Source organism: Pseudomonas sp. ChxA (assembly GCF_030263855.1).
Lineage (GTDB): Bacteria > Pseudomonadota > Gammaproteobacteria > Pseudomonadales > Pseudomonadaceae > Aquipseudomonas > Aquipseudomonas fluorescens_CB.
Genome location: NZ_JARPMK010000002.1, coordinates 1,656,288 through 1,712,842, shown reverse-complemented (window position 1 = coordinate 1,712,842; position 56,555 = coordinate 1,656,288). Strand labels below are relative to the sequence as shown.

53 protein-coding genes and 1 pseudogene (1 of these 54 only partly in view) are annotated in these 56,555 nt (G+C 56.8%); 37 read left to right on the top strand and 17 right to left on the bottom strand.

What is annotated here, in order from left to right; translation table 11 throughout:
* Nucleotides 1-36: 36 nt before the first annotated feature.
* The gene (locus P5706_RS33645; protein WP_017137925.1) at nt 37-480 is read left to right on the top strand and encodes an anti-virulence regulator CigR family protein; all 444 of its coding nucleotides are present in this window, start codon (nt 37-39) and stop codon (nt 478-480) included.
* Between the two features lie 265 nt (nt 481-745).
* On the opposite strand, the gene P5706_RS33640 is transcribed toward P5706_RS33645, so the two are convergent.
* From P5706_RS33640 to P5706_RS33615, 6 genes are all read right to left on the bottom strand, one after another.
* Nucleotides 746-2,050 (bottom strand): MFS transporter, encoded by a 1,305-nt coding sequence (locus P5706_RS33640; protein ID WP_285684851.1) that lies wholly within the window; start codon nt 2,048-2,050, stop codon nt 746-748.
* A 159-nt stretch (nt 2,051-2,209) separates the two neighbouring features.
* Nucleotides 2,210-3,358, bottom strand: a complete 1,149-nt coding sequence (dgoD, locus tag P5706_RS33635; RefSeq protein WP_017137927.1) for a galactonate dehydratase — start codon at nt 3,356-3,358, stop codon at nt 2,210-2,212.
* A gap of 48 nt (nt 3,359-3,406) precedes the next feature.
* Nucleotides 3,407-4,027 carry a 2-dehydro-3-deoxy-6-phosphogalactonate aldolase gene (locus P5706_RS33630; protein ID WP_285684849.1) on the bottom strand — a complete coding sequence of 207 codons (621 nt, stop codon included), beginning with the start codon at nt 4,025-4,027 and terminating at the stop codon, nt 3,407-3,409.
* Nucleotide 4,028: 1 nt separating this feature from the next.
* Complete coding sequence (locus P5706_RS33625) at nt 4,029-4,988, bottom strand: 2-dehydro-3-deoxygalactonokinase (RefSeq protein WP_285684847.1); 960 nt, start codon at nt 4,986-4,988, stop codon at nt 4,029-4,031.
* Between the two features lie 162 nt (nt 4,989-5,150).
* Nucleotides 5,151-5,477 (bottom strand): DOPA 4,5-dioxygenase family protein, encoded by a 327-nt coding sequence (locus P5706_RS33620; protein ID WP_200430990.1) that lies wholly within the window; start codon nt 5,475-5,477, stop codon nt 5,151-5,153.
* 30 nt (nt 5,478-5,507) lie between these two features.
* Entirely contained in the window at nt 5,508-6,458 is a 951-nt protein-coding gene (locus tag P5706_RS33615) for a choline sulfate utilization transcriptional regulator (protein WP_285684845.1), read from the bottom strand.
* A 103-nt stretch (nt 6,459-6,561) separates the two neighbouring features.
* Here P5706_RS33615 and betC point away from each other — a divergent pair, with 103 nt between their 5' ends.
* The 3 genes from betC (at nt 6,562) to P5706_RS33600 (ending at nt 10,750) form a co-directional block, all read left to right on the top strand.
* Nucleotides 6,562-8,076, top strand: a complete 1,515-nt coding sequence (gene betC / locus P5706_RS33610; protein WP_285684843.1) for a choline-sulfatase — start codon at nt 6,562-6,564, stop codon at nt 8,074-8,076.
* 18 nt (nt 8,077-8,094) lie between these two features.
* On the top strand, nt 8,095-9,009 hold the full coding sequence (gene choX / locus P5706_RS33605) for a choline ABC transporter substrate-binding protein (protein WP_285684841.1): 915 nt from the start codon (nt 8,095-8,097) through the stop codon (nt 9,007-9,009).
* 172 nt (nt 9,010-9,181) lie between these two features.
* Nucleotides 9,182-10,750, top strand: coding sequence for a SulP family inorganic anion transporter (locus P5706_RS33600; RefSeq protein WP_285684840.1), 1,569 nt, complete (start codon nt 9,182-9,184; stop codon nt 10,748-10,750).
* 366 nt (nt 10,751-11,116) lie between these two features.
* Here P5706_RS33600 and aroE read toward each other — a convergent pair whose 3' ends face one another.
* Nucleotides 11,117-11,941 carry a shikimate dehydrogenase gene (gene aroE / locus P5706_RS33595; RefSeq protein WP_285684839.1) on the bottom strand — a complete coding sequence of 275 codons (825 nt, stop codon included), beginning with the start codon at nt 11,939-11,941 and terminating at the stop codon, nt 11,117-11,119.
* A complete protein-coding gene (gene hemF, locus P5706_RS33590; protein ID WP_200430996.1) occupies nt 11,941-12,873 on the bottom strand; it encodes an oxygen-dependent coproporphyrinogen oxidase in 933 nt (310 codons plus the stop codon). The genes aroE and hemF overlap by 1 nt, the downstream gene beginning before the upstream one ends.
* A 159-nt stretch (nt 12,874-13,032) precedes the next feature.
* On the opposite strand from hemF, the gene P5706_RS33585 reads away from it, so the two are divergent.
* Nucleotides 13,033-14,010 carry an NADPH:quinone reductase gene (locus tag P5706_RS33585; protein WP_285684838.1) on the top strand — a complete coding sequence of 326 codons (978 nt, stop codon included), beginning with the start codon at nt 13,033-13,035 and terminating at the stop codon, nt 14,008-14,010.
* A 114-nt stretch (nt 14,011-14,124) separates the two neighbouring features.
* On the opposite strand, the gene tsaC is transcribed toward P5706_RS33585, so the two are convergent.
* The 3 genes from tsaC to P5706_RS33570 form a co-directional block, all read right to left on the bottom strand.
* Nucleotides 14,125-14,682 (bottom strand): L-threonylcarbamoyladenylate synthase type 1 TsaC, encoded by a 558-nt coding sequence (gene tsaC, locus P5706_RS33580; RefSeq protein ID WP_017135149.1) that lies wholly within the window; start codon nt 14,680-14,682, stop codon nt 14,125-14,127.
* Between the two features lie 58 nt (nt 14,683-14,740).
* Nucleotides 14,741-15,844 carry a DNA-processing protein DprA gene (dprA, locus tag P5706_RS33575; protein ID WP_285684837.1) on the bottom strand — a complete coding sequence of 368 codons (1,104 nt, stop codon included), beginning with the start codon at nt 15,842-15,844 and terminating at the stop codon, nt 14,741-14,743.
* A gap of 63 nt (nt 15,845-15,907) precedes the next feature.
* Entirely contained in the window at nt 15,908-16,675 is a 768-nt protein-coding gene (locus tag P5706_RS33570) for a peptidoglycan-binding protein (protein WP_285684835.1), read from the bottom strand.
* Nucleotides 16,676-16,810: 135 nt separating this feature from the next.
* On the opposite strand from P5706_RS33570, the gene def reads away from it, so the two are divergent.
* From def to P5706_RS33545, 5 genes are all read left to right on the top strand, one after another.
* Entirely contained in the window at nt 16,811-17,317 is a 507-nt protein-coding gene (gene def / locus P5706_RS33565; protein ID WP_017135146.1) for a peptide deformylase, read from the top strand.
* Between the two features lie 69 nt (nt 17,318-17,386).
* Complete coding sequence (fmt, locus tag P5706_RS33560) at nt 17,387-18,340, top strand: methionyl-tRNA formyltransferase (protein WP_285684833.1); 954 nt, start codon at nt 17,387-17,389, stop codon at nt 18,338-18,340.
* The gene (rsmB, locus tag P5706_RS33555) at nt 18,337-19,647 is read left to right on the top strand and encodes a 16S rRNA (cytosine(967)-C(5))-methyltransferase RsmB (protein ID WP_285684831.1); all 1,311 of its coding nucleotides are present in this window, start codon (nt 18,337-18,339) and stop codon (nt 19,645-19,647) included. The genes fmt and rsmB overlap by 4 nt, the downstream gene beginning before the upstream one ends.
* A gap of 21 nt (nt 19,648-19,668) precedes the next feature.
* A complete protein-coding gene (trkA, locus tag P5706_RS33550) occupies nt 19,669-21,042 on the top strand; it encodes a Trk system potassium transporter TrkA (protein ID WP_099550193.1) in 1,374 nt (457 codons plus the stop codon).
* A gap of 142 nt (nt 21,043-21,184) precedes the next feature.
* Nucleotides 21,185-21,496, top strand: a complete 312-nt coding sequence (locus P5706_RS33545) for a tetratricopeptide repeat protein (protein ID WP_200431003.1) — start codon at nt 21,185-21,187, stop codon at nt 21,494-21,496.
* A 130-nt stretch (nt 21,497-21,626) separates the two neighbouring features.
* Here the strand turns inward: P5706_RS33545 and P5706_RS33540 are convergent, their stop codons facing one another.
* On the bottom strand, nt 21,627-22,514 hold the full coding sequence (locus P5706_RS33540; protein WP_200431004.1) for a lysophospholipid acyltransferase: 888 nt from the start codon (nt 22,512-22,514) through the stop codon (nt 21,627-21,629).
* Nucleotides 22,515-22,554: 40 nt separating this feature from the next.
* Nucleotides 22,555-23,112, bottom strand: a complete 558-nt coding sequence (locus P5706_RS33535; protein ID WP_285684826.1) for a DNA-3-methyladenine glycosylase I — start codon at nt 23,110-23,112, stop codon at nt 22,555-22,557.
* Between the two features lie 81 nt (nt 23,113-23,193).
* On the opposite strand from P5706_RS33535, the gene glyQ reads away from it, so the two are divergent.
* The 4 genes from glyQ to P5706_RS33515 all read left to right on the top strand — a co-directional run bounded on the left by glyQ (nt 23,194) and on the right by P5706_RS33515 (nt 27,590).
* A complete protein-coding gene (gene glyQ, locus P5706_RS33530) occupies nt 23,194-24,147 on the top strand; it encodes a glycine--tRNA ligase subunit alpha (RefSeq protein WP_003187265.1) in 954 nt (317 codons plus the stop codon).
* Nucleotides 24,144-26,198, top strand: coding sequence for a glycine--tRNA ligase subunit beta (gene glyS / locus P5706_RS33525; RefSeq protein WP_200431006.1), 2,055 nt, complete (start codon nt 24,144-24,146; stop codon nt 26,196-26,198). The genes glyQ and glyS overlap by 4 nt, the downstream gene beginning before the upstream one ends.
* Entirely contained in the window at nt 26,198-26,737 is a 540-nt protein-coding gene (gene gmhB / locus P5706_RS33520; protein WP_174245652.1) for a D-glycero-beta-D-manno-heptose 1,7-bisphosphate 7-phosphatase, read from the top strand. The genes glyS and gmhB overlap by 1 nt, the downstream gene beginning before the upstream one ends.
* 82 nt (nt 26,738-26,819) lie before the next feature.
* A complete protein-coding gene (locus tag P5706_RS33515; protein WP_200431007.1) occupies nt 26,820-27,590 on the top strand; it encodes a lysophospholipid acyltransferase family protein in 771 nt (256 codons plus the stop codon).
* Between the two features lie 181 nt (nt 27,591-27,771).
* Here P5706_RS33515 and P5706_RS33510 read toward each other — a convergent pair.
* Nucleotides 27,772-28,659: pseudogene (locus tag P5706_RS33510) on the bottom strand (sensor histidine kinase); the annotation flags it as partial.
* Between the two features lie 112 nt (nt 28,660-28,771).
* On the opposite strand from P5706_RS33510, the gene P5706_RS33505 reads away from it, so the two are divergent.
* Genes P5706_RS33505 through P5706_RS33490 form a run of 4 tightly spaced genes read left to right on the top strand, consistent with a single transcriptional unit; the run spans nt 28,772 to nt 34,644 of the window.
* Entirely contained in the window at nt 28,772-30,247 is a 1,476-nt protein-coding gene (locus P5706_RS33505) for a site-specific integrase (RefSeq protein WP_285684822.1), read from the top strand.
* Complete coding sequence (locus tag P5706_RS33500) at nt 30,240-32,174, top strand: hypothetical protein (RefSeq protein WP_143519838.1); 1,935 nt, start codon at nt 30,240-30,242, stop codon at nt 32,172-32,174. Before P5706_RS33505 ends, P5706_RS33500 begins: the two co-directional genes overlap by 8 nt.
* Nucleotides 32,171-34,213, top strand: coding sequence for an integrase (locus tag P5706_RS33495; RefSeq protein ID WP_235378426.1), 2,043 nt, complete (start codon nt 32,171-32,173; stop codon nt 34,211-34,213). Before P5706_RS33500 ends, P5706_RS33495 begins: the two co-directional genes overlap by 4 nt.
* 2 nt (nt 34,214-34,215) lie before the next feature.
* On the top strand, nt 34,216-34,644 hold the full coding sequence (locus P5706_RS33490; protein WP_033896464.1) for a hypothetical protein: 429 nt from the start codon (nt 34,216-34,218) through the stop codon (nt 34,642-34,644).
* 55 nt (nt 34,645-34,699) lie between these two features.
* Here the strand turns inward: P5706_RS33490 and P5706_RS33485 are convergent, their stop codons facing one another.
* Nucleotides 34,700-34,927, bottom strand: coding sequence for a helix-turn-helix domain-containing protein (locus P5706_RS33485; RefSeq protein WP_033896465.1), 228 nt, complete (start codon nt 34,925-34,927; stop codon nt 34,700-34,702).
* A gap of 101 nt (nt 34,928-35,028) precedes the next feature.
* On the opposite strand from P5706_RS33485, the gene P5706_RS33480 reads away from it, so the two are divergent.
* The 18 genes from P5706_RS33480 to P5706_RS33395 all read left to right on the top strand — a co-directional run bounded on the left by P5706_RS33480 (nt 35,029) and on the right by P5706_RS33395 (nt 52,738).
* Nucleotides 35,029-35,622, top strand: a complete 594-nt coding sequence (locus P5706_RS33480) for a VspR family transcription factor (RefSeq protein ID WP_033896466.1) — start codon at nt 35,029-35,031, stop codon at nt 35,620-35,622.
* Complete coding sequence (locus P5706_RS33475; RefSeq protein ID WP_149415257.1) at nt 35,619-37,013, top strand: DEAD/DEAH box helicase; 1,395 nt, start codon at nt 35,619-35,621, stop codon at nt 37,011-37,013. Before P5706_RS33480 ends, P5706_RS33475 begins: the two co-directional genes overlap by 4 nt.
* Before the next feature lie 626 nt (nt 37,014-37,639).
* On the top strand, nt 37,640-38,638 hold the full coding sequence (locus P5706_RS33470; protein WP_033896469.1) for an ATP-grasp domain-containing protein: 999 nt from the start codon (nt 37,640-37,642) through the stop codon (nt 38,636-38,638).
* Between the two features lie 78 nt (nt 38,639-38,716).
* Nucleotides 38,717-39,856, top strand: a complete 1,140-nt coding sequence (locus tag P5706_RS33465) for a trypsin-like peptidase domain-containing protein (protein WP_042561217.1) — start codon at nt 38,717-38,719, stop codon at nt 39,854-39,856.
* Nucleotides 39,857-39,929: 73 nt separating this feature from the next.
* Nucleotides 39,930-41,057: a phosphoribosyltransferase domain-containing protein gene (locus P5706_RS33460; RefSeq protein ID WP_042561216.1), complete on the top strand. Its 1,128-nt coding sequence runs from the start codon at nt 39,930-39,932 to the stop codon at nt 41,055-41,057.
* On the top strand, nt 41,047-41,805 hold the full coding sequence (locus P5706_RS33455; RefSeq protein WP_033896472.1) for an HAD family hydrolase: 759 nt from the start codon (nt 41,047-41,049) through the stop codon (nt 41,803-41,805). Before P5706_RS33460 ends, P5706_RS33455 begins: the two co-directional genes overlap by 11 nt.
* A complete protein-coding gene (locus tag P5706_RS33450; protein WP_042561215.1) occupies nt 41,798-42,892 on the top strand; it encodes a cysteine protease StiP family protein in 1,095 nt (364 codons plus the stop codon). The genes P5706_RS33455 and P5706_RS33450 overlap by 8 nt, the downstream gene beginning before the upstream one ends.
* Nucleotides 42,892-43,842 carry an HpcH/HpaI aldolase/citrate lyase family protein gene (locus tag P5706_RS33445; RefSeq protein ID WP_042561214.1) on the top strand — a complete coding sequence of 317 codons (951 nt, stop codon included), beginning with the start codon at nt 42,892-42,894 and terminating at the stop codon, nt 43,840-43,842. The genes P5706_RS33450 and P5706_RS33445 overlap by 1 nt, the downstream gene beginning before the upstream one ends.
* Nucleotides 43,839-44,597 (top strand): HAD family hydrolase, encoded by a 759-nt coding sequence (locus P5706_RS33440; protein ID WP_042561213.1) that lies wholly within the window; start codon nt 43,839-43,841, stop codon nt 44,595-44,597. The genes P5706_RS33445 and P5706_RS33440 overlap by 4 nt, the downstream gene beginning before the upstream one ends.
* Nucleotides 44,598-44,599: 2 nt before the next feature.
* Nucleotides 44,600-45,187: a TerD family protein gene (locus P5706_RS33435; protein WP_033896476.1), complete on the top strand. Its 588-nt coding sequence runs from the start codon at nt 44,600-44,602 to the stop codon at nt 45,185-45,187.
* Nucleotides 45,187-46,368: a TerD family protein gene (locus P5706_RS33430; protein ID WP_033896477.1), complete on the top strand. Its 1,182-nt coding sequence runs from the start codon at nt 45,187-45,189 to the stop codon at nt 46,366-46,368. Before P5706_RS33435 ends, P5706_RS33430 begins: the two co-directional genes overlap by 1 nt.
* Nucleotides 46,369-46,413: 45 nt before the next feature.
* Complete coding sequence (locus P5706_RS33425) at nt 46,414-46,863, top strand: tellurite resistance TerB family protein (RefSeq protein ID WP_033896478.1); 450 nt, start codon at nt 46,414-46,416, stop codon at nt 46,861-46,863.
* 44 nt (nt 46,864-46,907) lie between these two features.
* Nucleotides 46,908-47,909 (top strand): TerC/Alx family metal homeostasis membrane protein, encoded by a 1,002-nt coding sequence (locus tag P5706_RS33420; RefSeq protein ID WP_042562209.1) that lies wholly within the window; start codon nt 46,908-46,910, stop codon nt 47,907-47,909.
* 27 nt (nt 47,910-47,936) lie between these two features.
* Nucleotides 47,937-48,512: a TerD family protein gene (locus tag P5706_RS33415; RefSeq protein WP_042561212.1), complete on the top strand. Its 576-nt coding sequence runs from the start codon at nt 47,937-47,939 to the stop codon at nt 48,510-48,512.
* Between the two features lie 84 nt (nt 48,513-48,596).
* On the top strand, nt 48,597-49,175 hold the full coding sequence (locus P5706_RS33410; protein WP_033896483.1) for a TerD family protein: 579 nt from the start codon (nt 48,597-48,599) through the stop codon (nt 49,173-49,175).
* A gap of 166 nt (nt 49,176-49,341) precedes the next feature.
* Nucleotides 49,342-50,349, top strand: a complete 1,008-nt coding sequence (locus P5706_RS33405; protein ID WP_095668235.1) for a hypothetical protein — start codon at nt 49,342-49,344, stop codon at nt 50,347-50,349.
* Nucleotides 50,350-50,450: 101 nt separating this feature from the next.
* On the top strand, nt 50,451-51,407 hold the full coding sequence (locus tag P5706_RS33400) for a lysozyme inhibitor LprI family protein (protein ID WP_162184592.1): 957 nt from the start codon (nt 50,451-50,453) through the stop codon (nt 51,405-51,407).
* Between the two features lie 137 nt (nt 51,408-51,544).
* Nucleotides 51,545-52,738 carry a DUF4236 domain-containing protein gene (locus P5706_RS33395; protein ID WP_080896062.1) on the top strand — a complete coding sequence of 398 codons (1,194 nt, stop codon included), beginning with the start codon at nt 51,545-51,547 and terminating at the stop codon, nt 52,736-52,738.
* Nucleotides 52,739-52,795: 57 nt separating this feature from the next.
* Here the strand turns inward: P5706_RS33395 and P5706_RS33390 are convergent, their stop codons facing one another.
* Both P5706_RS33390 and P5706_RS33385 read right to left on the bottom strand, forming a co-directional pair.
* Entirely contained in the window at nt 52,796-54,052 is a 1,257-nt protein-coding gene (locus P5706_RS33390) for a VWA domain-containing protein (RefSeq protein WP_042561210.1), read from the bottom strand.
* A 327-nt stretch (nt 54,053-54,379) separates the two neighbouring features.
* A complete protein-coding gene (locus tag P5706_RS33385) occupies nt 54,380-55,633 on the bottom strand; it encodes a TerD family protein (protein ID WP_042561209.1) in 1,254 nt (417 codons plus the stop codon).
* Nucleotides 55,634-56,051: 418 nt separating this feature from the next.
* Here P5706_RS33385 and P5706_RS33380 point away from each other — a divergent pair, with 418 nt between their 5' ends.
* Nucleotides 56,052-56,555, top strand: the beginning of a protein-coding gene (locus P5706_RS33380) for a hypothetical protein (protein ID WP_042561208.1). It continues 756 nt past the right edge of the window; 504 of the gene's 1,260 nt are visible here — the first part of the coding sequence; the start codon lies at nt 56,052-56,054; its stop codon lies beyond the right edge, outside the window.

The window sequence follows — 56,555 nt, the reverse complement described above, 5'->3', positions numbered from 1 at the left end:
CCCTTTTTTGTTCGTGCAGTACTGAGGAAAGCCCCCATGAAAATGCCTAAACGCTTGATCGCAGGTCTTGGCGTGTTGATGCTCGGCGCAAGTGCCCTGGCGCAGGCCGCGCCGCCCGACCAACGCGGCGATGGCCCAGGCCGTGGCGGCCCGCAAGGTCAGTACGAGCAACGCGGCGACGACCATCGCGGCCCACAGGATAACCGTCGTGGACCGCCGCAAGACTTCGGCCCGGTGCGGCAGGTGATCCGTGACAACCACAACGACTTCCGCCGTGGTGCACCACCACCACCTGGCGTACGCCTGGTGCGGGGCCAACCGCTGCCGCGCAACTACTACGGCGAACGCCTCGACAACCGCGCCTTGGCCCATCTGCCGCAATACCCAGGGTATGAATGGCGCCGGTCCGGCGGCGATATCGTATTGATCGCCATCGGCACCAGCATCGTCTACCAGATCCTGGATGGCGCCCTTTACTAGGCCTGGAATACCTTTGAGCAAGGCCCGCTTGTTGTGGCGAGCGGGCTTGTTGAGATGAGCGAGCTGTTGTGGCGAGCGGGCTTGCCCCGCGTTGGGGTGCGAAGCGCCCTCAAAACCCGACAACACGGTTCCTTCTGGAAAAAACGCAGTGGCCTTATTGGGGCTGCTGCGCAGCCCAACGCGGGGCAAGCCCGCTCGCCACAACAAGCCGCTCGCCACAACAGCCCGCTTGCCGCAGGGTTTTCGGTCCACTCAAACAATGGATCTACAGCTCGATGCGCTCGACCTTGCCCACCAGCAACACGTAGGAAAGCGCCCCCAGCAACGCCAGCACCGCGATATAGGTAATCGCCGGCGCAAACGAATCCCCACTGGCCAGAAAGCCAATCACTATCGGCGTGGTAATCGCCGACAAGTTGCCGATGAAGTTAAACACTCCACCCGTCAGACCCAGCAACCGCGCAGGCGCCAGGGTCGACACCAATGACCAGGTGATCGACGCCAGGCCATTGCCAAAGAACGCCACCGCCAGAAACGCAATCACCCAGGCCGTCGAATCCACATAGTTGGCGCCGATGATCGCCGTGGAAATCAGCAGCCCACCAATGATCGGCAGCTTGCGCGCAAACCCTACCGACGTACCCCGGCGAATCAGCCAATCAGAAAAAATACCGGAACACAGCACGCCGATAAACGCAGCGAGGAAGGGCAGCGACGCCAACAAGCCGGACTTGATGAAGTCCATGCCGCGGTATTTCACCAGGTAGGTCGGGAACCACGTCAGAAAAAACCACAGCGTCGAGTTCAGGCAAAACTGCCCCAGGTAGATGCCCCACAACTTGCGCTTGCTCAGCACTATCCCGAGGTCGACCCAACTGAACGGCGCTTTGACCGCTTTCGCCTGCATATCCACCAGGCCGCCGCCCTCGCGGATCAGCTCGATTTCTGCCGCGTTAGCGCCTTTGAAATCCTTCGGCTCACGGTACACCGCGTACCAGATCAGCGCCCACAGAATGCCGACGCCACCGGTAGCGACAAACACCATGTGCCAGCCAAACACGTGTTGCAGCCAGGCCAACACCGGCGTGAGGAACGCCAGCCCGACAAACTGCCCGGAGGTGTAAACGCCAATCGCGGTGGCACGCTCGCGCTCGGGAAACCAGGTGGTGACCACGCGGCTATTGATCGGGTAGGCCGGTGCTTCCAGGGCACCAACGGCCATGCGCAGCACGAACAGCGCAATAAAGCTGGCGGCGAACCCCAGCATTACCGTGGCGATGGACCACAACAGCAGCGCCACGGTGTAGAGAATGCGCGGCGGCACGCGGTCCACCAGCCAGCCGCCGGGGATTTGCATGGCGGCGTAGGTCCAGCCGAACGCGGAGAAGATCAGCCCGACATGCACCGGGTCAATCCCCAGTTCGCTGGTCAGCGCCGGGGCGGCAATCGACAGGTTGCTGCGGTCGAGGTAGTTGATCACCACGGTGATAAACAGCAACACCATGATGAAGAAACGCTTTCTGCTGGGCGTGACGAGAGAAGCCTGCCCGGTGAAGGATTCAGGGTGCATGGGGGAGCCTCTTATTATGTTTATTGAGGACGGGGCGCGGTCATTGTGGGAGCTGGCTTGCCTGCGATGGCGGTGCATCAGCTAACTGATCTGGCACAGGCGGACCGCTATCGCAGGCAAGCCAGCTCCCACACTTGACCGCATTCCTTCAGTGAGCAATCACCACTCAGCGAAGCTGCCGTCGGCATGCCGCCAGATCGGGTTGCGCCAGCGGTGGCCAATAGCGGCGCGTTCGATCACGTATTCCTCGTTGATCTCAATGCCCAGGCCCGGTCCGTTGGGGATCTTCACGAAGCCTTTGTCATAGTCGAACACGCCTGGGTCGCGTACGTAGTCGAGCAGATCGTTGCTCTCGTTGTAGTGGATGCCCAGGCTTTGCTCCTGGATAAACGCGTTGTAGCAAACCGCGTCCAGTTGCAGGCACGCCGCCAAGGCAATCGGACCCAACGGGCAGTGCAGGGCCAGGGCCACGTCGTAGGCTTCGGCCATGTTGGCGATCTTGCGGGTTTCGGTGATGCCGCCGGCGTGGGAGGCGTCCGGCTGGATGATGTCGACGTAACCTTCGCTGAGCACACGCTTGAAGTCCCAACGCGAAAACAGCCGCTCGCCCAAGGCAATCGGCGTGCTGGTCAGCGGCGCCAGTTCCTTGAGCGCTTCGTAGTTTTCGCTGAGCACCGGCTCTTCGATAAACATCAGTTTGTACGGGTCCAGCTCTTTCATCAGCACCTTGGCCATGGGCTTGTGCACGCGGCCATGGAAGTCGACGCCGATGCCGACATTAGGCCCGACCGCATCGCGCACGGCGGCCACGTTGGCCAATGCCAGGTCGACTTTTTCGAAGCTGTCGACGAACTGCAATTCTTCGGTGCCATTCATTTTCACGGCGGTGAAGCCGCGGGCCACGGCCTCTTTGGCGGCGCGAGCGGTGTCGGCGGGGCGGTCGCCGCCGATCCAGGAATACACGCGGATCTTGTCACGCACCTGGCCACCCAACAGGTCGCTGACCGACACGCCGAGCGCCTTGCCCTTGATGTCCCACAGCGCCTGGTCGATACCGGCGAGGGCACTCATGTGCACCGCGCCGCCACGGTAAAAGCCGCCGCGATAGAGCACGGTCCAGATATCTTCGATATTGCGTGGGTCTTTGCCGATCAGGTAGTCGGAGAGTTCCTCGACGGCGGCGGCCACGGTGTGGGCGCGGCCCTCCACCACAGGCTCACCCCAGCCGGTTACACCCTGGTCGGTCTCGACCTTGAGGAAGCACCAGCGCGGCGGGACGATAAAGGTGGTCAGTTTGGTGATTTTCATCTTCTTATCTCTCTTATCGATGCAGCGCCAGGGGCGCAAACCTTGAGTTCAGTTAAGCGCGTTCCAGGCGGCGACATAGGCCTGGGCATTGCTCGCCACTTGGTCCACCGACATGCCCGGTTTGAACAACCCGGAACCCAGGCCAAAGCCCTTGGCGCCCGCGTCGAAATACACCTGCATGTTGCCTGGGGTCACGCCGCCCACCGGCAGCAGCAAGGTGCCGGTCGGCAGTACCGCCAGCCATGCCTTGATCACCGCCGGGCCCATTTGCTCGGCCGGGAACAGCTTCAATACATCCGCGCCTTCGGCCAGCGCGGCGAAGGCTTCGGTCGGCGTTGCCACACCCGGTGACAGGAACAAGCCCGCCGCTTTGGCGGCACGCAATACCTTGGCATCGCTGTGGGGCATGACGATGACTTGGCCGCCGGCGGCTTTGACCTGCTCGACCTGTTCCGGGGTCAACACGGTGCCCGCGCCGATCAGGCAATCGGCGGGCAAGGTGTCGCGCAGGGTGCGGATGCTGGTGTAAGGGTCCGGCGAATTCAGTGGCACTTCGATCACGCGAAAACCGGCCTCATAAAGCACCTGGCCAATCGACTGTGCTTCATCCGGGCGCACGCCGCGCAAAATTGCGATCAAACCGTTGTATGCGAGTGCTTGCTTGAGCATGTCAGGCCTCCAGTACAGGTTGAGTGAGCCCAGCGGCGACGGCCAATTGCCACAGGCCGCGCTCGGTGGCTTCCTGCGCGAGGCTGACGTGGGCAAAGCCGCAGAGGGCGAGGGCGCGTTGGTAGCGGGCGCAGAGGTTCGCGGCGCCGACCAAGACGATAGGCTTGTGTTTGGCCTGCTGCGGCAAACCGGCGAGTTCGTGGCCGATCAGCAGGCCGGACAGGTAATCGGGCTGTTCGTTGGGCGCCAGTTCGCCGGTCAAGCCCAGGGTACGGGCGCTGAACAAGGTCGACAGCACACCGCGCCGGCCATCCTCCGAGAGCGCCACGCGCACGCCACGATCAAAGGCCTCGCCCTGGAATTGTTCGGACGGTTGCTGGGTACGCCCGAGAATGCTGTGCTTGCTGAGTATCGCAAACAGCTCGCCGGTCATGAAGGTGTCGAAGTGGGTGATGCAGCCTTCAACCACCTCGACCCATTTGGAATGGCTGCCCGGTAGGCCGATCAACACGTCGGCGCCCAGGCCCTGCAGCACACCGAGCACTTGGGTTTCTTCGCCGCGCATCACATTGGGCAAGCCGACCCGCTCGATCACACCCGGCACAATGTGCACCTGCACCCCGCGCAGGCTTAGTACCGGGTGCAAAGCCTGGCCGAGGCTGGCGACGTCGACGGGCGTTTGGCGGTAAGCCGCTTCGCTCCAGCCTTGTGCGCTGCCGACCATCCCGCAGGCAATCACCGGCAGGCCGGGCTGCGCGTCGAGCCAGTCGCCACAGGCCGCATCGAACGCCAACTCAAAGCCATCGGCGCAACGCACGCCGGCAATCTCCCGGGGTTCGCTGGGCAGGTGCATGATGCCGAACGCCAGCGCGCGCTGTTCGAGCACGCAGCCCGCCGGGCCGAGTTTGTAAGCACGAAGGGAGCTGGTCCCCCAATCGAGCGCGATCAATTGCGCCTGCATCGCTTCACCTGAAATGAGTGGGTGCTGAAAAAAGCAGATGGGCGAATATAAACCTATGACTGGCGATATCTCAATATATAAATAACAGTCCCACATATTGGGTTTTTGTAATAAAAAATCCCATCGCCTTGCACAGGGTGATGGGATTAGGTGCAACAGTGGTTAAAAAATAGACAGGTTCAACTCGCGCATCGCGCCCATCCAGATCGCGTAATCGGTGTGGTCCTTCAAGTCATCGCCGGTATCCGGGTGCAGGAACACCACCAGCCCGTCGCGATGCAGCGCCAGCCACGGCAACACCACGCCGATGTATTCCGGCTCGAACGCCAGCTGGCAGCTCCAGTCCGGGTGCGGGCCAACCGGCCTTTCGTGTACACGGCCCATGCGCAGCGGGAACAGCTTGGCCGCGTCTTCGCAGAGCTTGCGCGCCTGGTCGATGGTGCTGGCGTCAAAGTAGATATGGGCGTGGTAGCCCTTGATACGTTGCATGGCGAAATCCGGATCCAATATGCGCCGATCCTAGACCGCAATCGACGGCAGGGCTAGCCCAGTCAACGACTGCGCGCTGCTGGCTTGCTCGGCCACCAGCCAATCGACAAAGCGCTCGACCAATTGCCCCCGGCGTTTGCGCTGGGGCTGCACCACGTAATACCCGAAACGCGAAATCACCGTGTCGCTGATCGGCCGGCACAGCCAGTTCTGCTCCAGCAGGTTATCCACCAAATGGCGCCAGCCGATGGCCACGCCCTGGCCGGCAATCGCGGCCTGGATCAGCAGGGTGTAATTGTCGAAGCGCAATTGCCCAGGCGTGGGCGCCGTGGTGATGCCCAACTCACGAAACACGCCACTCCAGTCGAACCATTGGCTGTTGTTTTCCTGGCGCAGGTGCAGCAGCGGGTAATCGTGCAGATTTTGCACCGTCAGTGGCGTGGACTGGGCCTTGAGCCATTGCGGGCTGCACACCGGAAACACTTCCTCGTTGAACAGCCACAAGCTCTCGCCCTGCTTGAAACGACCATCGCCAAACAACACCGCCACGTCGATATCGCTGCGCAACGTGGCGTGGTTGCGTTCGCTGGTCACCAGGCTGACGTCCACCTGCGGGTTGGCCTGGTGAAAGCGATGCAGGCGCGGCATCAGCCAGTAGGCGGCGAAGGCGAAGTCGGTGGCCACTTGCAGCACTTCGTGCTGGTCCTGCTGGGTGATCGCGCTGAGGCCTTGGTTGATGGCCTGCAAACCGCCTTGCACCTGTTCGAACAACAGCGCGCCTGCATCCGTCAGTTCGATGCCTCGGTAGATGCGATCAAACAGACGGATCGCCAGTTGCTCTTCAAGGCGCTTGATCTGCTGGCTGATGGCTGGCTGCGTAGTGCCCAGTTCCATCGCAGCGGCGGTAAAGCTGCGATGGCGCGCCGCTGCTTCAAAGGCACGCAGCAGGTCGAGGGACAGATCACCGAGGGCTTCATACATAAGCTGTGCTTATCCTAGACATTGCTTTTCATGGGCTTTACCCCATTTTCCATGGGCCGCATGCTCATTCGCATAAACACCGCCTATGGAATGCCGATAGATCATGAAGCGCAAGAACATTCTTTTCATCATGGCCGATCAAATGGCCGCGCCGATGCTGCCGTTCTACGGACCTTCCCCGATCAAGTTGCCGAACCTGAGCCGCCTGGCTGCACAGGGTGTGGTGTTCGACGCGGCCTATTGCAACAGCCCGCTGTGCGCACCCTCACGCTTCACCCTGGTCAGTGGCCAGTTGCCGAGCAAGATTGGCGCCTACGACAACGCCGCCGATTTCCCCGCCGATGTACCGACTTATGCCCACTACCTGCGCCGCCTCGGTTACCGCACGGCCCTGTCGGGCAAGATGCATTTCTGCGGGCCAGATCAATTGCACGGCTATGAAGAACGCCTGACCAGCGACATCTACCCGGCCGACTATGGCTGGGCGGTGAACTGGGATGAGCCGCACGTGCGCCCCACCTGGTACCACAACATGTCGTCGGTGCTGCAAGCCGGGCCGTGCGTGCGCACCAATCAGCTGGATTTCGACGAAGAGGTGGTGTTCAAGGCCCAGCAATATCTGTTCGACCATATCCGTGAAGACGGCAATCAGCCGTTCTGCCTCACCGTGTCGATGACGCACCCACACGACCCGTACACGATTCCCAAGCCATTCTGGGACCTGTACGACGACGGCGACATCCCAATGCCGGCAACCCCCGCGCAAGGCGATCTCGACCCGCATTCCCAACGCCTGCTAAAGGTTTACGACCTGTGGGACAAGCCGCTGCCTGTGGACAAGATCCGCGATGCGCGTCGCGCGTATTTCGGCGCGTGCAGCTATATCGACAGCAACGTCGGCAAACTCCTGCAAACCCTGGAAGACACCGGCCTGGCCGACGACACGATCATCATCTTCTCCGGCGACCACGGCGACATGCTCGGCGAGCGTGGCCTCTGGTACAAAATGCACTGGTTTGAAATGGCCGCCCGCGTGCCGCTGCTAGTGAGTGCGCCAGGCCAGTTTGCGGCGGGGCGCGTGAGCAAGGCTGTGTCCACCGCCGATCTGCTGCCCACCCTGGTGGAACTGGCCGGCGGCGAACTGGACCCGCGCCTGGCGCTGGACGGCCGCTCGCTGGTCCCGCACTTGCAAGGGCAGGGCGGGCACGACGAAGTGTTTGGCGAATACATGGCCGAAGGCACCATCAGCCCGCTGATGATGATTCGGCGCGGTGCCTACAAATTCATCTACAGCGAAGACGACCCCTGTCTACTGTTCGATGTACACAACGACCCGCACGAGTGGGAAGACCTCAGCCAGTCACCGGAACACCGGCCACTGTTCGAGGCGTTTTTGACTGAGGCGCGGGCCAAATGGGACATCCCGGCGATCCACCAACAGGTGCTCGCCAGCCAACGCCGTCGCCGCCTGGTGTTCGAGGCGCTGACCCAAGGCAAGCTGAAGAGCTGGGATCACCAGCCACTGGTGGACGCCAGTCAGCAATACATGCGCAACCATATCGACCTCGACGACCTGGAGCGCAAGGCACGTTATCCACAACCCTGCCAAAACCAATAAATAAACAGAGGGAAGGCCATGCAAAAGTTAACGGTGATACTCGGAGTCTTGGCGTTGAGCAGCGCCAATGTTTACGCAGACACCAGCTGTGACACGGTGAAGATGGCCGATCCAGGCTGGAGCGATATCGCCGCCACCAATGCCATCACCGGTTTCCTGTTGAACGGCATGGGCTACAAGGCCAAGGTCGACACCCTGGCGGTGCCGATCACGTTTGGCGGGCTCAAGGATGGCCAGGTGGATGTGTTCCTGGGCAACTGGATGCCGGCACAGCAGGGTTTCTACGACAAGTTCGTGGCCAATGGCGATGTGGTGCAACTGGCGAAAAACCTCGACGGCACCGAGTTCACCCTCGCCGTGCCGGACTACGTGTGGGACGCCGGTGTGCATGATTTTGCCGACTTGAACACATTTGCCGACAAGTTCGACAAGAAGATCTACGGCATTGGCTCCGGCGCGCCGGCGAATATTTCGCTGCAGGAGATCATCAAGAAGAACGACTTCGACCTGGGCCAGTGGAAGCTGATCGAGTCGAGCGAGCAGGCGATGCTGGCCGAAGTGTCGCGGGCGGTGAAAAAGCAGAAGTTCGTGACCTTCCTCGGCTGGACACCACACCCGATGAACGTGCAATTGAAGATGCACTACCTCAAAGGCGGCGAGAAATATTTTGGTGACACCGGCAGCGTGTATACCTTGACCCGCAAAGGTTATGCACAGGCCTGCCCGAACGTAGGAAAGTTACTGACCAACCTGAGTTTCACCCAGGAGATGGAGAACAGCATCATGGCGCAGGTGGTCAACAATAAAGTCAGCAATGCCGAGGCGGCGAAGGCCTGGATCAAGGCTAATCCTGCGGTGTTGGACAAGTGGTTGGACGGTGTGAAAACCGTGGACGGCCAGGATGCGTTGGCCGCAGTAAAAGCCAAACTCTAAAGGCTGCACACAATCCCGAATGGGAAAAGGCTTGCGTGGGAGCTGGCTTGCCTGCGATACAGACAACTCGGTCTGCCAGACCTACCGAGGTGATGCTATCGCAGGCAAGCCAGCTCCCACAGAGCCTTATGTGTACTGATACTCTGAGCTAAACCTTTCTACCGAGTCTGCGATGCCCCGGCCCAACCGCCACACTCTCTTGCCCTTCCTCGCCTGGCTGCCGCGCCAAACCCGCGCCAGCGTCGGCCGCGATGCGATTGTCGGGCTCAGTGGCGCCGTGCTCGCCTTGCCGCAGTCGATTGCCTACGCGCTGATCGCCGGGCTCCCACCCGAATACGGCCTCTATGCCGCCATCATCCCGGTGTTGATCGCGTGCTTGTGGGGTTCGTCGTGGCACTTGATCTGTGGGCCGACGGCGGCGATTTCCATCGTCCTGTATGCCAGCGTCAGTCCGCTGGCCGTGCCTGGCTCGCAGGACTACATCACGTTGATTCTGTTGCTCACATTCCTTGCCGGTGTATTCCAGTGGCTGCTGGGCATGCTGCGCTTCGGCGCGCTGGTGAATTTCGTCTCACACTCGGTGGTGCTGGGTTTCACTCTGGGCGCTGCCGTGGTGATTGCCTTGGGGCAATTGCCCAACTTGCTGGGGCTGGAGTTGCCCAGCCAGGCCACAGCGATCAATAGCTTGCTGGCACTGGTAGACCATGCCGGGGAATGGGACCACGCCTCACTGGCACTGGGCCTGGGCACCTTGCTGGTGGGCGCGCTGCTCAAATACCTGGTCCCGCGTTGGCCGACGCTGTTGATCGCCCTGGCGCTGGGCAGCCTGGTGGCGTGGCTGTGGCCGGCGATGTTCGGGCATGTGGCGTTGGTGAGTTCGTTTATCGGCAAACTGCCGCCGTTCAGCCCGCTGCCGATGGACCTGGACATGCTGCTGCGCCTGCTGCCGAGCGCTGTGGCGGTGGGCATGCTCGGGCTGGTCACCAGCTTGTCGATTGCGCGCTCGCTGTCGGCGCGTTCGCAGCAATTGCTCGACGCTAATCAGGAAGTCCGTGCGCAGGGCTTATCCAATATCGTCGGCGGCTTTTTCTCCGGGTACTTGTCGGCCGGCTCCTTCACCCGCTCCGGCCTCAGCTATGAAGCAGGCGCCTGCTCGCCGTTGGCGGGCGTGTTTTCCGCGCTCTGGGTGGCATTGTTTGCGTTGTTCGGCGCGGCCTTGATCGCGCACATCCCGATCCCGAGCATGGCCGCAAGCATCCTGCTGATTTGCTGGGGCCTGGTGGATCATCGTGGCATTCGCGCGCTGTTCCGCGTCAGCCGCGCCGAGTTTGTGGTGATGAGCCTGACCTGCGTCGCGACCTTGCTGCTGGAGCTGCAAACGGCGATTTATGCGGGCGTGCTGGCATCGTTGTTTTTCTACCTCAAACGCACCTCGCAGCCGCGGGTTCAGCAATGGCGCGACGGTGATGAGGATGTATTACGGGTGGGCGGTTCGATCTTCTTCGGCGCCAGCCATTACCTGCAAGTGCGACTGCAAAGCCTGCAGGGCGGGCGCGTGGTGATCGAAGCGCAGCAGATTAACTTTATCGACTATTCCGGGGTGGAGATGCTGCACCAGGAGGCGCGGCGGTTAGTGGGTGTGGGGCGCAGCCTGACGTTGCGCCGAGCCAGGCCGCAGGTAGTGGAAGAATTAAAGAAATTGGAAGGGGCAGACAAATGCCCCATCCACTTCGAAGACTGAATACGGTTAAACAAAGTGGGAGCTGGCTTGCCTGCGATGGCCATCGGTATCTACACAACTTCTGTTGAACACAACGTCTGTAGCAAGTGGGTTGTTGTGGCGAGCAGGCTTGTCCTGCGTTGGGCCGCGAAGCGGCCCCGGTAAAGGCACTGCAATTTTCCTTGAAAGAATTCAACGTCTGGGCCTGGGGCTGCTGCGCAGCCCAACGCAGGACAAGCCTGCTCGCCACAGGAGAAATTGGCAGCCATCAAAAGTTGTGTAGATACCTATGCTGCGATGGCGGTGGATCAGCCAGCACATCTGTATTTGATACACCGCTATCGCAGGCAAGCCAGCTCCCACATTAGACCGTGTTCACTTTTAGATTTATGCCGCAGCCAACTGCCTACGCAACTCAGCCAACACCGGCGCCGACTCCGGGCGTACGCCGCGCCACAAGTAGAACGCTTCTGCGGCCTGCTCGACCAACATGCCCAAGCCGTCCATCGCCACCGCTGCGCCTTGCTCGGTAGCCCAGCGACAGAACGCGGTCGGCTCCTTGGCGTACATCATGTCGTAGCAAAAGGTCTTGCCCGGCGCGATCAGACTGCCGGCAATCGGCGGTACATCGCCTGACAGGCTGGCGGACGTGGCATTGATGATCACGTCCACCGGCTCACGCAACCAATCGAAACCGCTGGCCGACACCGGCCCCAAATCGTCGAACAGCTCGGCAAGCAGTTCGGCCTTTTCCACGGTGCGGTTGGCGATGATCAAGGAGGCAGGCTGCTCGGCCAGCAACGGCTCGAGCGCCCCGCGTACCGCACCACCGGCGCCCAGCAGCAGAATGCGCTTGCCTTGCAGGCTCAACCCGGCGTTTACCGTCAGGTCGCGCACCAGGCCGGCACCGTCGGTGTTGTCGCCCAACAAGCTGCCGTCGGCGAGCTTGCTCAGGGTGTTCACGGCGCCTGCGCGCTGGGCGCGTTCGGTCAGGCTGTTGGCCAGGCGGAAGGCGTCTTCCTTGAACGGCACGGTGACGTTGGCGCCACGGCCTTGTGCAAAGAACTCACGGGCACAGCCGGTGAAATCCTCCAGCGGCGCGAGCAAGGTGCTGTAGTCCAGTTGCTCGCCAGTCTGCTCGGCAAACATGCGGTGAATCAAAGGGGATTTGCTGTGGCCGATGGGATTGCCGAACACCACATAACGGTCCATCAGACAGCCGCCTTGGGCGCAGCCATGCCCAGCCAGTCGCGGTCTTGCAGATAGTAATCGGTGAGGCGCGCTTCCTCGCTGTCGGCTTCGGCTTTCCAGTCGTAGCTCCAGCGCACTTGCGGCGGCAGCGACATCAGGATCGACTCGGTACGCCCGCCTGATTGCAGGCCGAACAAAGTGCCACGGTCATAGACCAGGTTGAACTCGACGTAGCGGCCACGACGGAATTCCTGGAATTGGCGCTGCTGCTCGGTGTAAGCCATGGCCTTGCGGCGCTGCACGATCGGCAGGTAGGCGTCGATGTAGGCATCGCCGATGGCACGGATGAAGGCGAAGCAGGTGTCGAAGCCCCACTCGTTCAAGTCATCGAAGAACAGGCCGCCGATGCCGCGCGGTTCATTGCGGTGCTTGATATGGAAGTAGGTGTCGCACCAGGCCTTGTAGCGCGAATACACATCCGCGCCAAACGGCGCACAGGCCTGCTCGGCCACGCGATGCCAGTGGATACAGTCTTCTTCATTGCCGTAGTAGGGCGTGAGGTCGAAGCCGCCACCGAACCACCACACCGGTTCTTCGCCGTCTTTTTCGGCGATGAAAAAACGCACGTTGGCGTGGGACGTCGGCACGTGCGGGTTGTGCGGGTGGATCACCAGCGACACGCCGAGGGCTTCAAAGCCACGACCGGCAAGCTCCGGACGATGCGCGCTGGCGGACGGCGGCAAGCCGCTGCCGAATACGTGGGAAAAGTTGACGCCGCCTTTTTCGATCACCGAACCGTTTTCGATCACACGGGTGCGACCGCCGCCGCCGGCAGGCCGGGTCCAGGCGTCTTCGATAAAGCGAGTGTCCGTCTCGAAGGTTTCCAGGGCGCTGCAAATGCGGTCTTGCAGGTCGAGCAGGTAGGCTTTAACAGCCTCGGTGCGGGTAGTCATGGCATCACCTTGAATCGGGCAAAGCTACGCGAGGCCATTGGGCGTCGGCGGCAAATGGGCGCACAGGATAGCACTGCATCCGACTGCGCCGCAGTTGACGAAGATCAAGGTTAGGAGTGGGATAGGGGGCTACGCGATTCGACCTCAGGAGAAGTGCAGATGGCCAAACGTATCCAGTTCAGCGCCCATGGCGGCCCCGAAGTGCTTGAGTATGTGGACTACACCCCGGCAGAACCTGGCCCACAGCAGGTTCGTGTGCGTAACGAGGCCATCGGTCTTAACTTCATCGACACTTATTTCCGCAGTGGCCTGTACGCGCCGCCAGCCTTGCCATCGGGCCTTGGCGCAGAAGGCGCTGGCGTGGTGGATGCCGTCGGCAGCGAGGTCTCGCAGTTCAAGGTCGGCGATCGCGTGGCCTACGGCAGCGGCCCGCTGGGTGCGTACAGCCAGCTGCATGTGTTGCCTACCGCCAACCTGGTGCACTTGCCGGACGATATCAGCTTTGAACAAGCCGCCGGCGCGATGCTCAAGGGCCTGACCGTGCAGTACCTGCTACGTCAGACCTACGAGTTGAAGGGCGGCGAAACCATTCTGTTCCACGCCGCTGCCGGTGGCGTGGGCTCCCTGGCCTGCCAATGGGCCAAGGCGCTGGGCGTGAAGCTGATCGGCACGGTGAGTTCGCCGGAAAAAGCCGCACTGGCCAAATCCCTCGGCGCCTGGGAAACCATCGACTACAGCAAGGAAAACGTCGCACAGCGCGTACTGGAATTGACCGACGGCAAAAAAGTCCCGGTGGTGTACGACGGCGTCGGCAAAGACACCTGGCTGACCTCACTGGACAGCGTGGCGCCACGGGGTTTGGTGGTGAGTTTCGGCAATGCATCCGGCGCGGTGGACGGCGTAAACCTGGGGATTCTGGCGGCGAAGGGCTCGCTGTATGTCACTCGGCCGACCTTGGCGACCTATGCCAGCAACCCGAAAGACTTGCAGGCGATGGCCGATGATCTGTTCTCGATGATCAAGAGCGGCAAGGTGCGTATTGATATCAACCAGCGGTTTGCGCTGGCGGATGCGGCGAAGGCGCAGACGGAGTTGTCGGGGCGCAGGACGACGGGGTCGACCATTCTGCTGCCGTAAGGCCCTAAGATCTTTAGAGTTTGTAAGGGCCCCATCGCGGGCAAGCCCGCTCCCACATTTGGAATGCATTCCCCTGTGGGAGCCGGGCTTGCCCGCGATGGCCGCGCCTCGGTCTCAAGACGGCCGCACCACCTCACCCGTCGCCAAATCGCGAATCAGGCTCGGGTTCTTGCGCCCACCCAGGGCGCCGCCCAGTACCAAGTCAACCTGGCCACGGAAATACTGCTCCACACGAATGCGCGTGCGCGCCGCCGGGCGACCTTGCGGGTTGGCTGAGGTGGAGATCAACGGCCCCACCTGTGCGCATAAATCCCTCACCAATGGATGATCGCTGACCCGCAGCGCCACGGTGTCATGCACACCGGTCACCCATTCCGGCAACATGCCCTGATGCGGCACCAGCCAGGTATTTGGCCCCGGCCAGGTGCTGGCCATGCGGTCGATCCAGGTGTCCGGGAAGTCTTCAAACAGAAAATCGAACTGGCGGATATTGTCCGCCACCAGGATCAGCCCCTTGTCCACCGAGCGATTCTTGATCGCCAGCAGCCGGTCCACCGCGTCTTCATTCCAAGGGTCGCAGCCCAGGCCCCAGACCGCTTCGGTCGGATAGGCAATCACCGCGCCTGCGCGAATTTCTCGTGCGGCTTCCAGCACACGCCACCTGTTGACCATTGCTCACTCTCCGGACTAAAGCTGTGGGCAGTTTACCGATGTTCTTTGCAAAAACTAATTACATAAGCGGGCCACGCGCAAGCCAGCGACCGCTTTCACAGATCACCTGCCCTTCAAGCTCAAGCTCAGTGAGCGCCGCCAGTATGTGGGACAAAGGCCGCCCGCTGGCAATCGCCAAGCCCTCGCTGGTATGGGGCGCCGCGTGCAGCAGCGCCACCAGCGGATGGGTGACCGGCATTGGTGCAGGGCGGGACAACGCCTGCCAGCCGCGCAAGCCGTCCAGGATGTGCTCGATGGACTCCACCAGCGTCGCGCCATCGCGAATCAACTGATGGCAGCCCTTGGCGCCCGGATGATGAATGGAACCCGGAATCGCATACACCTCGCGCCCTTGCTCGGCGGCTAGCTTGGCAGTGATCAGCGAACCGCTGGCGATGCTGGCTTCCACCACCAGCACCCCCAGCGACAAACCGCTGATGATCCGGTTGCGCCGTGGGAAGTTGGCGGCCTGGGGCGCGGCGTCCAGCGGGAACTCGGAAACCACCGCGCTGCCCTGGGCAATCATCGCCGCTGCGAGCTGGCGGTGGCGTTGTGGATAAAAATTTTCGAGGCCGGTGCCGAGCACGCCGATTGTCTGCCCCCCGACATCTAATGCCGCTTGGTGCGCAGCACCGTCGATGCCCAAGGCCAAGCCACTGGTGATGACAAAACCGGCGCTCGCCAGGCTGCGCGAAAAGGCGGCGGCAGTGTCCATCCCCGGGCGTGAAGCACGGCGACTGCCGACCATGGCCAACTGCGGCTTTTCGAGGATGTTCGGCTCGCCAGCGACGAATAATAACGGCGGTGCATCGTCAATCTGCGCCAGCAATGCAGGGTACTCAGGCTGGTCCCACATCAGCAAATGCTGGGCCGGGCGCTCCAACCATGCGAGCGCAGCACTGGCGCCATCGCGAATTTCAGGGCTGCGCCTGGCATCGGCGCTAATGGCTGGCAACCCGAGAGAACGCCAGGCACTCGCCGGTGCGCTGATGGCCTTGGAGGCAGAACCAAATGCCTCGATCAATACACGAAAAAGCTGGGGACCCAGTTCCGGCAGCCTGTGCAAGCGTAGTCGGGCTTCCAGTTCTGCAGGGGAAATTTCAGGGCTGTTTGTCGGATACATTTGATCGTCCTTGATCTGAACAAGCTGTGGATAACTCTGTTGGTAACTTATTTAGCAGGCTATTTATTGCGTTTGTCGGGCAGTCTCGAATCGATCCATCACCGCCAGCGAACGTGAGGCTCTGAGCACCAGGCCATAACTGAGTTTTTCGTAGGTGCGAAACACCAGCAGCGTGCCAGCATCTTCATCGGGGAGTTGGGTCGGGGCGCCAGTGAGGCTGTCGCGAACGCTTGCGCCGGCCTTGATCACCGTGAGCAGGTGGCCTTCGACCAGACCGTCACGGCGGCCCTTGTTCAAGGTCACGGCATCCATTACGCCGATCTGGGTGACGCCCTTGGGAATATCGATAATGTGCCCTTCGATGAAAGGCGTAGCCCCTAGGTTGGCCCATTCGACGGGCGGTTCGGCGCGCAGCAAGCGGTCGCCCGGGCGCACTTCCTGGGTGACCCGTTGCACGGCCAGGGTGCTGAGGTCGCCCGCCATCACAAAGCGTGCGCTGCCGATATCGTCGGCATTGACGCCCAGCAGTTCCTGGGTTTGCGGGTCGGTGTAGGTTTTGCCGCGACGAAAGATCCCATAGTCCGGTTGGGTCGGGTCCAGGTTACCGCGGGCATGCACGCGTTCACCGTTGGCACCCAAAACTCGCCCCGCGTCGGCGGCAACAATGTAAGGCGCGTTGTCCAGGTCCTGGGGTGTATCGAAAATGCGGTTGTGCAGCAAAAAGTGGCGGATGACCTGTTGCGTGGCCTGTTCCAGGCGCGGCGCGGGCTGGGGAACCAGGGCCATGGTGAGCGGCGCCCACAACAGCAAGACGAGTAGCGATTTCCTCATGGGGTCAATCTCCTTTATTATGTACGTTCGCGTGAAATGCCAGAGCCTTAGCGGCTTTCGAACCTTTCACACCGGCGGTCTGGGTCCATCCCAACGCCGATTTGCCTCTACCTCACATGTGCAGCAATTACGCTTATGGCTATTTTGAACATCCTCGAATTTCCCGACTCGCGCCTGCGCACGATCGCCAAACCGGTGGCCGTAGTGGACGACAAGGTTCGTCAGTTGGTCGATGACATGTTTGAAACAATGTATGAAGCCCCGGGCATCGGCCTCGCCGCCACCCAGGTCAACGTGCATCAGCGCGTCGTGGTCATGGACCTGTCGGAAGATCGCAGCGAGCCGCGGGTGTTTATCAACCCAGAGTTCGAACCGCTGACCGAAGAGATGGGCGAATACCAGGAAGGCTGCCTGTCGGTGCCGGAGTTCTACGAGAACGTCGAACGCCCGCTGCGCGTGAAGATCAAGGCCCTGGACCGTGACGGCAAGCCCTATGAATTGATCGCCGAAGGCTTGTTGGCGGTGTGCATCCAACATGAATGCGACCACCTCAACGGCAAGCTGTTTGTTGATTACCTGTCCACGCTTAAACGCGACCGGATCAAGAAGAAGCTGGAAAAAAAGCATCGCCAGCAAGCTTGATGCCCTTCTTCCAAAGGCTTGCTGCGGCAAGCCTTTTTCTTTTGTGACTGTTTTTAACCGAGACCTCCCATGACCGAGCCACTGCGCATTGTTTTTGCCGGCACTCCCGAATTCGCTGCCGAACACCTCAAGGCGCTGCTTGCCAGCCCTTATGACATCGTGGCGGTGTACACCCAGCCGGATCGCCCGGCCGGTCGCGGGCAAAAACTGATGCCGAGCCCGGTCAAGCAGCTGGCGCTTGAGCACAACATCCCTGTGCTGCAACCGCCAACGCTGCGCAACGCCGATGCGCAAGCGGAGCTGGCTGCGTTGAAGCCGGATTTGCTGGTGGTGGTGGCTTACGGTTTGATCCTGCCTCAAGCCGTGCTGGATATCCCGCGCCTGGGCTGCATCAACAGCCACGCTTCGTTGCTGCCGCGCTGGCGCGGTGCGGCGCCGATCCAGCGCGCCGTGGAAGCCGGTGACCTTGAAAGCGGCGTGACCGTGATGCGCATGGAGGCGGGTCTGGATACCGGCCCGATGCTGCTCAAGGTTGCCACCCCGATCACGGCTGAAGACACTGGCGGCAGCCTGCACGACCGCTTGGCCGAGCTTGGCCCACCCGCCGTGATCCAGGCCATTGCGGGCCTGGCGGCCGGTACGCTGGTAGGCGAAGTGCAGGACGACAGCCTCGCCACCTACGCGCACAAATTGAACAAAGACGAAGCCCGCATCGACTGGAACCGCCCGGCCGTAGAGTTGGAGCGCCTGGTGCGCGCCTTCAACCCGTGGCCGATCTGCCACAGCACCCTCAATGGCGAAGCCTTGAAAGTGCTGGCCGCCACCTTGGCGGATGGCAAAGGTGCTCCGGGTGAAATCATCGGTGCCAGCAAGGACGGCCTGTTGGTCGCCTGCGGTGAACAGGCGCTGTGCCTGACCCGCCTGCAATTGCCTGGCGGCAAAGCACTGAACTTCGGCGACCTGTTCAACAGCCGTCGTGAGAAATTTGCCTTGGGCACGGTTCTCGGGGCGGTCGCTCAATGAACCCGCGTCTGGCCGCCGCCAAGGCTCTCGCTGCCGTACTCAACGGCAAGGCTTCGCTGAACAGTTCGCTGCCTACGCAAATGGACAAGGTTGAAGACCGTGATCGCGGTTTCACCCAGGACCTGGCCTTTGGCACGGCCCGCTGGCAACCACGCTTGTCGGCACTGGCGGCCAAGCTGCTGCAAAAGCCGTTCAAGGCCGCCGGTGCCGATGTAGAGGCGCTGCTGTTGGTCGGCCTGTATCAACTGCTCTACACCCGTGTGCCCGCGCATGCCGCCATCGGTGAAACCGTTGGTTGCGCCGACAAGCTGAAGAAGCCGTGGGCCAAGGCCTTGCTCAACGCCGTACTGCGTCGCGCCCAACGTGAAAGCGAAGCGCTGCTGGCCGAGCTGGAACATGACCCCGTGGTGCGTACGGCGCACCCGCGCTGGCTGCAAAAGTCCCTGAAAGCCTTCTGGCCCGAGCAATGGGAAGCCATTTGCGCCGCCAACAATGCGCACCCGCCGATGATTTTGCGGGTCAACCGTCGCCATCACAGCCGTGATGCCTACCTGCAATTGCTGACCGACGCAGGCATCAGCGCCACGCCGTGCTTGTACAGCGTCGACGGTATCGTGCTGGAAGCAGCCACCGACGTACGCAGCTTGCCGGGCTTTGCCGAAGGCTGGATCAGCGTGCAGGACGAAGCCGCACAACTGGCCGCCGACCTGCTCGACCTGGCCCCAGGCCAACGCGTACTGGACGCCTGCTGCGCGCCGGGCGGTAAGACGTGTCACATTCTGGAAGTCGAAAAAGACCTGGCCGGTGTAGTCGCCGTCGACCTGGAAGCCAAGCGTCTGGTGCGGGTGCGTGAAAACCTTGCACGCCTGGGCCTGAGCGCCGAGCTGATCGCCGCTGACGGCCGCGACACCACCACGTGGTGGGATGGCAAACCGTTCCAGCGCATCTTGCTCGACGCGCCATGTTCCGCCACGGGCGTGATCCGCCGTCACCCGGATATCAAGCTCACCCGCCAACCCGACGACATCGCCGCCCTGGCCGTGCTGCAAGGCGAACTGCTCGATGCGTTGTGGCCAACCCTGGAGGTCGGCGGCATCCTGCTTTACGCCACCTGCTCGACCTTGCCCACCGAGAACACCGAGGTTATCCAAGCCTTCCTCGCCCGCACCAGTGGCGCGCGGGAACTGGACCTCGCCACGGCGGCCGGTATCAAGCAGCCCCATGGCCGCCAGTTGCTCGCGCAGGAAGGCGGACACGATGGCTTCTACTACGCCAAACTGATCAAGATTGCTGCCGCGCGCAGCTAATGGGTTTAAGGGAGTGACCGGATGAAGATCATCATCCTTGGTGCAGGGCAGGTCGGCGGCACGCTGGCCGAGCATTTGGCCAGCGAAGCCAACGACATTACCGTGGTCGACACCGACAGCGAGCGCCTGCGCAACCTGGGCGACCGTCTGGACATCCGCACCGTGCAAGGCCGTGCGTCATTCCCGACGGTGCTGCGCCAGGCCGGTGCCGACGATGCCGATATGCTGGTGGCGGTGACCAACAGTGACGAGACCAATATGGTCGCCTGCCAGGTCGCCCACACCCTGTTCCATACACCCACCAAGATCGCCCGCGTGCGCGAAGCCGCCTACCTGACCCGCGCCGGTCTGTTCGACAACGATGCGATTCCGGTGGACGTGCTGATCAGCCCCGAACAGGTGGTGACCCATTACATCAAGCGCCTGATCGAAATTCCCGGCGCGTTGCAGGTCATCGACTTTGCCGAAGGCAAGGCGCAACTGGTGGCGGTGAAGGCTTATTACGGCGGGCCGCTGGTGGGCCAGCAACTGCGCCAGCTGCGCGAACACATGCCGAATGTGGAGACCCGCGTGGCGGCGATTTTCCGTCGCGACCGGCCGATTCTGCCCCAGGGCGATACGGTGATCGAAGCGGATGACGAGGTATTTTTCATCGCTGCCAAAGCGAATATTCGTGCAGTGATGAGCGAAATGCGTCGACTCGATGAGAGCTACAAACGCATCGTCATCGCTGGCGGCGGGCAGATTGGAGAGCGCTTGGCCGAGGCCATCGAAAGCCGCTACCAGGTGAAGATCATCGAGATGAACCCGGCACGCTGCCGGCATTTGTCCGACACCCTCGACAGCACCGTGGTCTTGCAAGGCAGCGCCTCGGACCGCGACCTGCTGATGGAAGAAAACATCGCCGACGCCGATATTTTCCTGGCCCTGACCAACGACGACGAGGCCAACATTATGTCCTCGTTGCTGGCCAAACGGCTGGGGGCGAAAAAGGTGATGACCATCATTAACAACCCGGCCTATGTCGACCTGATCCAGGGCGGCGACATCGACATCGCCATCAGCCCGCAGTTGGCGACCATCGGCACCTTGCTGGCCCACGTGCGCCGTGGCGATATCGTCAGCGTGCACTCCCTGCGCCGGGGCGCGGCGGAAGCCATCGAGGCGATTGCCCACGGTGATTCGAAGTCGAGCAAGGTGATCGGCAAAGCCATCCGCGATATCGGCCTGCCGCCGGGCACCACCATCGGCGCGATCATTCGTGATGAAGAGGTGATCATTGCCCATGACGATACGATGATCGCCACGGGTGACCATGTGATTCTGTTCCTTGTGGATAAAAAGCATATTCGCGATGTGGAGAAGCTGTTTCACGTGGGGCTGAGTTTTTTCTAGGCCGGAATATCTCACTGTGGCGAGGGAGCTTGCTCCCGCTCGAGTGCGAAGCGCTCGCAAAATGTTGGGGGACTGCTGCGCAATCCAACGGGAGCAAGCTCCCTCGCCACAACAACCTTCTTTCGCTCAAGGTGACAACAAATTGCTCGAATCCCTGGAAAAAATGCTCGCCAAGGGTGTGGATAATTCATTGCTGCGCTTTGGTTTGGGCAAGGGTTATCTGGACTTGAAGGACAACGCCAAGGCGGCCGAGCATTTGCAGAAATGCGTCGAGTTCGATCCGAAGTATTCGGCGGCGTGGAAGCTGTTGGGCAAGGCTCAGCAAGGGCAGGGGGATAGTGGCGCAGCACGGCTGGCGTGGGAGAAGGGCATTGAAGCGGCCCAGGCCCATGGCGACAAACAGGCCGAAAAAGAGATGACCGTGTTCCTGAAGAAACTCGACCGCCAAGCCTGAGGCGATCCCTGTGGGAGCTGGCTTGCCTGCGATAGCATCACCTCGGTATGGCTGAAAAACCGAGTTGCCTGCATCGCAGGCAAGCCAGCTCCCACATCAGATCCTCAATGGTCTTGAGTTCAGCGGTAAATCAGTACCAACGCTCTTCACCGGGCGGGCGTTTCTTGAAGCGCTTCATGCTCCACATGTACTGGCTCGGGTAGGCGCCGACATAACGCTCCACCACCTTGCTCATCGCCGCGCAGGAGGTGGCGGTGTCGGTGCTGTACATATCTTCCGGCGCCGCTTCCAGAATCACTTTGTAACCCGAACCGTCCGGCAGCCGCAGGGCATGCAGGAACACGCCGACGGCTTTATGGCCTGCGAGCATGTTCGGCACAAACTTGCTGGTCAGCGCCTGGGTGGCGAAAAACGGCACGAAGATCCCGGCAGATTCTGCCGGCTCGGGGTCCGCGGGAATGCCCACTTGGCCACCTTTGCGCACTTCTTTGATCACGCTGAGGATGCCTTCCTTGGTGGAAGCCGCCACACGGTTACCCAGTTGTACGCGCTGCTTTTGCAGCAACTCATCCACCGCCTTGAGCTTGGGCGGGCGGTAGAAAATGATCGGTTTGCACTGGTTGCAATAGAAGTGGTTCAACACTTCCCAGTTGCCCAGGTGGCTGGTAATGCCGACCACGCCTTTGCCTGAGGCCAATGCCTCATGCAGCACTTCCAGGCCTTCGACTTCGCGCACCAGGTCGATGGAGCGCTGCGCCGGCCAGATCCAGGCGCAGGCGCTTTCGGTCAGCGACTTGCCAATGTCCATCAGGCTTTGGCCCACCAGACGCTCGCGGGCAGCCGGGTCCATGTCCGGGAAGCATTTGGAGAGGTTGATCCGCACCGTGTCGCGGGAGCGGTTGGGGGTTTTCCACATGAGCCAGCCAATCGCCGTGCCGACGGCCTGGACAGCGCGCCAGGGCAGCAGGGCAAACAACCGGAGAGCGCCTACCAGCAAGGCGCCTTTAAACTTTTCCACAGGTCACTCCTGATCGTGTGTGGTGCGCAAAGCGGGCATTCTAACCGGCGTTGGCCAAGTCCGCGTAACGGTCGCAGTCCTGAGTGTGGTCCATGACCATGCCCGAAGCCTGCATGAACGCGTAGCAGATGGTCGGGCCGACGAAGGTAAAACCGGCCTTTTTCAACGCTTTGCTCATGGCTTCGGCCTCAGGCGTAATCGCCGGGACTTGGCTGCGATCGGTAAAGTGATTGACCTTGGGCACGCCGCCGACAAACGACCAGAGCAGGCCCACCGGGTCCTCCAGCGCCAGCCAGGCGGCAGCATTGCGGCGAGTGGCGTTGAGCTTGAGGCGATTGCGCACGATGCCTGGGTCGAGCATCAGCGCTTCGATCTCTTCATCGGTCAACAGCGCCAAACGCTGCGCATCAAAGCCGAACAAGACCTTTCGATAATGCTCGCGTTTGCGTAAAACGGTGATCCAGGACAGGCCCGCCTGGAACCCTTCGAGCAAAAGCAACTCGAACAAGCCCTGCGCATCGCGCAGCGGCGTTCCCCACTCCTGATCGTGATAAGCCATGTACAGCGGATCTTCAGAACACCAAAAGCAGCGTGGCATAAGGCTCCAGGGAGTGGTGGCAGGGCCGAATCGGGTATACTCCCGCTCTTTAAATCGCAGCCCAAGTAACAGGTGAATTTCGTGAGCCAGCCTACGCCAGCCGTGCGTACCTTCCAAGACTTGATCCTCGCCCTCCAGCAATACTGGGCCGAGCAAGGTTGTGTGGTACTTCAGCCCTACGATATGGAAGTAGGCGCCGGCACTTTCCACACCGCAACATTCCTGCGGGCCATCGGCCCGGAAACCTGGAACGCCGCTTATGTGCAGCCCAGTCGTCGCCCGACTGACGGCCGCTACGGCGAAAACCCGAACCGTCTGCAGCACTACTACCAGTTCCAAGTGGTACTGAAGCCGAACCCGGACAACTTCCAGGAGCTGTACCTGGGCTCGCTGAAACATGTCGGCCTGGACCCACTGGTACACGACATCCGTTTCGTCGAAGACAACTGGGAATCGCCAACTTTGGGCGCCTGGGGCCTGGGCTGGGAAGTCTGGCTCAACGGCATGGAAGTGACGCAGTTCACTTACTTCCAGCAAGCCGGTGGCATCGAGTGCTACCCGGTGACCGGCGAGATCACCTACGGTCTTGAGCGCCTGGCCATGTACCTGCAAGGCGTGGATTCGGTCTACGACCTGGTGTGGGCTGACGGCCCGTTCGGCAAAGTCACCTACGGCGACGTGTTCCACCAGAACGAAGTGGAGCAGTCCACTTACAACTTCGAACACGCCAACGTCGACAAGCTGTTCGAACTGTTCGACTTCTATGAAAGCGAAGCCAAGCGCCTGATCGAACTCGACCAGCCGCTGCCGTTGCCGAGCTATGAAATGGTGTTGAAGGCGTCCCATACCTTCAACCTGCTGGACGCCCGCCGTGCCATCTCGGTGACCGCGCGCCAGCAATACATCCTGCGTGTACGCACCCTGGCGCGTTCCGTCGCCCAAGCCTACCTGTTGGCTCGCGCCAAGCTGGGCTTCCCGATGGCTACCCCGGACCTGCGTGATGAAGTGTTGGCTAAGCTGGAGGCTGCACAATGAGTGCTCAAGATTTCCTGGTTGAACTGGGCACCGAAGAGCTGCCACCCAAGGCACTCAATACCCTGGCCGATGCGTTCCTGGCCGGTATCGAAAAAGGCCTGCACAGCGCCGGTTTGAAGTTCGCCGCGAAAAAAGTCTACGCCGCGCCACGTCGCCTGGCGGTGCTGCTGACCGCGCTGGAAACCCAGCAGCCGGACCGCAGCATCAACCTCGACGGCCCGCCGCGTCAGGCAGCTTTCGACGCTGAAGGCAATCCGACTCAAGCCGCCCTTGGTTTTGCCAAGAAGTGTGGCGTTGAGCTGAGCGAGATCGACCAGAGCGGCCCGAAACTGCGCTTCAGCCAAGTCATCACCGGCAAGCCAACGGCGAGCCTGTTGCCGACCATCGTTGAAGACTCGCTGAACGACTTGCCTATTCCCAAGCGCATGCGCTGGGGTGCTCGCAAGGAAGAGTTCGTGCGCCCAACTCAGTGGCTGGTGATGTTGCTCGGTGACCAAGTCATCGACTGCACGATCCTCGCCCAGAAGTCTGGCCGTGATTCCCGTGGTCACCGCTTTCATCACCCAGAAGCCGTGCGTATCACCTCGCCCGCCAACTATGCCGCCGACCTGCGTGCCGCTTACGTACTGGCCGATGCCAACGAGCGCCGTGAGCTGATCAGCAAGCGCACCGAAGAGCTGGCTCGCCTGCAGGAAGGCACCGCCATCGTGCCGCCAAGTCTGCTCGACGAAGTGACCGCGCTGGTTGAATGGCCGGTGCCGCTGGTGTGCTCGTTCGAGGAGCGTTTCCTCGACGTGCCGCAAGAAGCGCTGATCACCACCATGCAGGACAACCAGAAGTATTTCTGCCTGCTGGATGTGGACGGTAAGTTGCTGCCGCGTTTTATCACCGTGGCCAACATCGAAAGCAAAGACCCGCAACAGATCATCGCCGGTAACGAGAAAGTCGTGCGCCCGCGTCTGACTGACGCCGAATTCTTCTTCAAGCAAGACAAGAAGCAGAAGCTCGAAGACTTCAACCTGCGCCTGCAAAACGTGGTGTTCCAGGAAAAACTCGGCAGCGTCTACGACAAGGCCGTGCGCGTTTCCAAGCTGGCCGCCTACATTGCCCCACGCATTGGCGGTGACGCTGCCTGGGCAGCCCGCGCAGGCTTGCTGTCCAAGTGCGACCTGGCCACCGAAATGGTCGGCGAGTTCCCGGAGATGCAAGGCGTCGCCGGTTACTACTACGCCCTCAACGACGGCGAGCCGGACGATGTGGCCCTGGCACTGAACGAGCAGTACATGCCGCGCGGCGCCGGTGCTGAGCTGCCAAGCACCTTGACCGGTGCGGCCGTGGCCATCGCTGACAAGCTGGACACCCTCGTCGGTATCTTTGGTATCGGCATGTTGCCTACCGGCAGCAAAGATCCGTATGCCCTGCGCCGTGCGGCCCTGGGCGTGCTGCGTATCCTGATCGACAAAAAGCTCGACCTCGACCTGACCCAGGCCGTGGTGTTTGCAGTCGGCCAGTTTGGCACCAAGGTCAAGCAAGCCGGCCTGGCCGAGCAAGTGCTGGAATTCGTGTTCGACCGCCTGCGTGCGCGTTATGAAGACGAAGGCGTGGACGTTTCCGTCTACCTGTCGGTACGTGCCCTGCAACCAGGTTCGGCACTGGACTTCGACCAGCGGGTACAGGCCGTACAAGCCTTCCGCAAGCTGCCGGAAGCCGATGCCCTGGCCGCCGTGAACAAGCGTGTGTCGAACCTGCTGAGCAAGGCCGACAACCTCGGCAATGCCGAAGTCGACCCAGGCCTGTTTGCCGATGCCAAGGAGTTCTCGTTGAACTCGGCCATCGCCAAAGCGGAAAACGCCGTGAAGCCGCTGCTTGCCGAACGCAACTACGCCGAAGCACTGGCGCGCCTGGCCACCTTGCGTGAGCCGGTGGATGCGTTCTTTGAAGCGGTGATGATCAATGCCGAAGATGCTGGCGTGCGGAAAAACCGCTACGCCATGCTGGCACGCTTGCGCGGTTTGTTCATCAACATCGCTGACATTTCCGTACTGGGCTGATCATGTTGAAACTGCTGATTCTTGATCGGGACGGGGTGATCAATTACGACTCCGACGCTTACATCAAGTCGGTGGCGGAATGGATTCCACTGCCCGGCTCGATCGAGGCCATCGCGCAGTTGAGCAAAGCCGGCTGGACGGTGGCCATCGCCACCAACCAGTCCGGCATCGCCCGCGGTTATTACGACATCGCCACCCTGGACGCCATGCACGCGCGTTTGCGCACGCTGGTGGCCGAGCAGGGCGGTGAGGTGGGGCTGGTGGTGTACTGCCCCCACGGGCCGGATGAGGGCTGCGATTGCCGCAAACCCAAGCCTGGCATGTTGAAAACCATTGCAGAACATTACAAGGTGCCGTTAGCTGGGCTATGGTTCGTCGGGGACAGCCTCGGTGACCTGGAGGCGGCCAAAGCCGTCGACTCTCAGCCAGTTTTGGTTAAGACCGGGAAAGGCGAAAAGACCCAGGCGAAAAACCTGCCGGTAGGCACTCTGATTTTTGACGATCTGGCGGCGGTTGCCGCAGAACTTATTAACAACTAGCCGCCCTCGACTTCCTGAACAAGGATTGCTCGGGAGTGTGCTTTTAGCAGGCGGGCCATGTCCCGCAACGGTAAATGCTGCCATGTCGATTTTGCAGGCCATCAGAACCTTCTTCTTTTACCTGCTGCTGGGCACCAGTTCGTTTCTGTGGTGCACCCTGAGCTTTTTTATCGCGCCGTTCCTGCCATTCAAGGCGCGCTATCGCTTTATCAACGTCTATTGGTGCCGCTGTGCGTTGTGGCTGACCAAGGTATTCCTGGGCATTCGTTTCGAGATCAAGGGCGCTGAAAACGTCCCGGACCAGCCCTGCGTGATTCTGTCGAATCACCAGAGCACGTGGGAAACGTTCTTTCTGTCGGCGTACTTCTCGCCTCTGAGCCAGGTGCTTAAGCGTGAGCTGCTGTACGTGCCGTTCTTCGGCTGGGCAATGGCCATGCTGCGACCGATCGCCATTGACCGTGACAACCCCAAGGCGGCGCTCAAGCACGTGGCCAAGAAGGGTGACGAGCTGCTTAAGGATGGCGTTTGGGTGCTTATCTTCCCGGAAGGTACGCGTGTGCCGTATGGCACCGTGGGCAAGTTCTCACGCGGCGGTACTGCATTGGCGGTCAACGCCCATCTGCCCGTGCTGCCGATTGCGCATAACGCCGGCAAGTTCTGGCCGAAGACCGGTTGGGCCAAGCGCGAAGGCACGATCACCGTGGTCATTGGCGAGCCCATGTACGCAGAAGGTGAAGGACCACGGGCCATTGCCGCACTCAATGACCGCGCACAGGCGTGGAATGAAGCGCAGCAACGCGCCATGGGTTCGCTGCCGCCTGAGCCCGTTGTAGTCGAGACACCGGCGATTTAGTGATCTGTGGATAACCTGTGTACGGTTTGTTGGCGAATTGACGTTTTTGCTTCATAACAAGCTGATTTACTTACATATTTCTCAAGCTCATAAAATCGCGAAAAACGTGCATAAGTTTTTTCCGCATAAAAAAACCGGTCCTTGTGACCGGTTTTTTATGCACAGTAAAAAAGTGCGTTTTTCAATCCTCGAGCAGCGGCAATTGCACGCTGAAGGTTGAGCCTTTACCCACTTGGCTTTCACACAGAATGCGACCGCCATGGCGCTCCACCACCGCTTTGACCATGGTCAATCCCAACCCAAGGCCCTCACTGCCTTGCGCCGAGTCAAAGCGTCGGTACTGGCTGAACAACTCCGGTAAATCCTCTGGCGCAATGCCAGGTCCTTGATCGCTGATACGGCATTCCAGCCACCCTTGCGCGCTGCCGTGGCTCAAGGTGACGGTGGTGCCGGAAGGGGAATACTTGATCGCATTCTCCAGCACGTTGAATAACGCGCGGGTCAGCAGCGACTGGTCGGCGCAGACCATGCCCTCATCGGCCTCGTCCAGGTCATGAACCAGTTGAATGCCTTTAAGTTGGGCAATGACCGCCACTTGATCGAAAGCATCCATAACCAGCATGGCAAACAGCGTGGGCTGAAACTGGTAGCCATCGGCCTCGGCTTTGGCCAGTTGCACGAAGGATTCCGTCAGGCTCAGCGCACGCCTGACCTGTTGCTCGATCTGAGCAAACACCGGCGACTCACCGTTATGCACATCCAGCAACGCCAGGATCGCCGAGTGCGGCGCACGCAGGTCATGGGACAGGAAGCGCAGCATGGTTTCGCGGTGCTGCTGCGCTTCGCGCTCTTTGCTCAAGTCTGTGAGGCTCATCAGCCAGCCGAGGGCGACGTCGCCTTCAGCTGGCAGTAAGGGGGCAAGCTCAATGCGCAGGCTGCGCTGATGGATGTCGCGAAACTCAACGAGTTCCAGCGCTGAGAGAGCAGGGCGCACGCCATTGTGCAGCGGCGGATAACCCAAGTCGGCGAGTTGTTCGAGCAGGTTTTGGTTGACCAACTCATTACTGTATTCCATAAGTTAGACCCTTGGGTCGAATCGCTTAACAAGAAAGACATTGACAAGAAGCCTTGATTTTTAGCGCTTAACATCTAGGGTTGACTCAGTCCTTTGAGGGTGAGTCATGTCCTACTCAAATCGGCGTTACGAAGGTCGCCTCGTTCTCATCCCTCACGCGCAGAGCGCCTTCGCGACCCTGCATGTCGGTATCCAGCCCGTTGACTCAATTAAATCGGTACTTGAAGGGGCTGAAACCAAACAGCTCTACCAGGTTGAGGAAATCGGCTCTTCGTTTACCTCGGGAGATATCTACAATCTCCCGTTTCTGTTTCATAAGGAAGGTGAGCCTTGGCATGAAGCCAATTCATACCTTTTATCCTTGATTGAAAATAAAACGTTAAGCAATAGGCCTACCGATGATCTGCGCCGTCGAGCCAGCAAATTATTAGACTACTTGATCTACTGTGAAAGCGAAGGACTTAACTGGCTCGACTTTTCGGGGCGTCGCCCTGTGTTGAGACCTACATATAAGTATTTTGCTAATTTGATAAATCATAGTGGGCGTAGTTCGGCAGTCGTAAATCAATACACAGGCGTGGTATTTGATTTCTATAGATTTGTTTGTGCCAATTGGCATGACATTGACTTGCAGCGAGTAGATACAGTCAAGGAGGTAAAATTTTTAATTAAAAATGCTTACGGGGCCGCTAGGGTGATTACGGCTGAAAAGCGTAGTCAAACTAAATCAACGGTTCCAGGAAGGCTGGTATCAATAGGGTATGTGCGAGAGGACAACGAAGATCTTCGTCCTTTGTCTAATGTTGAGCTGGCTGAGTTTTTGAAGGTTATTGAAGGTGAGGAGTGGTCAGCACTAGAACGTCTTATACTGTTGACGGCTTTGATGACTGGCGCCCGTAAGCAGACCGTGCTTACGATGCGGTTAAAGCATCTAAAAGGGTTCATTTCAGAAAGGCTGCAGTTAGATGGCACCTATCTGTTACATGCCGGTCCAGGCACAGGGATGGATACCAAGAAAGACCGTAGCCAACGTTTGCACGTGCCAAAGCAACTTGCTGAGGAGTTACGGGTGCTTGGAGATAGTCCGATGATGAGGCAACGGCGAGATAAGTTTAGAACCGCTCTGTCTTTATATTACCCAAATATACAGATAAAAGACGAGGATATGTACGTCTTTTTATCTGATCAGGGAGGGTGTTATTACATGGCAAAAGATGATCCGCGCTACCCTATTGTCAAATCTAGACCCATTGGCCAAGTCACAGACACAATAAAGCGAAAAATATTGCAAAAGACATCTGATAAGTACCCTCAGGACTTTTCGTATCACTGGTTGCGTGCGACTTTTGGGTTTCAGCTCTATCAAAGATTGCAGGCCCTTATTGTTGTGGGGCTTATGCGTCCAGGAGATGATATTGATTTTATAATGGAGCGAATGCACCACGCCACACGAGAGATGACAGAGCATTACCTTCAACTATTCAAGATGCTTCCTCAGAAAACTGTCGCGCAGGAAAAGTTTGAGGCTAGTCTATTTTTAGGTAGTTATTCAAGTTTTATACTGAGTGCTCAAGATGAATAGTCATGTTGATTGGTCATTTCGTGAAACAAAAGTCATCACGGTAGATGAAATCAGTCAGGAGCATGTGTTTCCGGAGCGCTTGCGTCTAAAGCTTGCCAATGCAAAGGGGTATAAGTCGCCTATCGATATTGGGAGTATCGCATATGCAACGCGAGGCGAAGCTAGATCGAGGGAGTTTGACAATGCCGGTACTATATCGGTTGTCGAGTCATCTCTTGTGGAAAGTAGGCGTGAGCTAGTGGTGAAGCTCCTCGATTCTCTAATAGGTTTGCGCGATAATTCGATAGTAACCCAGTTTAGAGTGTTGCACATTGTCGTGAATTGGTTAAATGCCAATGGTTATGTGGAGGTTTTTACTGATGTAAGTTGTGCATCTAGAGCATACGCTGACTACACATCTTATCTTAATGATTCAATCAGAAAAGGGGATTTTGCTCCTCAGCATGCCGCTAAATGTCAGAAGACCTTACAGTTCATAATTGGACTCCAGTTTTCATCAGTAGTGGATTATGTAGTTCGTAGTGCCGTGCCAATTGCTAGGCAAAGAAAAGCAATAAAGCCGCCTAGAGAATCCGATGTACACTTTTTTACGGACGTATGTATTGCCATTGCGCGTGATTACAGTAATTTTATTCTTGAGCAAGAGCCATTTCCATGCGTAGTCCGGATAAGAAATTATGAAGTTGTTAAGTTTCCTTCTAATGGTGGAATGAATAGTCCTTTTCGACAGGGGCATGATTGTTATAACGTGGCAGAAAGACGTGTTGCAACAGTCGAAGAATACATGTCCAAATATGCTGGAAGAGGTCAGACAATTAGGCTTTGTGAAGCAGAGCGTGCTATAGCAGATGCGCAGGCTAGCGTAGAATTTGCTAATTCTGAATCTCGTAATTATGTCCGGTTGCAAATGGCCGCCTTTGCTGTAAAAGCATATATTTCTCTTTTTATGTTGATGACAGGTGCATCACCTACTGAACTGGAACAGTTTAGTTATGAGGATGCTCTGGGGATTGATAAGTCAGTATTGAAGAAAGAATTAACGGCTGTAAAATTTCGTGCTAGAGGAAAGATGACCGGATATGTCTTAGGGCGAAAAAAAGGGTTAACACTGCTTCGAGAGTATTTTAAGTTGCGTGATTGGATTCTCAATGGAGAATATGTTGATAGATTGTTTTTCAAGATAAAGATTTCTAAAGGCGCTGTTTGTCTATCATTTTCTGATCTTGATGCCGGGGCTGCGGCAACTAGGTTTTACTCATCGATTTCGGGCGTTTTTGTAGATGGCAAATATCCAAAAATAACCTATAACAAGGCGCGTAAGCATAAAAGTTCCGCTCATCACGCGGCTAAGTACTCCCTGGAAACAGTTGCGCGGGCGTTAAATCATTCCAGTGGGGTGAATATTTCGTCGTACTCAGAAGCCACTGTTGAACAGCAGGAAAGTGAGTTTGGTACTTACTGGGATTCAGTGCGTAAAGCTGCTCAAATGGTACGTGAGCGAAGTGTTACAGCGTCAGATAAACTTGACTCAATTGCCGTTGGTCATTGTGACTCGTTCAGGTTTCCAGTTCCCGTCAGCGATACCGAAGCACCGGTGATTCAGCCGAATTGTCGTAATCAGTACGGCTGTTTGTATTGCACTCATTATTTCTGTCACGCCGATGAAGATGATATTCATAAGTTATTAAGTCTCCATTATGTGGTTAACGCTGTACGCAATACTGCTCAGGATAGTGGTCACGCAGAAGTACTCTATAAGGACTTATCCATTCGGGTCGAGTTTATCTTAGAGGCAATTGCAAATCGCTCGGAGTCTGTTTCGCAGTTAGTATCTGCCATGAGGAATAAAGTATTTAATCTTGGGGTGCTAACGCCATTTTGGGAGCGACGCCTGCAACGCTATGAAGCAATGGGGGTTGTATTTTGAGTGCCTCTGCGGTAAGTGGTTTATATGCCGCCATGGGTAATTTGGGTGCCGTTGCTCCTGATGCTGCAATGCTGGATATAAACTTTAAACCCTCATCTGAGTTTGTTCTGTGTCGAAATAAACATGGTACGCCAACGGCAATATATAAAGAGTGGATATGGGACTTTAATCCATATCGACTTGGAGCGACGAGGGTCACGAAGTTTAGATTTGATAAGATTTTAAAGTCGATTGGTCCCGAAAACAAAGCGTTGATCGATGAGGTGAAATACATTATCTATTGTCTTGCATATTTCGCAGGAGGTGGTCGTCTGGGGCGGTTGAGTGCAAAGACATTAGAGCAGCGCTGGGTGGTTTTGCGGAGCGCGGTGTTGTTTTGTTATGAGCAAATCCAAAAGCCTTTAGTTGGTGTGTTGTCCTTGCAACAACTTTTCAGTACCCCGGTCTATTTGGCAGCGTTTATTGCTGAGAGGGCGCAGCCACATTTTCCGCAAATGCTATCAGCTTTGCTTGCCAATTTAATTTCTGTTGGTGATGATCGATTGGGTTATCGCGTTATTAGTTCGCGTGATATTGAATTGCGTCGACATGAGCCTAATCAACATCCGGTTATTCCAACTAGGATCTATTTGGAGCTAATAAACGTTCTCCAAGATATGCTTGATCAGATTCACCGAGGCGTAGAAAGCCTGGAGTGCTTTGTATCTAAGTTTTGCGATGAATTCTATGGGCTCGCTCATGATGTTCAGAAAAGTCTGTTGCCTGGCGGAAAGGCTAATTACAGACCAATTATGACTGAGGTGCTTCAGGCTCATTGTCTGAATGAGGTTTTTTCTGGAGTTTTTTCTTGTTCTCATAAAAGAGGGTTGAGCCCTGCGCTATTGAAAATGCAATACATTGTAAAAAACGTAATTCACTTATACACAGGCATGAGAGAGCAAGAGGTGCTGCGCATGCAGTATGATTGTTTGTCTGATGAGATCTATTTAAAGGAGGTCGTTGATGATAATGGAGTGACTCGCGACTTGGCGAGATCAGTCTCAGTTCTGTCGACGACCACAAAATTTACAGGGTACAAAAAATCAGAATCGTGGTTCGCGCCGAGCGAAGTTGTCAAGGCTGTAAAAATTGCGCAGGCAATTTGTCGAGGACTAGCAAGTATCTATAAAATTGATGTGGATAATGACTGTCCATTATTTCTAAATCCCGCAGTCCTTCGAAAACGCAATACCGATGTTGGTGTGGGGAAGTTAGGGAATTTTTATAATAAAATTCCTCTAATAGAAGGTGTCAGGATTGAGCTTTCTGACATACAGGAGTTGGCGCAAACTGATACGAAGCGTGACTTTTACAGTGAGCCAGAGTTTGCGGTAGGTCGTTCTTGGCCGCTGACAGGTCACCAGTTTCGCCGTTCATTAGCTTTCTATGGTAGCAATAGTGGATTTATTTCGTTGCCCAGTTTGAAGTCGCAATACAAACAAGTGACTCTCGAAATGGCTCGCTATTACAGTAATGGGTTTCAAAATCTAAAGACTATTTTTGGATACTACGATCCGAAAAGTAATGGCTTTGTCTTGCCCAACTCGCATGTTGCGTTGGAGTTTCAGATGGGGATGCCGATGGCTGTTGCGAATCAACTGCTGTCCGATGTGCTGTTCAGGGAAGCACCATTGTTCGGAGGCACGGGGTCTTATATTGAGAAACAGAAAGCTCGTTTGAAGAATGGTGAAGTATGCATTGAGGATGTTAGGGCAGACACTTTGATTCGTGTGAAGAATTGCGAGATTAGCTATCGGCCAACTTTTTTAGGTGGTTGTTCTAAGGTTGGTCGATGTGATTATTTTTTGCTTGGTGATTTCACAGAATGTTTGATATGTGAAGGCGCAATAATACAGCCTGAAAAAGTTGGCCATGCCATTGAGGCTATGACTGAAGAGTTAACGCTATATTCTTATGGTTCGGGAGAATATCAAGTAGCCAATGGGGATCTTGAACGACTCCTGAGCTTTAAGGCGCGCTTTATTGATAAGGATGTGTAGCTATGCGTTCTAATAAAGTAGTTGGTCGTGGTTTGCTTGAGTGTGAAGAGGCGTTGCAGCGCCTTCTCGAAGGCAGGCCAGTTGTGGCGGAGCATGTAGGCTTATCTCGTTCGAAAATCACCGCGAGCATTGTAAGTTTCGAAGCCGGATTTGATCGTGGCTACCTCAAGAAATCTCGTAACGCACATTTGCCCATATTAGCCAGGATTGAGGCTTTTCGTGCAGAGGCAAATCGGGGGGGCAGTCATTCAAACACTAAAAAAATTGACAGTTTGGAAGATAAGCTTGATGCCTTGGCGACTGAATTAGCAACTGTTCGTGCGCAGCGCGACCGGGTCCTCACACAAAATCTACAGCTATGGGAACGCGTAAGGGAGTTAGAGTTGGCGGAGCGCCAAATCAAGCCTTTTCAGGTTAGGTTGCATCCTTAAAGTCAAGGTTTGTCTCTACCTCAATGAGGTTGCTAGGGGGCAATTCCTGACCTTATCAATCGCTAGCATCTTTGGCTGTCGGCAGAAGTGACCCTGGTTCACACCCTAGGCTCAAAGCAATCTGATAAAGCTTCTCGACCGTTATGTTTACCTCTCCACGTTCGATGCGCCCCATATAGCTACGATCAACCTTGCAGACGAGAGCTAGGACGTCTTGGGACAAGCCCTTAGCCTTCCTTGCTTCCCGTATCTTCGTTCCCAAGGCCTTCGCCAATTTCCCCATAGCTGCCTCAACCTGCTTGAGGCAGCACTATCGGGCGTTTGCGGACGAATCAGCCACGGACTATAATCCGTATTTTTGTTCGCGGAACTCTGGGTGCCTGCATGAAACATGATTCATTCGAATTCGACAGGCAGTTGTACGACTTGCTTTGCCAAGAAATACATCAGCGGTTCACGACTCGCCAGCTTCGAGATGCCTATGCAGCGACTCTAGACTTCCCTGGCTATGAGCTGGGCGCAGTTCGGATTTACGTTTATGAGCAAATCCGTCGACTGATTCGTGCCGGCTGGGTTGTGAAGTCGCCGAAACTCAGTAAGCGTGGACAGCTCTTCCATCTGTTGGAAATGCCGGCCCATATAAACCTTGTGCTGGTTGCTTCCCGATTTCAAAGACCTGACAACTCATCCCCTTTTCACTCTGAAAGCGTTGAAGGTCCGTTGGTCGAGCTGCCAACACGATCAGCACAAAATGAATCGGACGACCAAGGCCGTCTTCAAGAAATGCTAAAAGAGACTCGCCTAGACCTCCTGTCCTCAATGGGGGAAACGGAGCGTTACAAACAGCTCTTTGAGGAGATCCCTGTTTTAAGAGCCCGGCTTCAAGGCGAATACCATGAGGTTCGAGACCGCAGCTCTCGGTTGCTGGGGCATCTTCGTGCGCTTGAAAACTCGCTCAAGGCAATTGCCGCGGCATGACAAAATCTCTTCGAGAGTGGCAAAGGGAATGTATAGAAACCGCGCTTGAGCACTATCGCGGTAACCCTCACTTCTTCTGCCAAGCAACACCAGGTTCGGGAAAAACGCGAATGGCAGCAGAGCTAGCCAAGGTGCTGCTCGAGCGCAATGAAATTGATTTGATCCTTTGTTTCGCTCCATCTCGACAAGTGGTAGATGGCTTCCGTCGGACGTTTGCCGAAGTGCTCGGGAGACGGCTTGATGGGTTAATCGGCGCTGTGGGTGCTGTGTGTACCTATCAAGGTATGGAGTATCGGGATGAGGCGTTTTGGAGGCTCTTCGATGAGCATCGTATATTCGCCGTATTTGATGAGATACATCACTGTGCAGGCCACGATGCGCTGTTAAGCAATGCTTGGGGCCAACAGATCATTCAGAGAGTTCAAGATCGCGCAGCATGCACGCTTGCACTTTCGGGTACTCCTTGGCGATCTGATCAAAAGGCAATCGCCTTGGCACGCTATTCCACGCCTGAGGCAAATCTTATCTGCGATTATCGATATGGATTGCCAGAGGCAATCGCGGACCAAGTTTGTCGATCGCCTCGGATAGTCATTCTTGACAATCAAATGGTTAGGTTTTCTGAGGCCGTTGCAAGCGAGAATACGGTCACGATTTTCCCAAACATAGCCAGGCTTTTGGCCGACTCTCCTGTGTCCTACGAAGATCTTTTATGTCATGAGGATATTCTCAAGCAGCTACTGCTCTTGGGGTGTAACAAGCTTAATTCGATTCGCGAGGTGAAGCCTGACGCCGGCGGCCTAGTGGTAGCAACGAACATTGAACATGCCCATCAGATCGCGGCTATGCTCCGGCACCAAGGTGAGATGTGCCAAGTCGTAACCAACAAGACTCCCAATGCTCAGCAGGTAATCAACGACTTTCGCTACAGCAGTTGTCCTTGGATAGTCGCTGTTGGGATGATCAGTGAAGGGACGGATATCCCTAGGTTACAGGTGTGCTGTCACCTGAGTCGGATCAGGACCGAATTATACTACCGACAAGTTCTAGGACGGATCCTGCGTCGTTCAACTACCACTGACAACGAAGCATGGCTTTACGTCCTGGCGGAACCAACGCTTCAGCAGTTTTCTGAGCGGGTAGCTGATGACTTGCCAGATTCCCATGCTGTGCTCAGCTTGGTACGGGGGGCGCCGAGTGACTCCGTCAGCTACGAGTTTGGAAGTGGCGATGCTGAGTCGAGGAGCGATCTGGAGATCGGGTTCGGCCTTATGCATCCAGATCAAGCTGGTCATAGCTCTTCAGCGTCTCTTAAAGACTTCGTGATTGGACCTGCATACGAGCTTAGTTTTTCGCAACACTACCGCACGCAGTTACTTCGAGTTTGTTAATCCCCGGCCACTCATCTGGTGCGCGCGAGCGGGTTTTGGCTTATGCGGAAATGGACCTTCACGGGTGTCCTCGTTTCATGGAATGTGGATACGCGGAATTTTGCCCAATCGCGTAGTTGTTGACCCTTTAGTCGCCGGACTCCAGGTGGTGGTATAGATTATCCCGGGGTCGATACTGGTTCAAAACTTGAGGACGGTACGGGGTGAGCTTCAGTTGCCCTGCAGCTTCATACGCTGAAATAGAATGTCTGTGGACGATTTACTTGATGTCGCTGCAGAATTGTTAGAAAAATGTTGCGATCGGTGCCCATTCTTAACTGGACTCGACTCGAAAATGACGATGCTGTTTGTTTTTCTCCGGCTGACCTCGCCTAGTTTTGCCTCACCACCACCGTCCCGAATTATTTTACGAGCGCAGGAACCGCATGCAAGCGGTCCAGTTTAAAAGCTGAAAACCGAAATTGTGGATGGGAGCTTGTCTCGTGATGACGCTCTCCTGGAACAACGCGCTGCATTGCCTTGACGCTACGGCCGGACTCGTTATGTTCCGGTTGAACTTATCGGATGCTGTCAGTCCCCGTCATCGGGTTTGACTGTCAGTGCACATCTACAAGTGAGGTTAAAACATGATTTGGTTTCTCGAAGGGCAGTCTAGCCAGCGCGACATTATTCAAGGTGCGCGTGATGCGCTGCCACCTGAGGTGAAGATTTTCGCCTCGCATCGCGACGATCGCCCTGAAATCACGGCCGGTGCAGATATTAGTTTCACCGAGCCTCGTGGTGCTGAAGAGCGGATCTCGTGGGTGATTTCGACTGCACGCACCTATGGCATCAAAGTAATCCTGGCAGGTCGATTGGGGGGTGTATTTGAGCAGGCCCGGGCTCGATTCGAGGAAGCTGGCCTGGTGCTGGTAACCGGTGGGACATCGATGCGAACCTTCGACCTCGTTGATGACAAGAGCAGGTTTACTGCTGAGGCAGAGCGTGCTGGCTTGGCTTGCGTGCCGGCGATCACTGCTACGAATGCTGAGGATATGTTTGCTGCTTACGAAACTCTTTCGGCGTCGGGTGAGGTCTGCGTAAAACCTGCAGTCGGCATCTATGGCCAAGGCTTTTGGCGTTTCAAAGAGGGTGCTGATCCCTTTCGCTGCTTTGCTGATCCCGATGCACGGGTTGCGAATTTCGCTACATACATGCGTGCTTACAGCGAAAGAGCAACGCCGCCAGCGATGCTTGTGATGCCTTACATGCCCGGGAGCGAGTGTTCGGTCGATATGGTCTGCGAGGCTGGCCGAGCGATCGCGTTCGTGGCCCGGAGGAAGACCGGCGTCCATCAGATTTTTGAAAACGATGGTGCAGCGGTTGAGCTTGCACTCAAAGCGGCCGAGCATTTCCAGTGTGACGGCATTGTGAACGTTCAGACAAAGGATGATGCGCAGGGTATACCCCACTTGTTGGAAATCAACCCGCGCTACTCTGGTGGCGTTGGTTATACCCGGGAGGCTGGCGTCAATTTGGCGGGCATATTTGCTACTCGCCGCCTGAATCTCCCTGAGCCAGCTACCGTTTGGCGGCCAGACGTACGTGTGAAAGGGGTCACCGTTGCAGCTGTAGTGCCAAAATGACATCCTGAGGCATCGAGAAACCTGAAGTTTGGTACCATTGCAGCGCGGTGGTTTTAGCACTCAAGGAGTAATCAAGGAATGATGGTGCTCGCGCCAGGCGTAAACACCGCGGTATCAGGTGCACGGAGTGAATGGACTCTGGAATGCGGAAACTCCTCGGCTTTCGGGGAGTACGCGGCGATTGCCATACTGCCGGTAAATGACAAACGCCAACCCACTGGTGAGGCTGCACTATTCCAGACTACACAGTCATGGATGGAGTGGAGCGGCGACCAAGCGAAGGTTGGTTGTAAGTTGAACCTGTCAGCCCTCCCGCCCGGCAGCGATCGGGTGCTTCTTATCGCGTACACATTTTCCGCAGCCGGCCCGGTAAGCGAGCTTCGTTCGTTGCATTTGCTTGTGGACGAACAGATCGAATACCGATTGGACCTTCACGATAACGGTGAAGCGGCGATCATCATCGGCGAGTTCTACATCCGTAATCAGCAATGGAAGTTTCGTGCCCTAGCTGAGGGTTCGGCTTATGGGTTGGCAGCCCTTGGGCGTCGGATTGGCATCGATATCAATGACGCTCATCCCAAAGGGCGCAGTCGTACAGGTGATCCTGATCGATCGCGCACGGGAGCAACCGGTACCGGCTTCGCTGTTTCGCAGAACCATGTGCTCACCTGTGCCCACGTAATCGAGGGTATGAGTGAGATATCTATTTCCTCCTTTGAGGGTCGTTATCGTGCGGAGCCAGTCGTAATCGATCAGCGTAACGACATCGCTCTCCTCAGAGTCATGGAATCCCCCACATTGAAACCAGTGTCCTTCAAAAAGGGCTTTGGCTGTGACCTAGGCGAATCTGTTGTTGCTTTGGGTTTCCCGTTGTCAGGTTTTGCCGGCGGCGGTGTGCACGTTACCCAGGGTGGTGTGTCGGCGTTGTTTGGCCTCCACAACGATTCAAGCCTTTTGCAATTTACCGCGGCCATTCAACCAGGCTCTAGCGGATCTCCCTTGTTTGATTCATCAGGTGCCGTAGTCGGTTTGGTCACGTCGACAATGCCTGATGCTCAAAATATGAATTTTGCGGTTAAGGCGTCGTTGCTCCTCTCCTTTCTGGATGCGTGCCGCGTCGATGCACCTCAAACATCCAACAGCAAGACGTTCACCACTGCTGAATTAGCTCGCTCGGCCCAAGCATCTATGTGGCGCGTCGAAGCCAAGAATTTTTAGCCCCTATTTTGACTTGAAAGCTGCGGACGAGACGTTAGGTTATCGACCTCACGCTAACCTAGGAATTTGTTTCATGGAAAGTAACGCAGTAACAAAAGCGCTAAGCGCACAACTGATGCGCGGGCGTCTCGATGTCACCGTCGATGCCTCACAGATCGACCCGGGCTCATTGTTCGGTTTCGCCGAGCGCCGTAATCCCAAGCGTGCGTTTCTATTCGTGTCCAAAGTACTGGGCCGCCATATCCCTGTGCGTCCTTCGATCATGAACGCGAGCTTTCACAGTCTCGCGGCGCAAATACCTGAAGATCTGCCAGGGCCTGTGCTCGTTATCGGCATGGCGGAAACAGCAGTTGGCTTGGGTGCCGGCGTACATCGTGCCTTCAGCGCGACCCGCCCTGACACCGTCTACATGGTCAGCACACGTCACCCGACGGGCAATGAATTGTTCGCCCGTTTTGAAGAAGAGCATAGCCACGCCAGCGCTCATCTCATTCATCTGCCTGTCGATCCCGATGTTCGGGAAATGATGTTGAATGCCCGTTCGCTGGTGCTGGTCGACGACGAAGCCTCCACCGGCAAAACTTTCATCAATCTTCACCGTGCGCTGGTCGATGCCGGCCTGACCCAGGTCGAGCGCGTGGTGACGTGCGTACTGACGGATTGGTCCGGCGATGCTGTTCGCAAAACCATTGGGGACTCGGCACATCAGGTATCGCTGTTGCAGGGTTCGTACACCTTCCACGAGGACGCTGAGGCGCCGCTACCGGAAATGCCGGCCGTTGGTACCATCGAGCCTGGTGAGTGGCCGTTGATGGCGGAGAGTGACTGGGGGCGTCATGGTATTCGCGTCGTAGAAGACACCCTGGCTCTGGACCTGAACGTCAAAGCAGGTGAGCGCGTACTTGTGGTCGGTACCAGTGAATTCGTCTGGCGTCCATTTCTGCTCGCTGAACGCTTAGAGCGTGCTGGCGCAGATGTGCATTTCAGTTCAACCAGTCGCTCGCCAATCGCTCTGGGCCATGCCATCGGTCACGTGTTGTCGTTCGCGGACAACTACGGTCTCGGTATCCCCAACTTCCTCTACAACGTGAGCCCCGGACAGTTTGATCGCGTCCTGATTTGCTCGGAAACACCTGTGCAGGCTGTGTCCGCCTCGCTGATTGAATCCCTGAACGCGGAGGTGATTGTCGATGGTCAATAAGCGCCCCCTCGCCCTGGTCGATCTCGACGACACCCTGTTCCAGACTGCTCGCAAAATGCCAGAAGGTTTGCCGCGGGTCACTGCGACTCTCGATATCGAGGGTCAACCCAATGGCTACATGAGCACTGTCCAACATTCCCTTGCCCATTGGCTCCTATCCACAACCGACGTGATCCCAGTTACAGCGCGCAGCGTTGAAGCATTCAGTCGTGTGCAACTGCCTTTCATGCACGGTGCCGTCTGCTCCCATGGCGGCGTGATCCTTGGTCCTGATGGAAAGCTTGACGAGGAATGGCAAGCACGCATGAGCGATGTTCTTGCTGACTATCAGGCTCGCTTGCCAGGCCTCAGTGAAGCAACCCTCGCCATTGGTAAGGAGCTTGGCATTTCCTTGCGCGGATGGGTTGTCGAGGAAGAAGGCCTGCGCCACTACGTGGTGACCAAGCACAACGAATCCAACGATGAAGTCCTGCAAACGGTACTCGCGGAAGTACAGGCTCGCGGTTTACTGGAAGGGATGCACATCCACGGAAATTCCAACAACCTCGCGTTCTTGCCGCTGGGCCTGTCGAAGGAAGTGGCCGTTCAAGAATTGTTGCGCCGTGATCGTGAGGCCAATGGTGAGCGTCCTGTGCTGGGCTTTGGGGACAGCATCACTGACCTCGGTTTCATGCAGGAGTGTCATATGTGGGCGACCCCTGCGCGTAGCCAATTGGCCAAGCTGGTTGGGGTGAAAATCCATGACTAAGGCCGTTGCGGGTCTGGTTACCGTAGGGAGCGGCAGCTATGCAGCAGATGATGTTCAGTTTCTGCTGCAGGCCGTTCAGATGGAAACCACTGATGTCTTGGAGAAGGAGCGTCTGATTCAGTCGAAGCAGAAGCACTACTCCGAAATGATCAGCCTGGAGAGTGCGCCGACTGACGTGCATAAAGCCCTATACGAGCGCGCACTTGAACAAAACGGTACCCGCATGGCCATGGACGTTCAGTCCCTGGCGCTGGCGCTGAGCGAGGCATGCACGGGTCCGTCAATTGTTCTCGTGTCTTTCGTTCGTGCTGGCCTGCCGCTCGGCGTGTTGTTGCGTCGGGCCCTGCTCGACATGGGTCGAGATGCGCACCACTACGGAATCAGCATCGTTCGGGATCGGGGGATAGATAAGGTCGCCCTCGAAGCCATCATTCAGGCACATGGTGCCGAGAACATCGTCTTCGTCGATGGCTGGACAGGGAAGGGCGCTATCTCTGGTGAGATTCAGCGCAGCCTCAATGGCGACTCACGCTTTCCTGAGGAACCTCGGCTTGTTGTGCTGGCAGATCCCTGCGGCCGGGCGTGGTTGTCCGCGTCGGCTGAAGACTGGGTTATCCCCTCCGGCATCCTTGGTGCGACGGTGTCTGGTCTGGTTTCGCGCTCCATCTGGCCCGCGAATGGAGGCCTGCATGGTTGTGTGGTTTACGACCATCTGCGTGAGCACGATTTAACCCGCGAGTTCATCGAGCAGATCGACGAGAAGCGAAAGGCGCTGGGGGCGGTTCCTCAAGCCTCGCCATGGACCGACACCCAGCGTTTTGAATTGCAGGGTGCAGCTGCGCACGTAGTCAAGTCGCTGGCCTCCCAGTTCGGCATTACCAATCTCAACCGAGTAAAGCCAGGTATTGCCGAAGCAACCCGCGCGGTACTGCGTCGCGTACCGGATCACGTCTTGGTTCGCAGCCGTAGCGACAGCGATGTTCAGTTGCTCATGCACCTGACTGAGGGCGCTGGGGTGGCTGTGGAAGAGGTCGGTGCTGCATTGGGCCCTTACCGGGCGGTTACCATCATTCGGAGTGTGAGCTGATGAAAGTCCTTTCTCCTTATGCCCTGGGGGCAACGCTCTACATGCCGGCCACACGTGCGGATCTGCTGGAAGTGGTTTTCCGCACAAAACTGCCTGAACTGCGTTCTCTGGTTGTTTGCTTGGAGGATGCGGTCGCGGAAATTGACGTCGACACGGCGTTGAAAAATCTGCATGGCCTGTTGACCGCGATCAACGAGCGCGGTGGGCGTCCGTCTGATGGTCCGCTGCTGTTTGTTCGCCCCCGAGACTCGGTGATGGCTGCCGTGCTGAATGAATGGCCATTGATGGCCCACGTCGATGGGTTCGTTGTGCCGAAATTGACCCTGCGCAACCTTGGAGATTGGGAACAGGCCGTTACAAACCCGGCGCTGTACCTCATGCCGACGCTGGAAACTACAGACGTGTTCAACCCAGGTGGAATGGTCGAGTTGGGCCAGGCGCTGAAGGCGAACCTGAATCAGCGAATTATCGCCCTACGTATCGGCGGGAACGACCTGATGGGAAGTCTTGGACTTCGTCGCAATCCCGCAACAACGCTCTACAGCACCCCAATGGGCTACGTGATCCCAATGTTGGCAGGCGTCATGGGGTCTCAAGGTTTCGCACTGACGGCACCGGTGTTCGAACAACTCGCGACACCGCATTTGCTGATGGAGGAGCTGGAACTCGACATCGCCCATGGCTTGGTAGGGAAGACGGCGATTCATCCATCTCAGATCAACACGATCCAGGACGCGTTGCGCGTAAGCCTCGAAGACCTCAACTGCGCCAGGATGATTGTCAGTGAAGTTGCTCCGGCAGTGTTCAAGCACAACGATGCCATGTGCGAGCCTGCGACCCATTACAAATGGGCGGTCAACATCCTTGAAAGAGCAGAGTGGCACGGAGTTCGGCAACCGGATGTAGGACCTATTGAGGCGCCTATCCGTTTGGCCGAGGCCGCGCGATGACAATGGGATTTGACGATGCTGGCGGGCAAAGGCGTCAGGTGCTGTCGGTTTTTGACTTCGACGGCACGCTGACCCGGCACGATAGCTTCGTCCCATTCCTGAAGTTTGCCTTCGGACCCCGGGAATTCAATCGACGCATTTTGCGGCTTGCGCTGCCAAGCGTTCGATTCCTGGCTCGGCGTTTGAATCGTGATGAGTTGAAAGCACAGCTGATCAGCACGTTTCTTACAGGCGTAGAAATGAAATGGGTGCAGGAGCAGGCCGTGAAATTCTGCGGGTTGTTTTGGGAACAGCTCATGCGCCCTTCAGGTTTAAAATCTGTCGCCGCCGAAGTAGAGGCAGGTGCAGTAGTTACTCTCTGCTCCGCGTCCCCAGCGTTGGTGCTCCAGCCGTTTGCGGATCGACTTGGCATCAAGTTGATCGGCACCGAGCTTGAGGCGGTAGACGGTCTGTTGACCGGACGCATGACTGGCAACAACTGCAGATGCGAGAACAAAGTACTCAGACTTGAGGCTGTGTATGGGCCGCTCGGCCAGTACCGGCTTAAAGCATGGGGTGACACCCGCGGTGATTTCGAGTTGTTGGCCGCGGCGCAAGAAGCACACTGGCGACACTTTCACCCCGCATGGCGCCGTCTTCGCCTGCGGGCAGATAGAAGCGGGAATTTGGGTGTGAGCAATGTCGCGCACGCTAACCTGCAAGTGGCGGTCAACCCTGATCGACACGCGAACACTGATGACCAACAAGGAGCGTAACCATGGCACTTACCCTGCAAAAACAGCAATCCATCTCCCTAGCTAAAACGGCCGGCAGTTCGCTGACCAGCATCAGCCTTGGTTTGGGTTGGGACCCAGTCAAGGCGGGCGGTTTCCTCGGCAAGATGTTTGGTGGTGGTTCCGAGATCGACCTCGACGCTTCCTGCATTTTGCTGAACAGCGATTACCAAAAAATCGACCTGGTGTGGTTCCGCCAACTGAAGTCCCAGGACGGTTCGATCAAGCACTCCGGTGACAATCGTACCGGCGATGGCGAAGGCGATGACGAGACCATTAATGTCGACCTGCAGCGCCTGCCAGCCTCCGTTAAGTACTTGATTTTTACCGTTAATTCATTCACGGGCCAGTCTTTTGAGAAGGTCGAAAAGGCCTACTGCCGTATCGTGAATGGCAGCAACAACACCGAGCTGGCACGCTTCAACCTTTCTGAAAAAGGTGGGCACACCGGCATCGTCATGGCGAGCCTGGCTCGCGAAAATGGCGACTGGGAATTCAAGGCGATCGGCACCACCACGAATGGTCGTACTGCTGACGACCTGATCACTCTGGCCGTTCAGGCGTTACGCTAATGGCTAATCTCGTACCTGGTGGTAATGCGCCGGTTGCCAGCGGCCAGCTTCGCGTTGATATCAATTACTCGCCTATCCCGGGGGCCGACATTGACGTATCGGCCTTCGCACTGGGCGCCTCGGCCAAAGTCCGAGGCGATGGCGACATGTGTTTCTATGGCCAGCCTCAAATTCTGGGTGGCGCTGTTCAGCTGACCGAATCCTCGGCTGGGCGCGCAGTATTTTCACTCGATACGAGTCGTCTTGAGTCTGCAGTTGAGAAAGTGGCGCTCACTGCCACGATCTACGAGAACAAGGCGAGCTTTGAGCGCGTGTCACAACTTTCGGTTGTGGTGACGGGTGGAATTGAAGCTCAAATCCCAACCGGTGGCATGAAGGAAACAGCACTCATCCTCGGCGAATTTTATCGCCGAAATGGTGACTGGAAATTCCGCTGTGTGGCCCAGGGCTTCAATGGCGGCCTTGAGCCGTTGGCCAAGCACTTTGGTGTAGAGGTCGCCGCACCAGCGCCGGCCCCTGCACCTGCACCTGCTCCAGTGGTACAAACGCCGCCGCCTGCTCCGGCCGCTGCACCTAAATCTACGATTAGTCTGAGCAAGGTCACCCTCGATAAAACACGATCGTCTATCAGTCTTGAAAAGACGGCAGCCGGTTTCGGCGAAATCAAGGTGAACTTGAACTGGAACAAAGGCAGCTCGGGCGGCTTCTTCAAGCGAAGCCAATCCGTCGACCTGGACGTTGGTTGCCTGTACGAGCTGCAAGACGGCGAGAAGGGCGTTGTTCAAGCCCTCGGGGAGTCCTTCGGCAGTCTCAATCGGGAACCATACATACAGCTGATGGGCGATGACCGTACTGGCTCTGTTTCCGGTGGCGAGTGGTTGCATATCAATGGCAAACAATGGAGTGAAATTCGCCGCATTTTAGTGTTCGCCTTCATCTATGAGGGCTCGCCTTCTTGGAAAGAAACCGATGGAGTGGTGACTATTTACATTCCTGGTCAGCCTGACATTGAGGTGCGTCTCAATGAAGAGGGTGGCCGTGAACCAATGTGTGCCATAGCGATGCTTGAAAACGTGAACGGTGCCGTTAAGGTCTCTCGGCGGGTGGACTTCCACCGAGGCCACAAACTCATGGACCAGGCTTATGGCTGGGGCATGAGGTGGACTGCAGGGTCCAAATAGAAATCATGGCGGGGTCATACGACCCCGCCCTTGGGGGAACACAACATGTTTGCATGGCTTAAGCAAAACGCAGCAGCAGCGCGTGAAGCACTAACTACCGAAGTTTCGAAGTTCAAGAATCAGAAATTTCTAGATGCGATGACCGCCAATTGCGCTCTCATCTCAGCTGCATCCGGCGGTATCTCTTCTGAGGAAAAACAGAAGATGACCGGCTTCATCCAAAACTCGCCTGAGTTGAAAGTTTTCGACATGGGCGATGTGATCAAGGCGTTCAACGCACACTGTGAAAAGTTCGAGTTCGACTTTCAACTCGGCCAAGCCGAAGCACTGAAGGTCATCGGCAAGATCAAGAACGATGCCGGCGCGTCCCGACTCCTGGTGCGCGTGGGCTGTGCCATCGGTGCGTCGGACGGCGACTTTGACGCCCAAGAAAAAGCGGCCTGCCGTTTGGTCTGCCTTGAGCTGGGCCTTAACCCAGCTGATTTTGAACTCTAAGGAGCGTTACTTTGGACACTCAAATCGGTTTCCCTCCGCTGACCATGGCGGTATTCGTCGGGATCGCGCTCGGCGCGCTTCTCCTCGACATGGTTACTCACCGCGGTGACAAGCCAATTTCCCTGGCTAAGGCTTCGATTTGGTCGATCTTCTGGATCGCTATCTCGTTAGCGTTCGCCGGCTTCTTATACGTACAGCACGGCCCTGAAGTCGCCAGCCTGTTTGTAACTGGCTACGCCCTGGAAAAAGTTCTGAGCGTCGACAACCTGTTCGTGTTCATGGCGATTTTCGCATGGTTCAAAGTGCCAGATGGCATGCGTCACCGAGTCCTGTATTGGGGCATTATCGGCGCCATTGTGTTCCGCGGCATCTTCGTTGCCATTGGTACCGGCCTGTTGGCTTTCGGTCCGTGGGTCGAAATCGTCTTCGCAGTGATCGTGGCTTGGACCGCAGTTATGATGCTGCGCGCCGGCGGTGATGATGAAGAGGAAGAGGACTACTCCAAGCATATGGCTTACCGCTTCGCCCAGAAGTTGTTCCCTGTGTGGCCGAAACTCCATGGCCATAATTTCTTCGTCAGCCGTAAGCAGCTGGAGGTGGAACTCCAGAAGCCTGAGAACAAAGGCATGACTCTGGCAGCAAAAGGAACGATTTTTGCGACCCCGCTGTTCCTTTGCCTTGTAGTGGCCGAAGTGTCTGACGTGTTGTTCGCGTTCGACTCTGTGCCGGCGGTGATCGCGGTTAGCCGTGAGCCCCTGATCGTCTACTCTGCCATGCTGTTTGCGATCCTGGGTCTGCGTACCATGTACTTCGTGCTCGAAGCGCTGAAACGCTACCTGGTCCACCTGGAAAAATCTGTAGTCGCGCTGCTGTTCTTCATCGCCATTAAACTCGGCCTGAACGCAACCGACCACATGTTCCACCATGGCTACACAATCGATGCAAACACCAGCCTGCTGATCGTTATGGTTGTACTGGCGATTGGTGTGGTTGCAAGCCTTGTCTTCCCAGGCAAGGAAGAAGCTCAACCTGAAACCGCTGAGTAACAGCCCATACCACAAGGAGTAATACCCATGGCGTTGACCCTACAGAAAGGTGGCAATCTTTCGTTGACCAAAACCGACCCGAGCCTGACCAAAATCTTGGTAGGCCTGGGCTGGGACCCGCGTGCTACTGATGGTGCTGAGTTCGACCTGGACGCCAGTGCGCTATTGCTGGCAGCAAATGGCAAAGTACGCGGCGAAGCCGACTTCATTTTCTACAACCAGCTGAAAAGCGTTGACGGTTCGGTTGAGCACACTGGCGATAACCGCACCGGTGCGGGCGATGGCGACGACGAAGTAATCAAGGTTGACCTGAGCCGCATCCCGGCCGACGTGGACAAAGTCGTCTTCATCGTTACCATTCACGATGCTGAAGTACGTAAGCAAAGCTTCGGTCAGGTCGGCGGTTCCTTCATTCGTATCGTTAACGATACGACCAGCGCGGAAGTCGTTCGTTACGACCTGGCAGAAGACGCTTCGACCGAAACTGCGATGGTGTTTGCTGAGCTGTACCGCAACGGTGGCGAGTGGAAATTCCGCGCTGTTGGCCAGGGCTATGCCGGTGGCTTGAAAGCTCTTGCCAATAACTACGGCATGAACTTCTAGCGCGTAGGTCGTTGATTTAATTAAATATTTTTCCTGATTGGCCTTGTATTAAAGGCCTTTCAACCTCACTAAAAGGAATCAAAAATGGCCGTATCTTTGCAGAAAGGTGGGAACGTAAGTTTGTCTAAAGAGGCTCCAGGCCTGACCGAAGTCACTGTAGGTCTGGGTTGGGACGCACGAGTTACCGACGGCTCGAAATTCGACCTCGACGCGTCGATCTTCATCCTGGGTGAAAGCGGCCAAGTCCTCGACGACGCCAGCTTCATTTTCTACAACAACAAAAAATCGGCTGACGGTTCGGTTGAACACCTGGGCGACAACCAGTCCGGCGAAGGCGCCGGTGATGACGAGCAAGCCAACGTCAAGTTGACCGGTCTGGCTGCCGCTGTGAAGAAACTGGTATTCGCCGTGACCATTCACGACGCTGAAGCACGCAAGCAGAGCTTCGGCCAAGTTGCCAACGCTTACATCCGTGTGGTGAACAAGGCTGACGGCAAAGAACTGGCGCGCTACGACCTGAGCGAAGACGCTTCGACCGAAACCGCCATGATCTTCGGCGAGCTGTACCGCAATGGCGACGAGTTCAAGTTCAAGGCGATCGGCCAAGGTTTTGCGGGCGGCCTGGCCCCTCTGGCTAAATCGATGGGCGTGAACATCGGCTAAGCCGGAAGGCTTGAGAAAGCCCCCGCGAACCGGGGGCTTTTTCTTGCCTACAGAATGACCTCGGAATGGGTCATGTGGGCGGCGGTTTGATCTCTTCAACATTAGGAACGACTGCTGGCGATCTCCACGGCAGTCCACCGGTTCTCGGGTTTAAAAGGATATTTGGATGGGCATGTTTCGTGGGGTTGTAGCTGTAGGTGTTTTGGTGTCCATGTCAGGCTGCGGAGCCTACAACGACTTCAAGGCCAACAACGCAGTTCAAGAATACAGGCAGGCATGCCTTGGAAATTATACGAACGAGTGCGAAAGCAAACTGGTCGACACGAACATTGTCATGCTCGAGCTCGCGCGCAGTAATATTGACCGGGAAAAGGACTCGATCGTGCAGGTCGTTGGCAAGGATGGATTTGAACGCTTCTCAAAAACCGCCAATGAGCTGATTGACCACCTGGTCGACCAACAAGAAAACAAACGTCCCGGTTTTTTTGCGCGATGGTTCCTGGGGGAAGCCCAACCGTTCGGAAATACCCGCAACCAACTCTTCGACATTTCAGACATGCAAGAACTGCGTGCCGCAGTGCTTCAAAAGGTCAGTGCCGGCATTAAGGCCACCAACGCTTCTGCTAAGCCTGCCGAGCCAATGTCTGAGACCGAGGCAATCTTGTTAGGTAAGGTTCCTCACACACCGACTCAGACTCCGGCCGCTCCAGTTACCTTTGCAGCTGAGCCAGCGAGCCAGTCCGTTGTGCCTGCAGTTCAGGCAAAGGCATTAGTGCCATCCGATCTTGCTGCATCTGCAGATCGGATGATTGCGAGTGAGATTGCTCAGGATGGCGGGGATGAATACAAGGACGGCCGTCAGATCATCTTTGCAGACTTGAATAGCGACGGCATCAAGGATGCTGTGGTGCTCTACACGATCGAAGGCCAGGGTGGTGGAAATGGCTACTTCCAAACACTTGCCGCGTTCATTGGCGGTTCGGCAGGCTGGGAGTTCCGTGGGAAAGCTGTAGTCGGCAATGGTGTCCAGGACATCCAGGTTGTTGACCCCCAAACCGTCAGGCTGACTGTTCTCTCCGTCGGTCCGGATGATGCAGATTGCTGCCCGAGTGTTCAGAGCACCGAAAACTACAAGTGGGACGGCACGACATTTCTTCAGGTCCCAACGTCGTAAATAAGAGCCAGACATCAGGCACCTAGGCGTTCGCATACGAGCGCGGTTAGGCAGGGCTCTGGCGAAACGCTGGAGCAAACAAAATGAAGGGAAAATCGAATATGTCGCGACTCAACATCGGCTCTGGCCTTTTCGTAATGTTGCTCACCCTAGTCTCAGCCCACTCAAATGCCACCAGCTTTGATTGCAACAAAGCTGCAAGCTTTGCTGAGAAATCGATTTGCGCAGATTCTGCACTCAGTCATCTGGATGAGCAGATGAACTCCGAATATGTCCGCGCTCTAGACGCAGCGCCGAACAAGGGACAGGTCCGTCAAGACCAACGAGACTGGTTGCGCCTGCGTGACAACTGCAAGACCGCCAGTTGCTTATCCGCATCGATGAATGAGCGGCTCAGTGCTCTATCACGCACCAAGGTTGATCTGCCATCTAAAGCGCCAACCTCCGTTGCCGCTACCCGGGTTGATCAATCTGAAACAAATGTGATTTCAAAGGCTGCTTCTTCTCCAATGGTCTCTGCCGTGGTGAAGTCGGCAGCGACGCGAAGTGCAGCGGATGATCATCAAGCGATCCTGAACTTGAAGATTGGCTTGTTCGTGATGGCAATGTTGCTGCTGGTCTGCATTTACCTGCACCGCCGGGGGACCATTACGATCTATCAGGACTACACCGACGCGCTTTGGACAACCTTGACTCCAATCTTGGGAATTGGTGCGTATTTCGTCGCGAGCGCCTGGCTCGAGGTCCCACGCAACTACTCCATCATTGCTGCCTGTGTCCTTGGTGGTCTTATGTCATTGCAGGTGCTTATTCAAACGTACAGAAGCAACAGCATCTGGTTTTTTCTTCTATCCCTCTTCGCAAAGGTCATTCTGCTGACCTTCTACCTCCTGATGATGGCCCTCCTGCTGTGCGGTGGTGCCCGCACCAAAAGTGAGGCCCGGCGGCGGCGCGGCTGGGCAGTTCTTGCCACGACGATATTCGTATTCCTCTCAGGCTGGATGTGCCGCAATCGGCAATTCAGTTCGATCGACGATTACATTGCCGGACGGGCATAAGTGATATATCGGTGGTTGCGCTATTGCCACAGGCGCGACCTCCGATGTAAATGGACGTCGAGCCTATCGTAGGGGCTCCGACCGATGCCGGCATTTCAAACAACAAAGAATCCAGGAATAAGGATCAAGGAGTAGTCATGGGATTTCGTTTCAGCAAGCGAATCACGATTGTGCCTGGCGTACGCCTTAACATCAGCGGGAAAGGGATCAGCACTTCAGTTGGCCCCCGGGGCTTGAGTATGACGATGGGCCGCAATGGCACCTTTCTCAATGCTGGGTTACCCGGTACTGGTCTTTCATACCGTGAGAGGATCGACCGGCCCAGTAGATCGAGTAGTTCCCAACCAGGTCCTGCCGGAAGCGAATACTCGGGCCAGGTAAAGGTCAAGGTAAACGACGATGGCACGTTGTTGATTACGGACATGGATGACATCGAGTTGCCGGCGGCTGTCGTCAAACGCGTCAAATCCGAGATGGCCGACTCCATTCAGGACTTGCTGACCAAAGCAGCTGATAAGGTCAATCAGGAGCTTGAATCCTGCCTAGGCGTGCACCTCCTGACGCCTCGGCCGGGGGCCATGCCGGTAATCCCAGCTCCATTCGCCATTGAAGAGCCCCGCAGGCCTGCTCAGCAAACACCGGGTTTGATGGATCGAATGCTCCTTCGCAGCGCGAAGATTGAGCGTGAGGCTGAGTCGGCGGAAGAGCAGTATCAACAAGACCTCGCGAACTGGCAGTCCACGCGGGACGCCCATGAACTTGAACGCACCGAAATCGAGAAAGCATTCCGGCTGGCGGCAAAGGGCTTCAGTGCTCAGATGGAACGTGCCCTGGACTATGTGTTGAGCGGCATTGCCTGGCCAAAAGAAACCCAAGTGGCCTATGAGTTCTCACAAGACGTTACCGGCGTCGCGCTCGATGTTGATTTACCTGATGAGGGCGATATCCCGCAGCGCAGCGCTGAAGCCCGGGGTAACGGCAAACTAACCTTCAAAAATCGTTCGGATGCCCAGGTACGCAGAGACTTTGTCGCGCTGTGCTATGGCTCTCTGTTTCGAGTTGTAGGAGAGGTATTTGCTCTACTGCCAGCGATCCAGAAGATCCTGGTGTCGGGCTACATTCAGCGTAACAACACCGCAACCGGTGCGGTGGATGATCACTACGTGCTCTCGGTCTTAGTAGGCCGAGATCAGTGGGATGCGATTGATTTTAATCGTCTGGATGCGATCGATCCTGCAGCGACCCTGAACGCGTGTGGCGCAGTGGTAAAGCTGGACCGCTCTGCGCGTTTTGTTGAGGTGACGCCGATGGATATGTTGGTCTTGAACTGAAGACAACCGCGGCGGCTTGAGCCGCCGCGGTGTGAGGCAGGGCAGTGCAGGAGAGGATTAGCGAATGATTCCTTCGCGCTTTGCCTCCAAGATCCACATCGGGAATTCCTGCATCAGCCGGTCGTACAACTGCTCTTCCGTCATGTCGTGAAGGTCATCCAGGGCAAAGAATCCGCAGTTGTCCACGACTCTCCCGGGCATGGTGTCCAGTTTTTCCAGAATGCCGTAATTCCGGCCTGCTAAACCAACGTATTGCCAGAAGATTCCCAGCTTCGCTGCATCCACCATCAGTTGCGTGATCTTGCGGTTTTCAGAAACGCCACCGTCGCTGATGAAAACGACAAACATAGGGGTTTTGTCTTTGGACGCCTGGAAGGATTCGATCACTTTTTGGATCGCTCTCGGTTCATCATTGTAACGCCGACCGACGTCCCACTTGGTCCAGCCATTGTTGTCGGATTCGACAAAGTTCTGGTAGTTGGTAAGCGTCACAGGTGAGAGTCGCAGTGGCCGTTCGGCGAATGTCCAGCACTCAAGTTCGGCATCTGTATCCATGGCTACGGCGATGGGCACAAGACGATTGAGAACTTCCTGTACGCGGCCGGTTTTGTATTGATTTCGCATCGAGTCGGTGACGTCGAGCACGAGCAAAACACGAGCTTTCATCCCAACCAAGCAGGCTTTCTCGAGGCTTACCTGTGCCTTCTTGGCCAGACTGACCAGTTCCGGCGCGACAGCAGCTACACGTTTCTCCAGAGAGATTGTGGAGGGAGATGGGGCAGGTGCTGGTGCCGGTGCAGCTTCTTCAGTAACTTCGCCGCCAAAGTGCCTCACGAGAGCGTCCAGGCCCTCAGCAAAACCCTGAAGGTTAGAGGCCAACCGCCACTCCCCATTCTTTCGGTAAAGCTCAACGATCATTACCGCTTTCTCGGTTGTGAACGTGAGCCCTGAGAACGCGCAGGTCGCTCCTATCTCACCAGCGGGGCTGATTACTTTGAAGTTGCCATTCCGGATGTCACTCATCGCCCCGGCACCGTCGATGGAGGCAGTGAAGATCAAGCGATCGATAGTGGCGGGCAGGATGGCTAGATTAATTTCAAACTGGCCACCCGCAGCAAGCTTCACACTGCTGCAAGGCGTAACAGGCTGATTGAAGAAGACCATATAGCGATCATCAGAAAGCTTGCCTTGGTCGTCGACACCGAAACAGACGAAGTCGACTACGCTGGGGCTTTCGATGTTGACCGAGAGAGTGAAGGATAGACCGGGAAGAATATTTGCCAGCGACATGCGCTGGCCTTGGGTGATCTGCATGCATGGTTCCTTTGTGACGATTAGAGCGCCTGATGATGAGATGGCCTTGGTGAAACAGCCGTATCTGCACCGGCGGCTGGTTCATCCGTCGGGTTAAACCTAACGGCGCTCGAAGTTCCTGCAAGTCTTATACGGCCAGTGAGGTCGCCGCGGGAAGTTCCTATGGGAAGAGCTGTTTTGTTCGAGGGCGCGGGGCGATTCAACATGGGTTTATGAGGCCGATGATGCTGGCATACAACCAAAATAGAAATCCCGCGGCGGCCGTGTGCCGTCGCGGGAGTACTGGTCAGGCATGAAGCTGCTTAAAGCGCCTACTAGCACGAAAGCTTAGACGTACTGCTTTTTGCCGCTCCTTTCGATTGGGCGCCCTTTGAATACGTGTGGGCCGTCCATCGTTAGCTCAATTTTGTCTCCCTTCCGAGTCAGCCAGGGGGTGGCTTCACTGCCGGCTTTGGAGGTAACTCCGGATGGACTTAGATGGATACCATCTTGGTCAATTTCGATTTGACCGATTACATAGGTGAACACCATTGAGCTGAAAAACCCGGACTTGAATTCGAATGCGCACTCTACGACCTGGTCGCCGTATTCCATCCGCATCTTTGGTTTTAGCGATGCCACCGAAACCGCACCGTTGTCTACTGCTGAATAAACGCTGCAGACCAGCACTACCTTGCCCCCCATGAGCTGCGAGATTGCTGGATTAATTTCGACGGTTTCAATACCTGGAGCGGAGGCGCTGGCGCAGACTACGTCACCGGTATGGAAAACGAAGGGATCGACGTCAAAAGCCCCACGCTTGTCAGGTGCCTGGATGATGGACATTCGCCCATCAGGACGAAGGATGCCAATCCGCAGATCGAGGTCGTCATTGTCAGATCCGTCGCCGTTATCAACCCACGTTGCGCTGACCCGAATAACCTTTGGAGCGGACGGCCCTTTTTCGAGGGACACCTTGTGGCTGCTGCCAGGTTTGTCCAGTTTAACCACGGTCTTGGCGATGTTGACGGGCTTTGGAGGCGGTGCAGGTGTCGCCGCCGGCGCGGAGGATGCAACGTCTTCAACTTCGATGCCATAAAACCCGCAGAGTCCGGCAAGACCTGAGGCGAAACCTTGCCATACAGAGCGCGCCTTGAGCTGGCCGTTCCGGACGTACAACTCAAGCACGATGATGCCCGTCTCTTGTGAAAAGGGCTCAGGTGCCAGTTCCAGGGTTTGGTCCCCGGCAATGACGATAGCGCGAAGGTCTTTGACTGCTTCGAAGCCGCCGGCGTTGCCGTCTTGCGTCAAAGTGATTGCGATCTTCGTGATATTGGACGGGAGTCGAGACGAGTCGAAGCTGATGCTGTGACTGACCGTGTCGCCATGAGCGATCGGGGGCGCGAATGTCGCCGCGCCTGAAGAGTGCACGGGTGCATTGAAGAAAACCATGCCGCTGTCATCCACCACCTTGCCAGTGTCGGTGACCAAAAACGCAGTAAGGTTTACGTCCAGGTTGTTACCTGCCGCATGGGTAACTTCCACCCGCCCTTGGGAGGAAGAGATCGTTGTGTTCTCGCCGGGTTTGAGTGACTGATTCAATTCATGCCGCCTATTCCATGGGTTTTCGCAATGCATTGTTCATGCGCTGCGCTTTCGTTGTTTGAGCGCGAACGCCGGCCAAGGGGAAAGATCCCCTCATTGGGACTGATCGCATTGATGCAGTTTAACGGCTTGGCCGCCGGCGACCGCCGAGACATCCATTCTCCATTTACACACCGTCTGAAACCCAGAATTGGAACGTGCGGGAGGGAATGTTGTGCCCGGCATTGAAAGTCCTCTCAGTCCCGTTAAGTTCTGATCGTAGGTAACGAAAACATCTGCCCGGCGTTCTGCATCGGAATTCGACGGGGCATTTTGAGTGGTGCCGTCTTCTGCTAGATGGCAATATGCTACATCTATTCGCGCTCCCCCTTATCATCCAGGGCCTGGCGTTTAATTTCTGACAAGGACCCGTTGGATGCTAATCGCACTTGTTGTTTTGAACGCCCTTTATTTGATCTGCAGTCTGCTGTTCAACGCCGAGCTGCTCAACTTCGCTGGCGCTGATATCCCCCTCCGAAAACTCGAAGTCCTTGAGACGTATAGCCAGATCCTGGCGGCTACGAGCATGTGCTTGCTGGTATGGCGAATCTGCTATCGACGTTACCAAGGCAAGGGGAGGGTGCTGTGGGTTTGGCTCGCAGCATCGACACTTGTTGTCACTCCGTTGACTTGGTGGTTTCAGGGGGCCGCTCCGGATTGGATCGCCGAGCAATTCCCCGGCTCGCTACGGGTTAGCAGCCTCTACGCATACGTCACCAAAAAGGGGTTGCTTTACGACTCCCTGACTATTCCGCAGATACCCTACAAGGCCTACAAGGACCAGGGAGAGGGCAAGGCTTTCATAGCAAACCTCGGCGTTCTGATGAGTGTTCAAGGCTCCTACGTCGAGCGCATCGACAAGAACTTCCAAGGCTTTTCA

What these genes read in the sequence shown, in the direction of transcription:
- P5706_RS33645 (WP_017137925.1), top strand. Translation starts at nt 37, where the DNA reads ATGAAAATGCCTAAACGCTTGATCGCAGGTCTTGGCGTGTTGATGCTC.
- P5706_RS33640 (WP_285684851.1), bottom strand. Translation starts at nt 2,050, where the DNA reads ATGCACCCTGAATCCTTCACCGGGCAGGCTTCTCTCGTCACGCCCAGC.
- dgoD (WP_017137927.1), bottom strand. Translation starts at nt 3,358, where the DNA reads ATGAAAATCACCAAACTGACCACCTTTATCGTCCCGCCGCGCTGGTGC.
- P5706_RS33630 (WP_285684849.1), bottom strand. Translation starts at nt 4,027, where the DNA reads ATGCTCAAGCAAGCACTCGCATACAACGGTTTGATCGCAATTTTGCGC.
- P5706_RS33625 (WP_285684847.1), bottom strand. Translation starts at nt 4,988, where the DNA reads ATGCAGGCGCAATTGATCGCGCTCGATTGGGGGACCAGCTCCCTTCGT.
- P5706_RS33620 (WP_200430990.1), bottom strand. Translation starts at nt 5,477, where the DNA reads ATGCAACGTATCAAGGGCTACCACGCCCATATCTACTTTGACGCCAGC.
- P5706_RS33615 (WP_285684845.1), bottom strand. Translation starts at nt 6,458, where the DNA reads ATGTATGAAGCCCTCGGTGATCTGTCCCTCGACCTGCTGCGTGCCTTT.
- betC (WP_285684843.1), top strand. Translation starts at nt 6,562, where the DNA reads ATGAAGCGCAAGAACATTCTTTTCATCATGGCCGATCAAATGGCCGCG.
- choX (WP_285684841.1), top strand. Translation starts at nt 8,095, where the DNA reads ATGCAAAAGTTAACGGTGATACTCGGAGTCTTGGCGTTGAGCAGCGCC.
- P5706_RS33600 (WP_285684840.1), top strand. Translation starts at nt 9,182, where the DNA reads ATGCCCCGGCCCAACCGCCACACTCTCTTGCCCTTCCTCGCCTGGCTG.
- aroE (WP_285684839.1), bottom strand. Translation starts at nt 11,941, where the DNA reads ATGGACCGTTATGTGGTGTTCGGCAATCCCATCGGCCACAGCAAATCC.
- hemF (WP_200430996.1), bottom strand. Translation starts at nt 12,873, where the DNA reads ATGACTACCCGCACCGAGGCTGTTAAAGCCTACCTGCTCGACCTGCAA.
- P5706_RS33585 (WP_285684838.1), top strand. Translation starts at nt 13,033, where the DNA reads ATGGCCAAACGTATCCAGTTCAGCGCCCATGGCGGCCCCGAAGTGCTT.
- tsaC (WP_017135149.1), bottom strand. Translation starts at nt 14,682, where the DNA reads ATGGTCAACAGGTGGCGTGTGCTGGAAGCCGCACGAGAAATTCGCGCA.
- dprA (WP_285684837.1), bottom strand. Translation starts at nt 15,844, where the DNA reads ATGTATCCGACAAACAGCCCTGAAATTTCCCCTGCAGAACTGGAAGCC.
- P5706_RS33570 (WP_285684835.1), bottom strand. Translation starts at nt 16,675, where the DNA reads ATGAGGAAATCGCTACTCGTCTTGCTGTTGTGGGCGCCGCTCACCATG.
- def (WP_017135146.1), top strand. Translation starts at nt 16,811, where the DNA reads ATGGCTATTTTGAACATCCTCGAATTTCCCGACTCGCGCCTGCGCACG.
- fmt (WP_285684833.1), top strand. Translation starts at nt 17,387, where the DNA reads ATGACCGAGCCACTGCGCATTGTTTTTGCCGGCACTCCCGAATTCGCT.
- rsmB (WP_285684831.1), top strand. Translation starts at nt 18,337, where the DNA reads ATGAACCCGCGTCTGGCCGCCGCCAAGGCTCTCGCTGCCGTACTCAAC.
- trkA (WP_099550193.1), top strand. Translation starts at nt 19,669, where the DNA reads ATGAAGATCATCATCCTTGGTGCAGGGCAGGTCGGCGGCACGCTGGCC.
- P5706_RS33535 (WP_285684826.1), bottom strand. Translation starts at nt 23,112, where the DNA reads ATGCCACGCTGCTTTTGGTGTTCTGAAGATCCGCTGTACATGGCTTAT.
- glyS (WP_200431006.1), top strand. Translation starts at nt 24,144, where the DNA reads ATGAGTGCTCAAGATTTCCTGGTTGAACTGGGCACCGAAGAGCTGCCA.
- P5706_RS33515 (WP_200431007.1), top strand. Translation starts at nt 26,820, where the DNA reads ATGTCGATTTTGCAGGCCATCAGAACCTTCTTCTTTTACCTGCTGCTG.
- P5706_RS33505 (WP_285684822.1), top strand. Translation starts at nt 28,772, where the DNA reads ATGTCCTACTCAAATCGGCGTTACGAAGGTCGCCTCGTTCTCATCCCT.
- P5706_RS33500 (WP_143519838.1), top strand. Translation starts at nt 30,240, where the DNA reads ATGAATAGTCATGTTGATTGGTCATTTCGTGAAACAAAAGTCATCACG.
- P5706_RS33490 (WP_033896464.1), top strand. Translation starts at nt 34,216, where the DNA reads ATGCGTTCTAATAAAGTAGTTGGTCGTGGTTTGCTTGAGTGTGAAGAG.
- P5706_RS33485 (WP_033896465.1), bottom strand. Translation starts at nt 34,927, where the DNA reads ATGGGGAAATTGGCGAAGGCCTTGGGAACGAAGATACGGGAAGCAAGG.
- P5706_RS33480 (WP_033896466.1), top strand. Translation starts at nt 35,029, where the DNA reads ATGAAACATGATTCATTCGAATTCGACAGGCAGTTGTACGACTTGCTT.
- P5706_RS33475 (WP_149415257.1), top strand. Translation starts at nt 35,619, where the DNA reads ATGACAAAATCTCTTCGAGAGTGGCAAAGGGAATGTATAGAAACCGCG.
- P5706_RS33470 (WP_033896469.1), top strand. Translation starts at nt 37,640, where the DNA reads ATGATTTGGTTTCTCGAAGGGCAGTCTAGCCAGCGCGACATTATTCAA.
- P5706_RS33465 (WP_042561217.1), top strand. Translation starts at nt 38,717, where the DNA reads ATGATGGTGCTCGCGCCAGGCGTAAACACCGCGGTATCAGGTGCACGG.
- P5706_RS33460 (WP_042561216.1), top strand. Translation starts at nt 39,930, where the DNA reads ATGGAAAGTAACGCAGTAACAAAAGCGCTAAGCGCACAACTGATGCGC.
- P5706_RS33455 (WP_033896472.1), top strand. Translation starts at nt 41,047, where the DNA reads ATGGTCAATAAGCGCCCCCTCGCCCTGGTCGATCTCGACGACACCCTG.
- P5706_RS33450 (WP_042561215.1), top strand. Translation starts at nt 41,798, where the DNA reads ATGACTAAGGCCGTTGCGGGTCTGGTTACCGTAGGGAGCGGCAGCTAT.
- P5706_RS33445 (WP_042561214.1), top strand. Translation starts at nt 42,892, where the DNA reads ATGAAAGTCCTTTCTCCTTATGCCCTGGGGGCAACGCTCTACATGCCG.
- P5706_RS33440 (WP_042561213.1), top strand. Translation starts at nt 43,839, where the DNA reads ATGACAATGGGATTTGACGATGCTGGCGGGCAAAGGCGTCAGGTGCTG.
- P5706_RS33435 (WP_033896476.1), top strand. Translation starts at nt 44,600, where the DNA reads ATGGCACTTACCCTGCAAAAACAGCAATCCATCTCCCTAGCTAAAACG.
- P5706_RS33430 (WP_033896477.1), top strand. Translation starts at nt 45,187, where the DNA reads ATGGCTAATCTCGTACCTGGTGGTAATGCGCCGGTTGCCAGCGGCCAG.
- P5706_RS33425 (WP_033896478.1), top strand. Translation starts at nt 46,414, where the DNA reads ATGTTTGCATGGCTTAAGCAAAACGCAGCAGCAGCGCGTGAAGCACTA.
- P5706_RS33420 (WP_042562209.1), top strand. Translation starts at nt 46,908, where the DNA reads ATGGCGGTATTCGTCGGGATCGCGCTCGGCGCGCTTCTCCTCGACATG.
- P5706_RS33415 (WP_042561212.1), top strand. Translation starts at nt 47,937, where the DNA reads ATGGCGTTGACCCTACAGAAAGGTGGCAATCTTTCGTTGACCAAAACC.
- P5706_RS33410 (WP_033896483.1), top strand. Translation starts at nt 48,597, where the DNA reads ATGGCCGTATCTTTGCAGAAAGGTGGGAACGTAAGTTTGTCTAAAGAG.
- P5706_RS33405 (WP_095668235.1), top strand. Translation starts at nt 49,342, where the DNA reads ATGGGCATGTTTCGTGGGGTTGTAGCTGTAGGTGTTTTGGTGTCCATG.
- P5706_RS33400 (WP_162184592.1), top strand. Translation starts at nt 50,451, where the DNA reads ATGTCGCGACTCAACATCGGCTCTGGCCTTTTCGTAATGTTGCTCACC.
- P5706_RS33395 (WP_080896062.1), top strand. Translation starts at nt 51,545, where the DNA reads ATGGGATTTCGTTTCAGCAAGCGAATCACGATTGTGCCTGGCGTACGC.
- P5706_RS33390 (WP_042561210.1), bottom strand. Translation starts at nt 54,052, where the DNA reads ATGCAGATCACCCAAGGCCAGCGCATGTCGCTGGCAAATATTCTTCCC.